Genomic DNA, 57,671 nt, shown 5'->3' with positions numbered 1-57,671 from the left:
CAGGAGAGATTAAATTTAAAAATAGATGCGAAAGATATCACTTTTCATTGCAACAAGTTTAGATGGCTATATTGCTGGACCCAATGACGACCTTAGTTTCTTAAAAAGCGTTGAAAAAGAAGGAGAAGACTATGGTTATACGAAATTTACAGATACGATTGATACATTAATTATTGGGCGAAGAACCTATGATTATGTGCTTGGGGAAATCGGCTTGTCTCATTACGACAATGGACATCGAGATGTTTATGTCATAACAAGAACCGAAAAACCAAGTGTAGGAAGAACGACATTTTATACGGGAGATTTGTCCGAATTAGTTAAACAGCTAAAGTCCGAGAACGGAAAGAATATTTATTGTGATGGCGGTGCGGAAGTAATAAATGATCTATTGAAACACGACTTAATAGACGAGTTTATAATTTCGGTTGTACCGGTTTTGTTGGGTGATGGAACGAGACTTTTCAAGGACGGCAGACCTGAACAAACGCTTGAATTCATAACAGCAAAAACATTTGAAACAGGATTGACACAACTGCATTACAAACGAAAAAAATAAACAACCAACCGTCACCAGTTTGTATTACAATTGATATATGTCGGATATCTTTTTTTAAAATCATCGTTAATCTCTAGTTTTATTCCGTTTCTCTGTGACTATGCATGATAGTTTTTTGAAATAATTCCTTAAATTGTCTGCTTTATGAACCTGATGCATGACGTTGTCGGTTAAATTGAGGATTATGTGGACATTTGCGATTAAACAGAAAATGACGGCGGCGATATTATTATTCACCGTAATCGGTCTGGTAATGCTGACCAATATGCGTGAACAACGGATCGCCACGCGGATAAGTACAGCGGTTACCTCCATTTACGAAGATCGGCTTGTCGTCGCACAATATATCCTACAATTGTCAAAGCAAATGGAGGGCATCATCACCATCTTGGAAAAGGAAGATGAAAAGATCAGTGCCCGGATAAACGATCACCTAACCGATGTAACCGCATTAAATGAATTATACGAAAAAACGATTCTTACGGACATAGAAAGAACTAATTTTGAAGTTTTCAAACAGCTGTGTCAAACCATATCCCGAAATAACAAAATTGGCGATTATTCGTCGGCTCTATTAGCCGCACGTGATGCCGGAGACACATTGCAAACTCTTTCCTCCATACAAGTAGAGGAAGGAAAAAACCAATTAGACGATGTACTCCATATGACTTCTTTCTCCAACATACTCTCGTATTTGGAGTTAGCTATTCTCATCGTCATTGCTGTGATCATCCAAGCACTCGTGTTTGCTTCAAAGACAATGATGAGTGTCAGAAAGCCTAAAAATGAAAATCTGAACTAGCTAAAACCGACGGTATAAGCAAAATCAAAAGTATTGAACCTCTCCATATAACGACCGTTATATTTTCTTCAACAATGGCATACCAAAACCTGGTGTCGATGGTGGGATTAATTTACCTTTTCGGATTGTGTACCCGGAAAGATCCACGTCATCAGATGAGCTCGTTACCCCTTCGATGGTAACCGTATTGCCTAATCCACCAGCCAAATGCGCCGTATAGTTGGTTTTGAGAAGTGATCCCCAAGCGTGCGGTGACGCCTGTGCACCTAACTTTTGGAGCTCGGGCATCAATCTTCGCCAATTGGTGAATCCAAGTCCTTCAATGTCTGTTAGGTGAACATCCAGTAGTTTTTGCTGAATCAGCTCCTTTAAAAATTGTTGATCAGGATCTGCCTCACCGTCCGCCAACAATGTTTCTATCCCCTCCTCTCGTATATAATGACGTAGCTTCTGGTAGTCCGCAACGGTCTCGTGAAAAGGTTCTTCTATCCAAAACAGTTTCGTTCCAGATATACCCTTAAGATATGCAATAAACTGATCAGCTGAAAATCCATTATTGCCGTCTACTAGGATTTCACAGTCAGGAAAAGCTTCATTCACCGCCTTGGTAACTTCGATATCCCGTCGTAAGCCTTCCTCAAAAGGCATCCATTTATGACCACGGCCGATTTTCAACTTGAACTGTCTGTATCCTACACCATAGTCATAGCGACATTCTTCCAATATACGATCGATCCCGGCCGGTTTGTCGGCGGGCTCTAGATCATCAAAATAGATCATGCCGCTATAGTAATCTGTAATAAGCGGCTTTTCTTTTCCGAGTAGCGCATATACAGGCTTTTGTAAAATGATTCCTGCGAGATCATGAAGAGCCATATCGAAGGGAATATATCTTTCCTGTAACGTACCGATATGGGTTGCAAATACCTCCGATACCTTTTTGCCAATAAGTTCGTTTACTATCTTTTCAGCATCGCGTTTTGATCCACGTAACGAGGCCCATCCCATAGCACCTTTGTCTGTTATTATGCAACATATTTCTACAGTTGGTCCGTAACCATGGAGGTCGAGACGAGCATTTTTCCCAACTAATCGCGGATAATTCAGCTTTACTGTTGAAAACTTGATCTCCTGAATTCGATGGTAGGCCAACTCCTTGTCTGCCGACGTCCTATCTATCAGTGAAGTTAAATCCATTCCATGACTTTTGCCATTGAACAGCATAGCTGATGCGACACCTACTTGGAGCGCTTGTAAAAATGTTCTTCTTTTCATACTGGGTTTATTTTACATTAAAGGTACAATTAAAATGGATACGTCTTACAATAACACGGTGTCAATTTATCTACGTTTTGTCTCAATTTCCAGTTTTTGTGCTTGTCCGTTCTAGATTGTTGAACCTCTTGCTGAAACTTTGTAATGCCAATACAACAGCGCTATAAAAACCTATAATGATAGCCACGATCTGAAAATTATCAAACTGTAATAAGCATCAGTTTTTTTAAGTAGATTTGTTATTCAGGCTAATGCTTAACTTAATAAATGTAAATCGCCAACATTCCTTTTGTGTTTGTTGACTATGGATTTGGCGAAGCAAAAAAATACGACTTAAAATTTAGTTCATTTAAAGAATTAACACATTATTTTGATCCGACTTTTTAAGAAAATATTTTCTTGCCATAAGGCAACTTAAGTTTACATCAGCCTTTTTACATTTGTTGGATTCCAAATTTATGGAAGCCCCCCATTTAATAAAATTTGCTATGAAACTTACCGCAAAAGCTACTCTACAAATCCAAAAACAGATACACGAAGTTTTTGAAGCTATAGTAAATCCTGAGAAAATGACGAAGTATTTTATTTCTGAAAGCACAGGCCGTATGGAAACAGGTAAGGAACTTTTATGGGAGTTTGGAGATTTCCCAGGTAAATTTCCGGTGAAAGTTACAGAAGTACAACCTAACAAATTCATTGAATTTGTGTGGGATGAGGAAACCGTCGTGCGTATTACATTGGAAGAACAACCTGACAAAAGCACGGTCGTAAAAGTTACCGAAGGTGAGAAACAACTAAACGAGAAAAATATCAAATGGCTTACCGACAACACATTTGGTTGGGGAAACTTCCTCGACTGTATGAAAGCTTATCTGGAATATGGGATTCAACTTCGTAAAGGCGCTTTTGACTACGCTCTTTGATTCTCGTTAAACATGCCGTTTCTATTGGTTTTTGTACGCATACCAACGTTGCAAAAGTTCTTTTTAACGCTACGTAATCTACTATATGCAAGTGTTGAAGTCTAGACGTGTGGGTATTTATTTATTCCTAGATAGGAAAGATCTACTCCCAAGCATATTTAGATGGTGCCACACCTATATATTGTTTAAAATCTTTAAAAAAATGGTTATAGTCATAATATCCCGAAATCAAAGCCAAATCAAATAAATTCTCCGATTTACTTTTTTCGTACTGACCATAAGTATAGATAAACCGTTGCAATGAAATATACTTTTTGGGGGAAATCCCAATGTATTTTACAAAGTTCCTATGCAACCATTTTGAATTAACCTTTTTACCTAATTTGTGAAGAACGTCTGACACGGTAATATTACCTTTTTTTGCTTCGATATATTCGACAGCAGTGCTTAATATATGGGGAAAGCAATCATCCGTTTTAAACGACGAAAAAACATCATCTAAAAAGGAAATTCTTTCGGACAATATTTTCTTTTCATACATCTTGTCAAAGATCTGCATCCAGTTTTCATCTAAGATATCTGCCAAATTACGAATGGGCCTAGCATGAAAAGCAGATGGGTCAACCTTAAATATGGAATAAAAAGACGATGGTTTAAAACGCAAAACTAAAATATATTCGAGACCCGACGGCACTTCCCAATATGTATTTTTGATTACGCCACAACAGACCCAGGCAGCGTTGAATTTTGTTGCTTCTCCTTTTTCATTTAAGCGAACGGCATCTGATTTTCGCGGCATGAAAATAAGTGACGGAAGCCCGTCATTAAATAACGGCTGATTGGACCTTAAATCTTTACAGGGAAAAACATACGCTCCCACGATATGCTCGGTTTTCAGTTGCTGATATACGACATCGTTCTGTCTTCTCATCGGATTCGATGCAGAAGACACGGAAAATTTAATATTTCGCAGAAAATTTATGGGCATATCAATATGCAATATACGAAATAAAACGTATTTAGTCGCTTATAAGTGTCCGATTTTTACTTTTACACCGTTTAGTATATAGGTAGTTTTGTTTGCATTGAATTAAGGTAAACATTACTATGCTTAAAACGTTAAAAATATTTTTTCAATCCCCATCCGGTGCAGGAATTTTACTCTTCATTTATGTTCTAATTTCTTTAGGAATTTCAAATTCATTTCTTGGGACATCTTTTGATAGGCTTTTAAATTATCCACTCGGATACGAGACACCCAACATCCATTTAAAATATTCGGTTGCTCTTTGGATAAACGATGGACTTATGACAATATTTTTCCTATTGGTAGGTCTTGAGATTAAAAGAGAAGTGTTAGATGGCGGGCTTTCCACTCTACGCCTAGCATCGTTACCCATACTATGTGCTTTCGGCGGAGCGATTGTTCCGGCACTTATTTATATGATTATAAATCAGGGTACAGACACAGGCAGGGGTTGGGGTATTCCTATGGCTACCGACATTGCCTTTGCACTTGCCATCCTTGCTATGTTGGGAAAAAAAGCTCCATTATCATTGAAGATTTTTCTATCTGCATTAGCAATCGTAGATGACTTGATTGCTATTTTGGTGATTGCCCTCTTCTATTCCACGGAGTTACACATTATATATCTTGTTTATGCAGGTGTACTACTGCTTATACTTTATGTCTTTAATAAAATAGGCATTCGCCATCTCTCCTTTTATCTTATACCCGGTCTGTTTATTTGGTACTTTATCCATCACTCAGGCATACATGCTACAATAGCTGGCGTACTAACAGCAATGATGATTCCTGCAAAAACCAAAGAGCGGGATAGCTCGCCTTTATTAAGATTAGAACATGCGTTGATAAATCCTATAAACTTTGTGATTATACCTCTATTTGCACTTGCAAATACCAATATCCGTTTTGAGACGTCTATGTTGGACGGATTATTTTCTCCTTTGGGAATTGGGATTATTTTGGGTCTTTGTGTGGGTAAACCACTAGGAATATTTTTAATGTCTAAGCTAGCTATAAAACTCCATATTGCACAACTTCCTGCAGAAGCTAATTGGATGCACATCATCGGAGTAGGTTCATTAGCTGGGGTTGGTTTTACGATGGCTATTTTTATTTCTCTGCTGTCATTTACAGATAACCTGCTTATAGAAGAAGCAAAATTCTCCATCTTAATAGCTTCTTTAATTTCGGGAATAATCGGTTATACTTTATTAAACAGGTCAAAAGTAAATTTAAAAGAACAACAATATGTATTGTAAAACGAAGGAAGAAATAGAATTGATGGCACAAAGCGGGATGTTGGTTAGTACAACATTGGCTTCTCTTGCCGCAATTATAAAGTCAGGAATTACCACGTTGGAATTAGACAAACATGCAAATGAATTTATCCGTGATCACGGAGCAATACCATCATTTCATAATCACGGTGGTTATCCTTTCCATATTTGTATATCGGTCAATAATGCTGTTGTACATGGTTTACCTAGTAAAAAACCGATCGCCGATGGAGATATTGTGTCTTTGGATGTTGGTGCCTATAAAAATGGCTTTCATGGAGACCAAGCCTACTCGTTTATTGTTGGTGAAGTTCCGGATGAAGTATTAAAACTTGTAGCAGTTACCAAAACGTCACTCACAAAAGGCATCGAGAAAGCGGTACATGGCAATAGAGTTGGAGACATTAGCTTTGCAATCCAATAGCATATTGAACCACATGGATATGGCATTGTCAAAGATTTAGTCGGTCACGGATTGGGAAGAAATCTACATGAAGAACCAGACGTACCTAACTTTGGACGAAAAGGAAAAGGAAAATTGTTAAAAGAAAACGTAGTGATTGCCATTGAGCCTATGATTAATTTAGGAACGGAAAAGGTTTTTACAGGAGATGACAAATGGACAATCTACACGATAGACAGCAAACCATCTGTTCATTTCGAACAGATGGTTTGTATAAAGAAAGGTTCACCCTTGTTACTGACGGATTTTGGAGTAATAGAAAGAGCAGAAAAGTCTAACACAAATCTTAACTCATCGTACTATCGATTGGAATAATACTGAGGGTTGACTGAGCCTTCAAGAATCGAACCCATCCCAACCCTTCTGTTCTCATCCCAGTTAACAAAAAAAGCCCAATCTTTCGATTGAGCTTTTGTTTGTGATCCCGCTGGGATTCGAACCCAGGACCCATACATTAAAAGTGTATTGCTCTACCAGCTGAGCTACGGAATCTTACTTCGTTTTTCTAAAGCATAGCTTCGTTGTTTGAAGTGATGCAAAAGTAGGAATTTCGATTTAAAATGCAAACATTCTTCATCTCTTTTTTTCAGAAAAACAAAAACCCATTCATAGTGAGGGGGATAAATTTAATACGTCGCTATACACATAACGGATCTCATCGCGTAAATTGTAGCGCGAGGCCATCACCTCACCATAGGCACCGGCTGTCCGGATAGCAATCAAGTCTCCCCGCTCTGATTTCGGCAATGGCACTTCTTTACCAAAACAATCAGAGCTTTCGCAGATCGGTCCTACAACATCATATGGGATAACCGCATCTTCACCGGCTTCTATACGTTCTATTTTGTGATATGCCTGATATAAAGCCGGTCTCATCAGTTCCGTCATACCGGCATCGACCACTAAAAAGTGTTTTTTTACACCACTTTTGGTATATAAAACTTTGGTAATAAGTGATCCAGATTGTGCTACTAATGCTCGTCCCAATTCAAAATGAACTTCTTGGTGTGCATTTCGTTCCAAAAACCGATCAAATATATCAAAGTATGTCTCAAAATCAGGAATCGGATTCTCGTCTGGATGCTGATAATCTACCCCTAAACCACCACCAACATTCAATACTTTGATTTGTGTTCCCCGCTCTTCAAACCAGTTTTTCCACTCATTTACTTTAACACATAGACTCTTAAAGACATTCATATCGGTAATCTGAGAGCCAACGTGGAAGTGTAATCCCACGAGTTCCACATATTGCGCCTCGCGGATAACGGAAGCCGCTTGCTCCAATTCAGAAGTCGGAACTCCAAACTTATTCTCATCAAGACCTGTGGTGATATAATGATGTGTGTTCGCATCAACATTTGGATTAATCCGCAATGACACCTTGGCAATAACACAGAGCTTACCCGCCAGCTCGTTGATGACTTCCATCTCTTGAATCGATTCGACATTAAAAGCAAAGATATCATGCTGCAACGACAAGATAATTTCTTTATCCGATTTACCTACACCCGCAAATGTAATTTTATCCGCAGCAAATCCCAGATCAATTGCTTTTTGTACTTCGTTTCCACTTACACAATCGGCTCCGAATCCCTTGGATTGAATCACAGATAGTACCCGGTCGTTAAAGTTAGCTTTCAATGCATAATGCACATGAAACCCCCGTTTATCTGCCGCACGTTTCGCTTGCTCTAATGTTTCGTCCAATAAATTAAGGTCGTAGTAGTAGAATGGCGTTTCTAATTCTTTGATTCTTTCTAGCTGACTATTATTAAACAACATATAATCTTTTGTCTTTGTAATGATTGGCAATTGCCCCTATTTCTATTCCACGGACGACTGCAAATATCGTCCTTGTAATAACCCGTTATGTCTTAAAACAATCTGTTATGTAAGGAACGCAGTGCTTCCGTTTTATGACTAGCATCCAACAGAATAGAAACGTTATAATCCGATCCTCCATAAGAAATCATACGCAAAGGAAGATGCTTAATCGCATCCAATACCTTAGCGGCGTAACCATGTGTATTAGCACTAAAATCCCCTACAACACAAACAATAGTCTGATCATGATCTACGTGTACAGAACCAAAATCTTCTACTTCTTTGATAATATCTTCCAGATTTCGGGTATCGTCCACCGTTAATGAAACAGCAACCTCCGATGTTGTAATCATATCGATAGGTGTTTTATAACGTTCAAATATCTCAAATATCTTGCGCAAGAAACCATAAGCCAGTAACATACGGGAAGAATGGATATGAATAGCCGTAATTCCATCTTTTGCAGCAATAGCTCTAATTTGTCCATTAGTCCCCCCCTCTTTGCTTATCAAAGTACCAGCTGCCTGTGGATCCATTGTATTCAACAAACGCACAGGTACATTGTACCGCTGCGCAGGGAAAACGCTCTGTGGGTGTAAGATCTTCGCTCCAAAATAAGCTAACTCCGCCGCCTCATCAAAACTCAGATGTGCGATTGGTTGCGTTCCTTTTACGACACGCGGATCGTTATTGTGCATACCATCAATATCCGTCCATATTTGGACTTCATCTGCCTGGATAGCAGCACCAATAAGAGACGCTGTATAATCTGACCCGCCACGACGCAAATTGTCGATTTCACCAAACGAATTACGGCAAATATAACCTTGTGTAATAAACAAGGTATTATCGGGATAGTTTGCCAACAAAGCAGCAAGTTTCTCTCCGATATGGGGCACCATAGGTTCATTGTCCTCATCTATTTTCATAAAATCCAACGCCGGTAACAATACCGATGGGACACCGATTTCTTCTAAATGAAAATGGAACAAGGTGGTAGACAACAGCTCGCCCTGTGCCAAAGTGATTTTTTCCTCGATAGGTGTAAACATCTCATTACCCAAAGAGGCAATGTAATTAAAGTGATAATCAATCAGGTTCTTTCCTTTTTCAAGCCCTTGCTCCGTAGCAAAAAGTTCCTTTATTAATTCCTCGTACTTAGTCTTATGTTGCGCGATTAAATCCAACGCCTCTTCTGTCTTTCCTGCTAAAAAGGCATGACCTATTTCTACCAATGCATTTGTTGTACCAGCTACTGCCGACAATACAACAATCTGGCGATCCGTAGGGTTTACAATATCCAACAACCCTTTAATACGTTGGGCACTCCCCACCGATGTGCCACCAAATTTTAGAATTTTCATCTTTTATAATTATAGTATCTATTGCGATCTCTCTAAAAACCTATAAATGTACCTATTTTACACAAAAAAGCGGCACAAATGCTTTCCATTGCTTTTGTGCCGCATATATTATTTATGCGGAAGAATTACTTCTTCAGGGCGTCTATAAGCAGCGTTGCCAATTCGATCCCGATTCGCTCCTGTGCTTCATTTGTTGCCGCTCCGATATGGGGCGTCAAAGAAATCCTCGGATGACTCAAAATCTCTTGTCTAGGCGTTGGTTCATTGTCAAACACATCTAAGGCAGCAAAAGATACTTTACCCGAATCAAGTGCGTCAACTAACTCTAGCTCATCTATTACGCCACCACGAGCCGCATTTACCAATCCTACACCGTCTTTCAATAATGCAAACTCTTCTTTTCCTATAGCAGGTTTATCTAAGAAAGGAACATGGAGAGTAATGAAATCAGATTGCTTTAACACATCTTCGAAAGTCACTTGTTTTACCGGCAAATCGACTTGAACTCCACCGGAAAACGTCACCGATAAAGATGTCGGTCCGTCAAATAGATCTGTGTAGATAACGTCCATTCCCAATCCGAGTGCTACCTTAGCTGTTTCACGGCCAATTCTTCCAAATCCAACGACGCCTAATGTTTTTCCTCTCAACTCCACACCTTTTGCATAAGCTTTTTTAAGTCCTGCGAAGTTCGTGTTTCCTTCTATCGGCATCTTGCGGTTGGCGTCATACAAAAAGCGTACACCGTTTAAGAGGTGTGCAAATACAAGCTCCCCTACAGATAGGGATGATGCTGCTGGCGTGTTGATAACAGCGATACCTTTCGAGCGTGCATAATCGACATCGATATTATCCATCCCAACTCCACCACGACCAATAGCTTTAATATTCGGGCACACATCAAGCAATGCCTGACGAACTTTAGTGGCACTACGTACCGTAATGGCATCATAAGCCTGCAATTTTTCTGCAAGTTCTTCTTGCGGAATATGATTAGTATCTACTTCAAATCCGGCATCTTCCAACAGCTTCTTACCCGCTGCATCAATACCGTCGTTTGCTAATATCTTCATCTAAATAAATTATTTATTACTCAATTCTTCAAATTCTTTCATCACATCTACCAAAGCATTGATGGAACTAATTCCCAATGCATTGTAAATCGATGCTCTGAAACCGCCTACTGAACGGTGTCCTTTAATGCCCACCATTCCACGTTCTTGCGCGAGTTTCAAGAAAGCAGCTTCCTGTTCTGGAGTATCCATAACAAATGTCACATTCATTCGAGAACGATCTTCTTCATTGGCTGTTCCCCTGAAAAACGGATTCCGTTCAATCTCATCGTATAACGTACGTGCTTTGATGATATTCTCCTGTTCAATAACCGATATACCACCTTTTTCCTTTAACCATCGTAAGTTCAACATCGATACATAAATAGAGAAGACCGGAGGTGTATTGTAAAGTGAACCCGCTTTTGCATGTGCTTCATAATCCAATATTGTCGGTATCGTGCGCCCTGCTTTTCCTAAAATATCATTCTTTACAATAACCAATGTAACACCCGCTGGCCCCATATTTTTTTGTGCTCCAGCATATATCAAATCATAGTCAGCAACATTGATTACACGACTCAATATATCCGATGACATATCAACCACCGTCGGCAAATTGACATTAGGTTTTTCAAATACCTCGGTACCGTATATGGTGTTATTTGATGTGTAATGGAAATAAGCGGCGTCCGAAGGTACCGAAAACTCTTTAGGAATATACGTATAATTTTTATCGGATGAAGAAGCCACAATCTCTACCTGCCCTACCTTAGATGCTTCTTTTGCAGCCTTTGTTGCCCAAACACCTGTATCCAAATATGCCGCTTTCCCCCCTTCGGGCAAAAGATTCAACGGAACCATAGCAAACTGCTGACTAGCTCCTCCTTGTAAAAACAAAACGGAATAGTCAGATGGAACATCCATAAGTTCGCGTACCAAAGCCTCTGCTTCTTGAATCACTTGCTCAAATTCTTTGGAACGGTGCGATATTTCAAGAATGGAAAGCCCAGTGTTATTGAAATCAATTACAGCTTGCGAAGCTTCTTGAAATACTTCCTTTGGAAGTATGCATGGTCCTGCCCCAAAATTGTGTTTCATCATGAATTTATTTTATGTGAATAAATGAATCGCAAAAATAGCACATTTTTTAATTTTCTTCATATTTCCGAAACTTTTATTGAGAAATAAATAAACATTTCTTTTGTTTTATAAAAAAATGACATACAACAAACGAATTAACGGAGATGCTTTATTTCTTACATGATTTTAGTAACGTATGCCTTCACCAATATTTTAGACGCGTAAACGCGCGGTGATTATTAAAAAAAATCGTAACTTCGCTGCGATGTGTGCATCTTTTTTTAGAGGCACATTTAGTTTTATTGAAACCACCTTTAATATGGCTGAAGAAACAGAAAACGAAAACAATCTAGTACCTGCAAACGACAGGATCATTCCAATCAATATCGAGGATCAAATGAAGTCTGCCTACATAGATTATTCTATGTCGGTCATCGTTTCTCGTGCCTTACCTGACGCAAGAGACGGTTTGAAACCTGTACACAGACGTGTACTATATGGGATGTTAGACCTAGGTGTAACGAGTGGCAAACCTTACAAAAAATCTGCTCGTATCGTTGGAGATGTGTTGGGTAAATATCACCCACACGGCGACTCTTCAGTATATGATGCCATGGTTCGACTGGCACAAGATTGGAGCATGCGTTACCCGCTGGTAGATGGACAAGGTAACTATGGATCTATTGACGGCGATCCTCCTGCGGCCATGCGTTATACAGAAGCGCGTCTGAAGAAACTATCGGAGGAGATGCTTTCTGACATCAATAAAGACACCGTAGACTTCCAACTGAACTTTGACGATTCCCTACAAGAACCTACGGTATTACCTACCCGTATTCCAAATCTTTTGGTAAATGGAGCCTCCGGGATTGCAGTGGGTATGGCCACAAATATGGCACCGCATAACCTAACCGAAGTGGTGAATGGTACCGTTGCTTATATCGATAATCGCGACATCGAAGTCGCAGAATTGATGCAACATATCAAAGGGCCAGATTTTCCAACAGGTGGTATAATATATGGCTATAACGGTGTAAAGGATGCGTGTGAAACCGGTAGAGGCCGTATCGTCATGCGTGCCAAAGCCGAAATCGAAACGCTAAAAAACGGACGCGAGTGCATTATCGTAACCGAAATACCTTATCAGGTTAATAAAGCGAATATGATTGAGCGGACAGCGGAGCTCGTCAATGAGAAAAAAATTGAGGGCATCGCTACCATTCGGGATGAATCCGATAGAGAAGGCTTCCGAATTGTATATGAAATCAAACGGGAAGCCAACGCAAATGTTGTATTAAACAACTTATATAAATATACGGCTTTACAAACCTCGTTTTCGGTAAACAACATCGCCTTAGTAAAAGGACGTCCGATGCTGCTGAACTTGAAAGACATGATCCACGAATTTGTGGAGCATAGACATGAGGTCGTCATTCGACGTACCAAATTTGAATTAGCAGAGGCGGAAAAACGAGCACATATATTAGAAGGATATCTCATTGCGCTTGACCATCTTGATGAAGTCATTAAACTTATCCGTAACTCTGATACACCAGAAGACGCACGTGTAGGCTTGATGAGTAGATTTGGTTTAACCGACATTCAAGCACGTGCAATCTTGGATATGACGCTTCGCCGTTTGACTGGACTAGAGCGTGATAAAATCAAAGAGGAATATGCAGAGCTCATGAAAACAATTGATTATTTGAAATCCGTACTTGCGGATGAAGACCTACGTATGGAAATAATCAAGAAAGAGCTTCTAGAGATAAAAGAGAAATATGGTGACGAGCGACGTTCTGTTATTGTTCACTCTGCGGAAGATATGCGTATGGAAGACTTCATCGATGATGAAGAGATTGTGATCACTATTTCGCATAATTCCTACGTAAAACGTACACCTTTAACGGAATATCGCCGTCAGGGACGCGGTGGTAAAGGCTCCATCGGCTCTACAACACGAGACGAGGATTTTACAGAGCACATTATCACGGCCTCCGCACACAATTATCTGTTATTGTTCACCGATCAAGGACGTTGTTTCTGGCTACGTGCTTTTGAAATTCCGGAGGGAAGTCGTACTTCCCGTGGGCGGGCGTTGCAGAATATCATCAACGTACCGAAAGAAGAAAAGATCCGGGCTTTTATCAAAGTAACCAATCTTAAGGATCAAGAGTATCTTGAAAATAATTTCATTATCATGTGTACGAAAAAAGGTACAATAAAGAAAACGTCTTTAGAGGCGTATTCAAGACCTCGTGCAAATGGTATAAACGCAATAAACATCAACGAAGGCGATGAATTGCTTGAAGCTTGTTTAACAACAGGAAATAGCGAAATCGTCATGGCGCTGCGCTCGGGACGTGCTATACGTTTCAACGAGTCTACCGTACGACCGATGGGGAGAACAGCTACAGGAGTAAGAGGAATTACATTGGCTAGTGACGTGGACGAAGTAGTTGGCATGATTGCTGTAGATAATTCGGACACAACAGTACTTGTTGTTTCTGAAAAAGGTTATGGCAAACGTACTGATATTGAAGATTACCGCGTAACCAACCGTGGAGGTAAGGGGGTAAAAACGATCAATGTTACGGATAAAACCGGAGAATTAGTTGCCATTAAAGGGGTAACCGATGAAGATGACTTGATGATCATCAACAAATCTGGCATTGTTATCCGTATAGGTGTTGATACTCTTCGTGTAATGGGACGGGCAACGCAAGGCGTACGTCTGATCACATTGAAAGATACCGATGCCATAGCCTCGATTACCAAAGTAGAACGTGAGGAAGAGGAAGAGTTGGAAAACGGTGATGAAAACATGGATGAAAATGGCGTATCAAATGACACAACAGATGCGGAAGAAAACGAAGAATAAATTAGGATTATGCTTGCCCGCCATCGTTTCGGGCCTGCTGTTATTGGGATCCGTGCAGACTTTCGCACAATCCAACTATAAAGAAAGTAGCAATAGTTTTGCGCGCTATACACAATCCGGTGATTTAAAGAATCTGGAGAGTGCAAAAAAATTCATTGACGAAACGTACAAAAACCGTCGCGATTCAAATAGTGCACGCGTGAATGTCCTCCGCGCTATGATATATAGCGCTATGGCATATGCAGATTCTACGCGTAGCATAAAAAATCCGAGTGATCCGATTGATATTACCTATGAATCGGTAAACAAAATAAGAAAGCGCGATTGGGAAAATTATTCTTCTGAATTTAATTACATCAAGCAAAATCTAGCTGCATCGCATATTTACAAAGCAAAAAAAGCGCTGGAGAAAGAAGACTATGCTGGCGCCTACGAGAGTTATCTAAAAGTGAGAGATCTCAACATTCAAAATTATGATGTAACGTATAATCTTGCTCTTTTGGCAGCACAAACCGAACAATACGCCGCAGCAACAGCTTACTACAATAATTTATTAAAAAGAGGCGATGCACCTGTTGAATATTATTTGGAGCTTGCAGAAGTACATAAAAGAAACGGCGATAGTCAAGCCGTATTGAACATATTACACGATGCCCGCACGAAGTTTCCAGAAAATAAACAGGTGTTGATGAACTTGGTTCAACTCTTTGCACAGCGAAACGAATATAAGGCAATCGCTCCTATTATCGACGAGGCTGTAGCCCACGAACCAGAAAATATTGATCTAAATTATTTGGCAGGGTATGCAAACGAATCCGTAGGAAATATCGAAATTGCAAAAAGATACTATGGGAAGATATTGCAGCTTGAACCAAATAACTATGAAGCAAATCTCGCTTTAGGACTCATTTTTCTTAACAATTTCCTGCAGGATAGTGATAATGTAGAAGCGCAGTATCAGGCACAAAATTTATTGTTAAAAGCAAACGAAATTCGTCCTTATGATGTTAATGCATTAAAGTCTCTTTCTTTATATTATGAAAGATCAGGAGATCTCGCGCAATTAGATCGCGTAAAATTGTTATTGAATCAACTATCAAATAATTAGATATGAATTTTAAAAAAGCAATATTATTTTCGCTATTAGTGGTGGCAGGAACTACTGCTTTCGCTCAAAGTGGCAATTTGAGAAAAGCCAAAGCAGGATTGCAGAAATTTCAAGAGTTTAAGGGGAGCGATATCGCTTCGGAGCAATTAGCCCAACTCGGTAAAAAAGATTTGGAAAGTGCTAAAGAAGCTATTGATGCCGCAATTACACATGACAAAACGAAAGAAGATCCCGAAACTTGGACGATTTATGCGTTGGTATATGCGAATCTGGCTACCGCTGAAAAATCTGCAGAAGCAGCAAAAACAGCAGAAGAAGGTATTCAGAAAGCAACAGAATTGGATACTGATGGGAAGAACAAAGAAAATATTACTGCTGCAGGCCAAATTCTAGGCGAGTATAATTTTGACCAAGGTGCCGATGCATTTAACAGTCAAGATTTTAAAACAGCTTATACCTCTTTCGAACGAGCATTGCATTATCGTCCGGGAGATACAACTTTACTATTTTATTCTGGATTGGCAGCTAGCAATACAAAAGACCATGTAAACGCGATTGAAAAATTCACGCAATTGGTTCCAGAAAAGGAATATTCAAACCATAAGGCTGTCATGACAGAATTGTCAAGACTATACCTCTTGACAGCCGATACGGCTAACGCTTTGGCGTATTCTGATAAGGCAGCTGCGGAATATCCAGAAGACAACGATCTTGCCCTTCAAAATATCGAGATGAACCTTATAACCGGTAACGAGGAAAAAATAATCAAGGATATCGAAAATCAAATCGCAAAAGATGCGAGCAACAAAACATTGCATTACTATTTGGGCGCCGCATATTCAGCGTCCAATAATACTGAAAAGGCTGTTGAGGCGTATAAAAAAGCTGTGGAACTCGATCCCGATTATTTAGAAGCTAATAAAAATCTTTCGGCAACAATTATCAACCAGGTGGGAAATCAATTAAATGCGCTTAATGAGAATAACACGTTATCCAACAGTGATTATAAAGCAAAAGTAGACGAACTTAAAGAGCAGATTAAAGAAGCTTTACCTTATTTGGAAAAGGTAATTTCCCTGGATCCAAACGATATTGACGCATTGCGAAGCTTAAGAGGCTATTATAGTTTCCTAGAAGACGAAGAGAAATCAGCCGAAACACAAGCTAAGATTGATGCACTACAGTAAAAATATATTGTCTCATACACAGCATAAAAAAAGAGCGTTTAAAACGCTCTTTTTTTATGTTGCTTAATTAATTCTTTATTAGGCTTATCTCCCGGAGTAAGTGTTTGTCCACAACCTCATCTGCTGAACGATCCATACGCTGCCAAGTCATATATGAGTTTACATAGATACCGTTAGAAAGAATGGGTTCCGTAGATTTTAGGTAAAGCACATCACCTTCGAAATCTATTTTCCGATGTTGCATTTGGTCTCTCCAATTTGGAAATAACGAGCTTTCAATGCAATAGGTGACGACCGCATTTCGATTATCCACTTTGTATTTTCCACAAAAGGCAATATACCCCTGCAGGGAAGACACCATCTCTTCCTGTGTGGCCATCATCTTGTCATTACTCTTATAAAGCAGTCGTTCATCTTTGGAAACTTGCACGGCCATATAACCATCGGGTGAGTACATGAGTATTCCATAGGGATTCTTTCCCATAGGAAAGAGTGAATCATCTCCTTCTATGGGAACTTCAATATAGGATAAAAGTCTCCAAGTTCCTACTAATTCGTTTTTTATTGATGTCATAATAAATGCTGTAGCACTGTTTTGTAATATAGTAACGTATTTCTTCCCAACTTAGTTTCCGGGAAGGTTATGTATGATAAAATTTTGACATTTTTTTTGGTACTTTTCCATTATTAAATTTGTCTTTGATGGCGAAGGAAGACAAAATAGATTTATTTAGGGTTTAAGCATTAAAAGAAGAGCTATGATTTTATCGGAGATTGATATCGTGGATGATATAAGCAAAGAGGTGTTTCTAGAAAAATACTTCAAGCCTCAAAAACCTGTTCTTATTAAAGAATTTGCTAAAAAATGGGAGGCATATGATAAATGGAATTTAGATTATATATACGAGCAGGCAGGCGAGCAAATTGTCGGACTATATGATAACAAGCCCGCCGACCCTAATAAAGCAACAGATGAACCCGTCACGCATATGAAAATGCGTGACTACATCCATCTTATCAAAAAGCAACCTTCTGATCTGCGGATTTTCTTCTATATCATTACGGATAAGTTGCCGGGGTTGCTTCAGAACTTTTCTTATCCGGATTTAGGCTTTAAATATTTTAAACGCATACCGACTTTGTTTTTTGGCGGCAGTGAGGCACGTGTGCTGATGCACTATGATGTCGATCTGGGCGATTTATTGCATTTTCAATTCGAGGGTCGAAAAAGAGTATTATTATTTCCGCCCGAAGAAGCTGCTTTTCTATATAAAGTTCCTCTTTCTGTTCATACTGTTTATAATGTAGATTACGAACATCCTGACTATACACAGTTTCCGGCATTACGTTATGCAAAGGGGTATGAGATTTTTATGGAGCACGGCGATGCACTCTTTATGCCGAGTGGCTACTGGCATTTCAATCGCTATCTAGAGGCTGGCTTCTCCGTTACCCTACGTTCTTTCCCTAGTTCACCAACAAGGCTTTTGAGTATGCTGAACGAGGTGTTTTTCATCCGGTATACCGACAAAATCATGCGAAAACTCTTCAAGCAAAAATGGGTGAATTATAAACAACGAAAAGCTTTTGAGCAAAGTCAGAAAGCATTAGACAAGTATTTGAAAAATTAAAATTTTATCATTATCTTTGCACACTCGTAAAAGTACGAGTATTAATTAAATTAAAACAAATTTATTAAACACAATGCAACAGTACGAATCTGTCATTATTCTTACCCCGTTGCTTTCAGAGGATGTAGCGAAAGAAGTTATCGCTAAATTCAAAAACATCCTTACTGAGGGCGGAGCCGAAATTGTCGCTGAAGACAATTGGGGTTTGAAAAAATTAGCGTATCCAATCCAGAAGAAAACTACTGGATTCTATCACCTAACTGAATTCAAGGCTCCGGGTGAATTAATTAAAAAACTAGAGCTTGAGTATAAGCGTGATGAGCGTGTGATGCGTTTCTTAACTATTGCTTTAGACAAACATGCAATAGCTTACAATGAGAAAAAACGTAGCGGTGCATTCAACAAAAAAGCGGAAACTAAAACGGAGGAGGTAGCAAACTAATGGCAAACGAAAACATCCAATACGTAACTGCCCCTAAAGTAGAGGACAACCGTAAAAAATACTGCCGTTTCAAAAAGAACGGTATTAAGTATATCGACTATAAAGACGCAAACTTCTTATTGAAATTTGTAAACGATCAAGGTAAAATTTTACCTCGTCGTCTAACGGGTACATCATTGAAATTCCAACGTAAAGTAGCTCAAGCCGTTAAACGCGCGCGTATTATCGGACTATTACCTTACGTAGCTGATTCATTAAAATAAGGAGGAAACGACATGGAAGTTATATTAAAACAAGATATTAAACACCTTGGCGAGAAAGACGACATCGTAAACGTAAAACCAGGTTACGGTCGCAACTACTTAATTCCTCAAGGATTTGCCATTCTAGCAACACCGTCTGCTAAGAAGGTATTGGCTGAGAACACTAAGCAAGCTCAGTTCAAACAAGAAAAAATAAAGAAAGACGCAGCAGAATTAGCGAGCAAATTGGAAAGTATAAAACTTACCATTGGCGCTAAAGCTGGTGAGAGTGGAAAAATCTTTGGTAAAGTAAACAGCATCCAAATTGCGGAAGCGTTGAAAACACAAGGATATGAAGTTGATCGTCGTCGCATCACTTTCGAAACGGAGCCTAAAACAATCGGCGAATACGTCGCTAACTTAAACTTACACAAAGAAGTTAAAGTTCAGATTCCATTTGAAGTAGTAGCGGAATAATAAGATTAAATTCTTATAAAAGAAAAAGGAGATAACCATGCGTTATCTCCTTTTTTTATTTTATTTAATGATTTCTTCTATTTCGCGGATAATCTTCTGCGCGATAGCATCTGCAGCTTCCGGTGTTGGCCCTTCCGAATAAATACGGATAATCGGCTCTGTGTTCGATTTCCGAAGATGCACCCATTCCTTTTCGAAGTCAATTTTCAATCCGTCGATCGTCGTATATTGCTCTTCTTTATATTTCTCTTCCATTTTTTGCAATAAGGCATCAATATCCAAATCCGGTGTTAACGTAATTTTATTCTTCGACATAAAATATTGTGGCAACTCCGACCGGTAGGTAGACGCCGTTTTCTTTAATTTAGCCAAATGGCTTAAAAACAGTGCAACGCCTACCAGCGCATCACGTCCATAATGGGAGTCTGGATAAATTACTCCTCCGTTACCTTCACCACCAATGACAGCATTTACCGCTTTCATTTTTGTGACGACATTTACTTCTCCTACCGCGGCCGCAAAATATTCACCTCCGTGTTTCACAGTCACATCCCGCAAAGCGCGCGTCGACGAAAGGTTGGAAACCGTATTGCCTTTGGTATGCCCTAGAATATAATCTGCGACAGCTACCAACGTATATTCCTCCCCAAACAATTCTCCATCTTCCATCATAAATACCAAACGATCCACATCGGGATCTACAGCAATACCTAAATCTGCGTGATGATTCAACACAGCTTGGGAAAGGTCTACCAAATGTTCTTTCAACGGCTCCGGATTATGAGGGAATTCCCCATTGGGTTCACAATGGATCTTATAGACGGTTTCTACCCCCAATGCATTTAGCAAAGCTGGGATAAAAATACCACCTGTACTATTCACCGCATCTACTGCTATCTTAAAACCTGTTTCGCGAATAGATTCTTTATCCACGAGCGGAAGTGCTAAAACAGCGTCTATATGTTTTTGTAAATAACTATCATCTTTTGTTTCCTTACCTAAATCCTCTACTTCGGCAAAATCAAAATCCAGACTCTCCCCTAATGCTAAAACCTCTTTTCCCTCTTGATCATTGATGAATTCTCCTTTGCTATTCAATAGCTTCAGCGCATTCCATTGTCCAGGATTATGGGAGGCTGTTAAAATAATACCACCAGCAGCCCCTTCCATTGGTACAGCGATTTCCACCGTAGGTGTCGTTGATAAACCCAAATTAACCACATCTGCGCCTATGCCTTGTAAAGTCCCTACTACTAAATTGCTTACCATTTCTCCAGACAAGCGTGCATCACGCCCCACAACAATTTTCCTATTGCCGGTCTGCTGCAGAAGGATTTTACCAAATGCTGCTGTAAATTTAACAACATCAATCGGCGTAAGCGCCTCTCCCGGCTTACCTCCTATTGTACCTCTGATACCTGATATTGATTTTATAAGTGTCATATTTCAAATTTAAAAGCTCTCACTGTAAGCAGTCGTAAAAATAACTTTATATCCTAAATTTTCTTATAATAAATTACAATAATTTGTTTTTTTAAATTTCAAAACCTTACTTTTGTTGCAACATTGTATCATTTAATGAAAAGGCGACAATGTTGCTAATTATTCTTTACTTTTGAAGGATAATTTAAACAAGTACAGAATCTATGTTGAATCAACTCATTCATTTTGACCAAGAGATATTCTTAGTCATTAATCAAGGATTAAGTAATCCTTTTTTTGATTGGTTGCTACCTATTCTACGGAATCCTTACACATGGGCCCCTTTATATCTATTTCTGATTATCTTTTTTATCAAGCATTACGGTAAGATGGGCATATTGATTGTTGCATTTACATTAGCCAATTTTGGCATTTCGGACGCACTGTCTTCCCATGTCATCAAAAAGAATGTTAAGCGTGTACGTCCTTGTAATGATTTGGTTTTTAAAACAGAAGCCAATGTGCGTGTACGTTGTGGTTCCGGATTTAGCTTTACGTCTTCCCATGCCACAAACCATTTTGCCATGGCGTTCTTTTGGATCGTTTTATTCCGCAGACGCTGGAAACATACATTATGGTTATGTATCACATGGGCCGCACTAATTAGCTTTTCTCAAATATATGTCGGTGTCCACTATCCTTTCGATATTCTTTGTGGGGCTATTCTCGGTATTCTAATCGGTACCGGAATCGGCTATTTATTTAAACGCTTTTTTCCAGATTTTTTCAAAACCAATTCTATTACAGCAACAACATGAGTTCGTCATTAATCGTCAGTATTCTATTTATTTCGGCTTTTTTAAGTGGTTTATCGGTGTTCTTTGTTAAAAGAGACAACACGAATTTACTTAAACTTATCCTCTCCTTTAGTGGCGCTTATTTGTTTAGTATTACCGTATTGCACTTAATACCTCACGTTTACATCAGCCAAAACACCAGTCCAGAAATAATTGGTTTATACATATTGGGCGGTTTTCTATTCCAACTGGTATTGGAACAATTTTCTCAAGGTATTGAGCATGGCCATATTCACCATAGTGCGCATCATGCTTTTCCATTGGGTATTATGATAAGTTTATGTTTACATGCCTTTCTGGAGGGCATGCCCTTGGCAGCCGGCCATCAGGCAGAATTGGTTTTCGGTATAGCAATACACCATGTACCCGCTGCTTTTGCTTTAGGCAGTCTGCTCCTTAATACACGACTTTCAAAAACAAAGATAGCCATCTTTCTCCTTCTATTTGCGATAATGACGCCCCTAGGTTTTCTGACCAGCAAAGGAATAAGTGAAGGCGAGATTGGAAACATTACCCAATACTTCGATAAGATTATGGCGATTGTTATCGGTATATTTCTACATATCTCTACTACTATCCTATTCGAATCGGGTTCCGCAGATCATCATAAATTCAATCGGAAGAAAATGATCGCTGTCATATTAGGCGTACTCGTATCGTTAGCCAACTTTCTATTTGATGGCCATGACCATCATCATGCACCAGGGCATGAGCATCACGATAACCACAATCACGATCATCATGGTCATGACCATGAGCATGAGCATTAAAAGTTTAATTACCCCTTTAGACCTTAAAATCAGTCTAAATTAACTAACTTTGGTGCATACGTTAGATATTCTGAAATAGGAATATAATTATATCATATTTTAACACGAAAAAATGCAGAAAAGTTTCAGTCTTGATCTATTGGAAGTAGGAGAACGAGCAACTATACAGCAGCTTGATTCGTCGGAACTACCTTCTAAATTTTACGAAATGGGGCTTCTTCCCGGAACTGTGGTAGAAATTAAACATAAGGCTCCATTCCACGGCCCTATTGGTCTTCAAATCTCAAATTCCAACCTTTTAATTGCTATCCGTAAATCCGAAGCTTTACACATTTTCGTCGAAAAATAATATGAAGAACCCAGTAATAGCCTTTCTAGGAAATCCCAATGTAGGGAAAACTTCGTTATTTAACCGTATTACAAAATTACATCAGCATGTAGGGAACTATCCGGGCATCACGGTTGAAAAAAGAGACGGTTCGGTAAAAGCCAACGGCAAAACGTATCGTATCATTGACTTGCCAGGCACATATACACTTTTTCCTACCTCGATGGATGAAGAAATTGTGTACAACGTTTTAGCAGATAGCGAAAATCCTGCACACCCTGATTTGGTTGTCGTCGTGGCAGAACCAAATAATATCAAACGATCAATCGTCTTATATCAACAGGCTCGTGAATTAGGTGTTCCGGCCATCTTTGTTGTCAATATGATTGACGAAGCAGATGCCAAAGGGATCGACATTGACTATCAAAAATTAGAAGCTTATCTCCATACCAAGGTTTATACCACCGACGCCCGAAACGGGAAAGGGATAGCGCAGCTCATTCAGGCCTTTGACCAGCGTCCGGGTTATTTCCCCGGTCAGTTTGAAGTGGACAGCACTTACAAAATAGCGTTAGAAGAGGCAAAAAAATCTTTTCCGTTACACACCGAATATCAAACTTGGCAATTTATTGCGCAAGAGCATGTATCTTTCTTGACGAAGGAACAGCGACAAACTTTAATAGATATTCGAGAAAAGTATCAACTCTCTTCCAATATTCTTCAACAGACAGAGGCAATAAAACGTAATACAAAGATTGAAGAAGATTTAAAAACGATTATTCTGCAAAAGGATAATCACCATCTCCATAGAACGAATAAAATTGACAAAGTCTTACTCCATCCTGTATGGGGTTATATTATTTTCTTTCTTCTTTTATTTCTTGTATTCCAACTCGTATTCATTCTATCCGAACCGATTATGGATTGGATAGACGAAAACTTCTCGTCCCTCATCGATTATACTGCTGGCGTATTACCGGAAGGACCGTTATCAGACCTATTAACACAGGGGATATTAGCGGGGATCGGTGGCATTATTATTTTCGTTCCTCAAATAGCCATTTTATTTCTGCTTATTTCCCTGATGGAGGAAACGGGTTATATGAGCCGCGTTGTCTTTTTAATGGATAGGTGGCTTCGTCCTTATGGATTAAATGGAAAATCGGTTATTCCACTCATGTCAGGTGTAGGGTGTGCGGTTCCTGCTATTATGGCTGCCCGTAACATCGAGAACACGAAGGAACGTCTTGTTACAATGTTGGTTACACCATTTATGACCTGTGCCGCCCGCCTTCCTATTTATGTTGTTTTAATATCCTTGGTTATTCCAAATGAAACATTTTTGGGATTTGGATTACAGGGCCTGGTACTAAACCTACTTTATATCCTCGGCGTGGTAGCCGCACTGTTGTCGGCTGCTGTCTTAAATAAAATCATCAAAAACCAGCACAGATCGTTTCTTATTTTTGAACTTCCCTCTTATAAGACCCCTGATTGGCGAAATGTCGGGATGAATATGTGGGAGAAAACGGCTGGCTTTTTATTCGGTGCCGGTAAGATTATATTGGCCATGGCCGTCATTTTATGGGTACTTGGTAATTTTGGCCCGAATGATAAATTTAGTAATGCCGAGGAATACGTGCAACAGGCTAACCCGACCTTAAGTGAAGCGGAATTGGATGAAGAAACAGCTTCCTTCAGACTGGAGCATTCCTTCCTTGGCTACATGGGTATGGGTATCGAGCCGCTTGTCAGACCTTTGGGTTACGACTGGAAAATGGGTATCGGGCTTATCTCTTCATTCGCTGCAAGAGAGGTTTTCGTAGGCACCATGGCTACCGTATATAGTTTGGGTGAAGAGATTGATCCCGATGATGACGAAGAACGAGAGACGTTGTTAAGTAGAATGCGATCCGAAATCAACCGGAATACCGGCCGCCCTTCTTATAACTTAGCATCCGGGATTTCTCTCCTTTTGTTTTATGCTTTCGCCATGCAATGTATGAGTACCATTGCGATCATGAAACGCGAAACAGGTTCTTGGAAATGGACATTGATACAGACCGTTATGATGACCGGCATAGCTTATATTGTAGCGTTGATTGCTTATCAACTGCTGAAGTAAGTAATCGGTTATATATCCGTCCATGGGAGAGGTATTCTGACTTGTCGAAGCGAGGTAGTTTAGCTTTTAAATAGTACAATCATGATTCAATATATTATTATCGGTATTCTTTTTATCATAGCCTTGGTTTTTATGATAAGGAAATTTATACCTACCAAAACCAAACAACAGGGGTGCAATAAAGGTTGTGGTTGTTCGATGACAGATGTAGAGAAAAAAAGTAATTTTTAAATATCTTTATGGAATATAACCGAATAAATCATCTGTTCTAAAACGATTCATATGATGACAAAAAGCAGTTTATTATTTTCTATAGGCTTGGTTTTAGTCAACCTATCCTTTGCGCAAAAAGCTATTATACAAAAAGCGGATTTAAAAAATGTAACGGTCTTTACGAATGCAGCAGAATTAAATCATACCGCTACTATAACCCTTCCTACAGGTAACAGCGAAATTGTATTCACACATGTCGCCAACAGCATCGACGAAAATAGCATACAGATTGGCACTGGCTCACAAGTGACTATCCTATCCGTGCGCCCAGCATTAAATTACATTGATGCGGATGTAAAAACTACTGCTTATAGCCAAGTTGAGAACGAATACAAGCGGGCGTTAATCACGTTAAAACAATTACAAAATCAAAAGGCTACAGAAGAAAGCCTACTTAAACTATTAGAGCAAAATCAAAAAATTTCTGGCGATAATAGCAATACGACGGTAGCTGAATTAGCGAAGATGGCGGAGTTTTACAAGCCAAAATACCTGGAAGTAAAGAACAACATCACCGCATTGGAGGAAAAAATAGCAGAGCAGCAGGATGTCGTAGATAAAGCGAAGGTTCAATTTGATGAAGTGAAAGGACAAACTTCTGGTTCAGGCGGTCAACTGATTGTACAGGTCATGAATAACCAAACGGGTAACCAACCGTTTACTATTTCTTATTTAACAAGACAGGCAAGCTGGAACGCCTCCTACGAATTGCGCGCTGAAAATACCACATCTCCATTGCAAATTGTATACAAAGCGAATATTTCCCAACAAACGGGCGTCGATTGGCAACAAGTTAATCTCCGGCTTTCCACCTCGAATCCATCACAAGGCGGCGTAGCACCTACCCTATCGCCTTGGCATTTATATTATTACCAGATAGGTGGACAAAATATGCTGGACGAAGTCGTCACCGTTGCAAATGGAAGCACGAGAAAATTAAACATAGTGGGTGCAGCTAGGCAAGAGGCAGCCGCAGCGCCCCAAGCATTGAACGATTATGTTCAGCAAGTCGAAAACCAACTCCATACGATTTTTGATATTGATGTTCCCTACTCCATCGCCTCCAATGCGAGACAACATGCTGTTAACCTTAAAGAATACACACATCCGGCAAGTTATCAATACTATGTAGCTCCACGTATTAGCCAAGAGGTCTTTTTATTGGCTGAACTAACAGATTATGAAAAATTGAATCTGGTTCCCGGACAAGCAAACGTCATGTTTGAAAATATGTTAGTAGGAAAAACATTTATCAACCCGAATGAAGCTACCGATACCTTGAAATTAAGCTTGGGAAGAGATAAGATGATTTCCGTTAAACGAGAAAAAATCAATGACCTTTCTTCATCCAGATTGATCGGAAATAGCCGGACACAAACTGCTATTTATGAAATAACCATTAAAAATAATAAGAAATCGGCTGTCAGCCTAACGCTGCAAGAGCAATACCCATTATCGACCGATAAATCAATGGACATCACACTCGAAGAATCTAGTGGTGGAGAAATAAACAAAGATACGGGTATCGTCACGTGGAAGTTAAATATCCCTGCCGGTGCTACCCAAAAACTGAAGTTTGGTTATGCGATTAAACACCCAAAAGATAAACAAGTGAATTTGTTTTAGATATGGATTAAATGTAATAAAGCCGCTGTAATATCAGCGGTTTTATTATTTTTACGTTGCAATAGGTCGTGCTTCACCTATAACTAAACAACATAACTTTAGCGAGAACAATTGAAAACAAATACGCCAGAAGATAACAAACAGCTTAAGCGAGGGCTAAGCAACAGACATATCCAATTAATAGCTTTAGGAGGTGCCATTGGCACCGGTCTTTTTCTAGGGGTGGGACAAGCGGCCGTTCTGGCGGGCCCATCGGTTATACTAGGCTATGCCATCGCGGGAATCATTGCCTTTTTTATTATGCGGCAATTGGGCGAGATGGTGGTGCATGAACCCGTTTCGGGTAGTTTCAGCTATTTTGCCAATAAATATTGGGGATCCTTTGCCGGATATGCCTCTGGCTGGAACTATTGGGTTCTGTATTTATTAGTTAGTATGGCTGAGCTGACAGCCATCGGACATTATGTGCAATTTTGGTGGCCAGAGATCCCATTATGGGTATCCAGCTTGTTTTTCTTTATTGTAATCAACACACTTAATCTAGCTTCGGTAAAAGTATACGGTGAAACAGAATTCTGGTTTTCTATTATCAAGGTGGTAGCTATTATCGCGATGATCATTTTTGGTTGCTATCTATTGCTCAGTGGAAAAGGTGGAGAACAAGCGACGGTGCAAAACTTGACAAATGATGGTGGTTTCTTTCCCAAAGGCTGGCTGTCCAGCAATGAAAGCGGTGCTTACCAAGGGCTTTTAGCAGCATTGGTCATGATTATGTTTTCTTTTGGTGGATTAGAGTTAGTGGGCATCACCGCTGCCGAAGCTGAAAATCCAGAAAAGAACATACCGAAAGCAACAAATCAAGTATTATGGCGTATCCTTATTTTTTATATTGGATCGTTATTAGTATTGTTTTCACTCATGCCGTGGCGTAACATTACCCCTGAAACAAGTCCTTTTGTAGAAGTATTTGCCAGTTTAAAAGGCTTACAATTCGAACTTTTCGACACTACCTATTATTTCACCAATATCATCGCCAATGCGTTGAATATTATTGTGCTGACAGCGGCGCTATCTGTATACAATAGTTGTGTATATAGTAATTCGCGTATGCTCTTTGGTCTAGCCGAACAAGGTAACGCACCTAAGTTTCTGACGAAGCTGAATAAACACCATTCGCCCGTCAACGCGATTTTAGTTTCCGCAGCACTTGTTGCGATATGTATCGTCATCAATAAAATAATGCCAGAACGCGCACTGGAAGTGTTAATGAGTTTAGTCGTGTCCTCCCTAGTCATCAACTGGATTATGATATGCTTAACCCATATTTTCTTCAAAAGAAAGATAACCGAGCGATTGGAAACATCATTGTTTCCAACCCTCTTTTATCCTATCAGTAATTATATATCCCTTTTCTTCTTGTCGGGTGTATTGGTCATGATGTGGTATACGGGATTAAAAATATCCGTCGAATTGATCCCCATTTGGTTACTGCTATTATACATTAGCTACCGCTTGGTGCAACGCAATAAGAACAAAGTAAATCCGTTTTAATTGTCGTTTGCTTCTTCACCCCAAGTTTGTAGCTTTTCTTGAAGAATACGTGATATTTTATTGAAATAACGTTTCTGCTTGTAACCCATCACCCATTGCACACCTTGAACGGCATTTGTACAGAAAATCTCGTCCGCTTCTTTCATGATTTCGGGGCTTATCTGAGCTTCGACCACGGGAATACCTTCATGAGCCGCCATTTCCATCACGACGCTTCGCATTACACCTTCCACACATCCTTCTGTTAAAGCCGGCGTGTACAGTGTCTTATCATAGTATATAAAGATATTGGATATTAAGCCTTCACATAGATTTCCCTCTTGATTCAAAATGAATACTTCATCGAAAGCAAATTTCTTTTTGTATAAGCCCGCCATCACATAAATCAAGGCATTATTTGATTTAAGATGTGATAAATCACTATAAGGTTTTTTAAAATCGGTATATAAATCAACAATAAGCCCTAATTTTTTATCCCGTAATACGGACGGCATCTGTGAGACCTGAATAACATATACGGGTTTATTGGTTTCCGGCGCATATGTTCCGCCACCTGCACGGAAAATGACGAATCGCACACGTACCTGTTGTCCGAGCATATTATTTTTTCTGATCAGTTCTTCGGTTTTAGCGCGGATAAAAAAGGCATCAAACTTGGTGTATTCCTCTAGTTGCAACGTCTGCATTCCCTGTTGTAAACGTTTGATATGGAGATCTAAAAACCTGATATCGCCATCCTTCCACAACATAGTTTCAAACAGCCCGTCACCGTAGCGCAGTGCCCTGTTATCGATCGTTGCTATTTGTTGATTTTCGGCAATAAGCTGCCCATCGAAGTTGATATATTGTAAAGACATAAAAATTTTTCTCTATTAAAACTTATCGGTCCGCCACCGTAATATAAGAACGCCATTTTTCTAAAACAGCCTGAAAATCGGGAGGAAGAGGCACTTCAAAATACATCGATTCTTTGGTGCGAGGATGAACAAAACCCAAAGATTCCGCATGTAATGCCTGCCGAGGCAACAACTCAAAACAGTTGTTTATAAATTGCTTATATTTATTAAACATCGTCCCTTTTAAAATCTTATCTCCACCGTAGGATTCATCCGCGAACAGCGGATGCCCAATAGACTTTAGATGTGCTCGGATTTGGTGAGTACGTCCTGTTTCCAACTCACATGCTAGCAAAGTGACATACCCTAAGCGCTCCAATACCTTATAGTGCGTAACGGACCATTTACCCTTTTCAGGATCATCGTATAATTCCATTATCCGACGATCTTTAGCATTCCTCCCTATATAACCAGATATTGTACCATCCTCCGCTATATCTCCCCAAACTAACGCTATGTATTTTCGATTTATTGTATGATCAAAAAACTGTTTTGCTAAAAAGGTCATCGCCCATTCATTTTTAGCAATCACCAACAAGCCCGAAGTATCTTTATCAATCCGATGTACTAAACCAGGACGTCCAGTATTGCCTGGCAAGGTAGGCAATTGGCTTAGGTGGTATGTCAATGCATTGACGAGGGTACAGGTATAATTGTTATAACCGGGATGAACGACCATACCTGCTTCCTTATTTACCAGTAATAGGTCGTCGTCCTCATAAATAATATCTAGGGATATATTTTCGGGATAAACTTCGGTATCACGAGGTGGGTCTGGCAAAACCATCGTGACCACGTCCAAAGGCTTTACTTTATAACTCGCTTTTGCCAATTTCCCGTTTACAAAGACGGTCTCAGCGTCAATGGCATTTTGAATACGGCTTCGGGAGGTATTCTCCACTCTATTCATCAAGAACTTATCCAACCGCAACAGCGCTTGCCCTTTATCGGCTTCAATCCGATAATGTTCGAAAAGCTCCCGCTCGTCCTGCTCATGTATATCTAAATCTTCTGCCATCACGCAAAAGTATCGAAATCCTTTAAAATCTACTAACTTTGGCAAAAGTATATGTTGGATTTTGATTTTTACAGCCCCGAAGAACAGATTGTCCTTCCGTTTTATGAAGAGCACGGTGTTCGAGTATTCGTTAAACGAGATGACCTTATACATCCCTATATATCCGGTAATAAGTGGCGGAAACTGAAATATCCGTTAAAAGAGGCTCTTCTAACGAACAAAAAAATATTGGTCACATTCGGAGGTGCCTGGTCCAACCACTTGTTGGCAACAGCTTGTGCCGGAGCCAAATTCCGGTTTCAAACCGTAGGTTTCGTACGTGGAGAAGGAGTACAAAATCCGGTTTTGGCACTCTGTAAACTCTTCGGAATGCAGCTGCACTTTGTCGACCGTGAAAGCTACAGAAATAAGCCGGCTTTGTTTGAAAAACATTTTGGTCATCGGGATAATGCGTATTTCATCGATGAGGGTGGTTATGGCGAAAAGGGAGCTTGGGGAGTAAAGGATTTATTGGAAGAAATACAGGGCGTATACGACCACTGTTTTTGTGCCTGCGGCACAGGCACAACCTTGGCTGGGCTGGCATTGGGGAATAATGCTATGCAATTACACGGCATACCTGTATTGAAAGGCGGTGAATTTATCTACGAAGAGCTAAGAAAACTACATGCAGATCCTCTTCAAGTTACTCTGCACGTGGACTATCATTTCGGAGGTTATGCAAAGAGCAATGCCAAACTGCAAGCCTTTATCCAGACTTTCTGCCAGCAAACGGGCATCATGATAGAACCTACCTATACCGGCAAGCTCTATTATGCTCTACATGATTTGATTGCGAAGGATTACTTTGCTAAAGGTTCGAAAATCTTGACCATTCATACCGGAGGATTAACCGGTCTTTTAGGGTATTTGTAGAAGAAGATTCTATTCCTATTGAGGCTTTTGTTCAAATACAAATTCCGTAGGAACATTATCCGTTTCAATTACAATTGCAAATACAAAATCTTTTCCACTTTTATTTTCTTCCACTTTTATCTTTAATCGTGTAGGTATCTCTCGTGTGATTAAAAAGCCCTTATTGTCAAATTTCGCTCCAAGCTTTCCCAAACCGTTAAGAGACAAAAATTTATCTTCAGCAATAATCTGGTCATCAAGGCTCGAAACAACTCCTTTAATTCTTTCATTATTACTTTTATCAACTATGGATGTAATTATCCAATTACTATGAGCAAGTTGAATGGAGGTTTCCTCTCCTCCACTCTTTAGGGAAATTGACTCCAATCTATCGATGCTGAGCTCTCCATCAGTATTATCACTTCCTTTATCACACCCTGTAAAAAGGATAATAGCCAAACATAATACAAAATAAAGATATTTTATTTGTTGCATTATTAAAATTTTAGTTTTTAAACTATTCATCCTGTCCTATTTTTACAATTTTAGACTTACGTTTCTTTTCAACTTTGCTATCGCAGCTTAAATAATTCAAATTAACCTTTTATTGGAATTGTATTTCTCCAAAAAAGTCCGGTAAATGGAAATTTGGTATGGGGTGCTCTATTTTATTCCAGGAGAGAAAATGTGGGGTCGGCAGACCATCACCGCATTTGTAAAAATTACCGTGTGCGGTAATCCCTCCTAAGCACTCGATTTTATCTTTTACAAATACATCCGTTGGAATCACCAGTATAATATTCCATTTTTTTCTTCCACCTGCATTGACAACCGTTGTAGTCGACTGAATTTTTGCGATTACCTCTGGATCAAGGCGTTTCCTTTCCTTCTTTATTCGAGAACCCACTCCTATCAATCCTGTTCCTAATATATTGAACTCGATGTTATAATAACTCACGTTTCCGTCAAAAGAAACAAAAAACTCTACACAGCTATCTTCCCATACAGCTTCATTAATACGAACGTATTGTGCCTTCAAAAATTCCTCCTGGACGCTATAGTGGATAAATATCCGTTGATTATCGTGTGCCACTTGAAAATATACTTCCGGTTTATATGGGAACTCCTCCCAATTTACCTGTATTATAGGCTGCCATGGCAATCTCTTCATTTGTTGGCTTAAAGCATAATAGGTAAAATCTTCTAATACGATATCACGGTAAGGTACCTTTAGGCTGATCATCATTTTTCTGTTTTAATCTTCTTAACTTCCTCACTTCTTAACGGTTTTCCGCACCTGAACACTTTCTTCCAAAATAGCAGTAAGCTCCTCTTGATGCAATTCCATTTCTTGCACTAATTTAAGTTGTGCTCTCGTCCTAACCAAATTATGTGTAGGATAATGTATTTTATAATAGGTATTCCCATTTAAATAATCCGTCAAAAAACGAACCGCCTGCATAAAAGGCAGCAAAAATACGCCATGGAGTAACGATGTCATCTCCTTTTCCGTTAAAAAAACGCAGGCTTCGCTCATATATCCTTGCGCATAGGCTCTAAATAACGGAATATTCAATATTATTTTTGCCGTATCCGGTTCATCCTCTGCTGCCGAATTGATAATGGTGCGAATAGCGTCTCCAAAATCGTAGGCTACATACCCCGGCATTACGGTATCTAAATCAATTACACACTGTACACGATCATGTTCATCCAGCAAAACATTATTGAATTTCGTATCGTTATGCGTAATACGTAAAGGCAAATCCCCATTGTTTCCCATCCATAAAATGGTACGCATCTGTTCTTCCCGCTGCAATATATAATGCAGTATATCTTGTACTTCTCCGACACGACCTGCAACATTATCTTTTATAGCGTTACGCAAATTACCGATCCGGAAGTCGATGTTATGAAAATTAGGTAAGATCTCCACCAATTTGCTTGGATCAAGATCGGACAGCTGTTTCTGAAACTCACCAAACGCCTTTCCTCCCGCATATGCTTGTGCTTCTGTTTCTACAATATCGTAACTTTTAGTTCCTTCCAACAAGATAAACATCCGCCAAAAGCAATCATTTTCATCTTGATAATACCATTTCCCCTCATCGGTTGGTATTAATGTTAACGTGGATTTCTCTACCTTTTCTCGCCCGAGATGTGCTAATTTATGTTTCAGATGGTGCAGCACGACTCGGGTATTTTCCATCAATCCCGCTACATCCGCAAAAATCTGATCATTAATTCGCTGAAACAGATAACTTCGGACAGCTGTTTTCACCCGGTAAGTATCATTGATATGCCCTGATCCGAAACGTTCAATATGCATAATATCTCCTTCTATATCAAAATGAGATGCAGCGCTTAAAATATTATTATTATTTAATTCAGACATTGGAAAATTTAAAAAATTTAACATAAATTATGCTAAACGTTGGCAATATCTATAAATAAATTAATATATAAAAGCCACATATCAAAGCAAACGTTTGCTTATTTTCGAAACACCCTATATCCTGATTTTTTTTATTAGAATATACAACGCTAGAAAAGAATTCGTATTTTAGAGCATAAAACAGGCTTTATGCTGACAGAGATTATTATTATAATAACGTTAATTATATTTAATGGAATATTATCTGCTTCCGAAATTGCAATTGTGTCAAGTCGAAAGGCCCGCCTTCAGGCGGCGGCAGATAAAAACAACAAGTCTGCCCAAGTAGCTTTAAATTTAAAAGAAAATCCTAACCAGTTTTTATCTACTATCCAGATTGGTATTACGCTAATCGGTATCCTTACCGGTTTTTTTAGTGGAGGAACTATTTCCACCTATCTTGCCACTGTATTTAGCCAAATAGCTTTTCTGGCACCTTATAGCCAACAAGTAGCGATCATTGTGGTGGTGCTTGCTATTACTTATCTTTCGCTGGTTATTGGTGAACTAGTTCCTAAGCGCATAGGAATGGCTATCCCGGAGAAATACGCCTCCATTATCGCCACACCGATGCTGTTTTTAAGTAAATTCGTTAAACCCTTTGTTTGGCTGTTAAGTATTTCGACAGATGCCCTAGTTCGGTTATTGAATATCAAGGTTTCGAAGAATACCGTTACGGAAGAGGAAATCAAAGCATTGGTTGACGAAGGCGTAACCAGCGGTGTCATTGAGAATTTCGAACATGATTTTGTCGATCGTTTACTCGTGTTGGGTGATAAACGCGCCATTAACCTAATGGTACACCGTTCAGATATTGATTGTCTGGATCTGCAAAATACTTTTGAAGACAATAAGAATATTATCCGGCAGTCTGAACATACCGAATTCCCGGTGGTAGATGGTAGTTTCGACCAAGTAAAAGGTATTATCCATGTCAAAACTTTTCTAAAAAAATATATCGATAATAAGCCTATAGACTTGCAAGCACTGGTAAAACCCATTCCATTTGTTAACGAAAATACATCAGCTTACAACATTCTAAACACGCTAAGGAGCGGCAAAGCACAATTAGCCGTCGTGATTGACGAGTATGGTATTCCGCAGGGCATTGTGTCTATAAAAGACATTGTACGTCAGCTTTTCGGCGACATGAATAACGGAGAAGAACGTTCAGATAGCGCTATCCGCAAACGCGAAGACGGCTCCTATATTATTGATGGCAGAACACAGCTGGATGATTTTTTGGATTTTTTCCAAATCGAGTTAAGCGAAGAAGAGGAAGATGATATCTCTAACATCACTACTTTAGGCGGATTGGTATTCCTTACCTTAGATCATGTGCCGGAAGAAGGAGAATTTATCCACTTTAAAGACTATAAACTGGAAGTCATTGATATGGACGGCCACCGAATAGACAAGGTTCTCGTGAATATTCCTTTTATTTTAACAAACCACATCAACGAAAACGAGGATTAATAGGGAAGGGTTAGTTCTTCTAACTCTTCGATAGTCCCCTTAAACATGTTCAAGTCTACATAGCCTTTTATGCCCCGTACGTAGCCGCGTTCGGAGAATTGCCAAAAGTCCCAATGTTTTTTGGGCTTATTCACCCAAAAATTATAATTCGCTATCCACAACACATAATCCGAAAATTCCTTTTCTAAAAAATCTGTGAAATAGCTATCTCCGGAATAGATAATGGGTTGGATTCCGTAGTGTTTTTCTACCGTATTCAGCCACCTCTTTAATCCCACTTTTAGGGAATCCATCGGTTGTTTTCGAGGACGCTCCTCTATATCCAAAACGGGGGGTAGATCGCCGGGTCTCAGTTTGACGACGCTGATAAAGTTACGTGCCTGGCGAATGGAGTTTTCATTTGGCCGGAAATAGTGATAGGCACCCCGTAATTTTGTTCTACTTTGCGCTGCTTTCCAGTTCACTGCGAAACGTTTATCCGTTGCCTTCTCTCCCATTGTGGCACGAATAAACACAAAGTCGATCGGTATTTGATCATATATAGTATTGATATCTATCCAACTAATATCGCCTTGGTATTGGGATATATCGATACCATACACATAACTATCATGGTCTACCATCAACTTCCTATTGCGTTTTTCATGTTCGCTGGCCGTATGCGTGTCCGGCGATTCCTCCGGTAAAATCCAGCTTTTTAATGTATAAGAAAAATCCGTTCTATAATATAAAAAGGCAAAGCCAATCAATATACATAGGGGCACAACTATGCTCCAAATTAAATATTTCTTGCGTTCCGCATCATTTGCTTTAGCACCTCTTCTAACAGGTTTCTTATATTTTGCCATATTTCGCAGTGAAAATAGTAGATTTATTTTTTATTGGCAAACGGAAATATCCCTGTAGAGATATGCCAAAAAAAATAATCCACCTCATTTTCAAGGAGTAATATACGAAGGTTAAAATAAGTTTCGCGAAGCGGCTTGGAATTTCTACTTTTGTCGCGGAGAGTTGGCAGAGTGGTCGAATGCGGCGGTCTTGAAAACCGTTAACTGTCACAGGTTCGGGGGTTCGAATCCCTCACTCTCCGCAACTTAAAAAGCTAATTTTGTTATTATTAACGATTTAGCTTTTTTATTTTTTCTAGGGTGACTAAAAGGGGGACAATTACGAACGTTTTAAGAAACCGTGGCAGCAAAATGCTATTGACAAAAGAAAAATAATAATTACCTTTGGTACAAATTAATTCCATCTGGAATTTAAACGCATAAAGCTCGATTTTTGGATCGGGCTTTTTTATTATAAATTTGTTTACAGTTTAAATAGTGCTACTAATTTATCTAATTCAATTTCGTTTGACATGCCTTACAGTGAAATTATCATTAATTACTGGTCTCAGATCCTTTTATTACTTGGCGTTCTAGGATGGATTATAAAAACCTTGAGCGAAACCTATTTGCGTAAAAAGGAACTAAAATATAATTTTTTCTATTCTAATAAACTAGCTTCTTTAAAAAACCTAATTGATACCTATCATAAATATGAAAGGTTCTTTACTGATGTTCCATATTACAGAGTTTCTAATGGAGAAATAAATGCCATCGAGTTGGATAGTATGGTTTCTCCTTATAAGGATAATTATTTCAATGCCCATAATGAACTTATTTTATACCACTCAAACAAAGAATTAGAAAAGTTTAAGTTAATAAAGGATAATATTAATATCGTTCATAATGCTTTAGGTCAGTTACTGTTTAAAAATATCTCTGTGAATGACTACAATGAGCTATTAGACAAATCCAAATCAGAGAACTACAAGATATTTTCGCAGATTTCATCGGAGTTTATTAAAGAATTTAATTAATTGTAGTGGCGGTGATGAGGGTTCGCCCATGTACCGCCGTTTTTACACCTTGTTTTTACATACGCAAAATTTTGTGTATGTAAAAGAACGGAATTTCGTTCTTATGTTTGGCTCCTCAAATTTGAGGAATGTAGTTTATCCGTCTTTTCGGAAGAATTAAATACCCGGAATTCCGGGTATGATCGTTATCAGTTCTTCTTTTTAAACCGCGAAGACAAATCTTTTCCGGTTATCTGTGTCGGTGCTTCCTTTTTGTTGCCTTGGTCGTCATATTGAGGTATGCTAGCATTTAGCATAAGTAAATTTTGATATGATATTTTCCAATATACCTCATCATAAGAGAGCTTCCAGTATTTAACTATGTTCCCCGCAAAAGACCAGTGGTTTACCTTGTAGGTACCGGGTTTGCGTTTATTTTTATCTTCATTGCCGCTATCCTGTTTATTCAGATGGAAGTACTTCGAAAGCTCTTCCAACCGATAAGATTTTCTTACCATGTCAACTATCTGGTTTATATCGTGTTGATTTAGCCCCTTCACAAAATCAACAAGCCAGCTGGGCGGCATTTCCTCTCTATTCCATAGAATAGAAACAAGAGCCATAAACAGATCATCTAACTGTTTGCTTGCAAAAACTGCATGTGCTTTAACCACATTCATACGTAAGTAAGGCGCGAAAATCTCATCATTTATAAAGGATGAGCAAATACCCATCGTACCTAACCGCAACGGCTTCACATGCAAGATGTGCTCATCCGGATCTATACCCAATTTTTGGCGGATCTTATGCAATACGTTACTTGGAGATATTTTTATTCTCAATTCTTGCCCCCGATCACTGAATGCACTGAATATTTCAGCCTTTGATATGCTTTCTTTTGTCATTTTAGTGGTTTTTCTAATACCGTAAATTTCACGGATTTTACAGATGGGAATTTCCCGGATGTAAAATATCCCCTTGTTTTTAAATAGGGGGAATTCCCCCTATGTAGATTTTAAAGAACGGAATTCCGTTCTTTACATTTATTCCTCTTCATCATTTGCCTGTAACCATGCTTCAATAGGTATACCTTTCTCCGTATGATTTTCGTATAGAAACATATCCATTTCAATATTTTCGCCATCTTTTAATGCTTGGACTATCTTTATCCTCATCTCTCTTTTTTGCTCTTCAAAAGGTAATTGTGCAAAATTCTCACTTAGTTTCATCTTGATCTTCCTCGTTTAAATTCATTACTTCGTCGACCAAATTGAGAAACTGTTCGTTAGTCATTTGTCCCACCTTTTCCTCCAATTCTTGATTGCTGTAAACTTTTGCATCTACCGACGACAACGTAGGTATGTGGTACTTTAAAAGCCTCTCTATGACTTGAACTCGGTCTTTAGGATCAAGGCGTTTAAAATCCTTGTCGAAAGATCCGTTATTAAAATATTCACTAGTGATACTCTTTATCACTTCTTTAACTTCTCTAGTTACCTTGTTTTTAGCCCCCTTTGGGCGGCCTCCAGGATTGTTAGTTTGCCCTTTTTTCAGTCCCATTTTTGTATTTCTTTGTTATTTACAAAATATTTCGTGTTTTATCCTATGCTTTTGAGGGTAGGATATCAATCAGCAACTCTTTGTATGCCCGTGATTCTTGTCATTTTCTAAAGTCTTTTACCTTGGAATGTTGGTGTGTTTCTTTTTGCAGTTTAGCGTCGTGATGTAGTTCAATAGAAACAAACGCATTGTCTTTAGCGGTTACTTCAATAATCGCATCATTTGTAGCGTAAATTTCACAAACATTGAATCCATCAACCATAATTTTTACATGCCCTCCAAATGCAATTACAAGCCGAGGGTTTTCAACTCCATGACTTCCCGAGACGAATACACCATTTGCTTCAAGATCGTTTCTGTATTCTTCCAATATTGATTTTTCCGGAAAACGAAACTTCATACAGTGCTCAACACCTTTTGGTGTTTTCAACAAATTGATAAAGTCTTGAGCATTATTTGCGTTTTTTGTTTCTTCCAATCCGTATCCGCATGCTCCATCACGTGTTACATGTGACATTATGTATTTTTGTAGGTCAGTATTTTTCATATTCTTAGTTATATCGTCCTCCTAAATTTGAATCAATACTTTGTAGATGTTTTAAATATGTTAAGGCAGTATCTAGCCTAGCAACCGTGTTCGCTGTATTAACTTCTATTGCGTTAAGTGCCACAAGCCTATCGTTCGCAACCGCCAATAAGCTATTTTGGATTCCAGTCTGTGCCTGTATGGCGACAAGATGCTGTTTGTTGATGTCGTAGATAGCTCTATTGATGCCTAAATACTCTGAAAACTGATCTTCTGTAGCTCTAGAAATTCCCTCTGACTTAAGCGATGATGTTGCTTCGGACATGTCTAGCCCTAGCCCTTCGAACATAGTTTGCACATTATCTATAAACTGACCGCCAGCCCCTTCAATAGCACCCCTCCATGCGTTAAAATCAAAACCTTCAAGAGAATAGTTGTTTTTCTTCGCATAAGCCGCTGCTTCATCCATCATTTCTTTTATTACAGGCTGAAGAATAGACATCTTTGCGCTATTTGTGATAGCATCTTTTATGAAATCGTCATAGGCCTCATTTAGTTTATCTATCGCTTTCTCACCTTCCTCCATAGCGGAAATAAGTGCATCGGCTAGATCGTCCGCAAGATCTTTAAACGTGGATTGTAATAAAGTGTCAGTCAAAGTTTGACCGATATCTTCTATTTTATTATCAATGCTTTGAAGGCTGTCGTTATACTCCTGTACCTTTGCTTTGTCGGTTTTCTTCTTATCCTCTTCGTCCAGCTTCATTTGCTCCATTAGCTTGCGCTGTTCTTTAAGGTTTTTTATCTGTTCCTCACCGGTTTTGTAATAATCGGATCCGGCGGCGCGGTTCATTGACCTTTCCAGTTGTTGAAAAGCCCTGTCCAATGCTTCTACCGCCTCTTTTTTACTCTCGATCGATTTTTCAAGCTCTTTGTCTCTCTTATTGAATATAGACTTAAATAAACCCGCTATTGCATTTACAACCACTAGTGCTGCTTGTATTATCGCTAGTATTACAGATGCTTTTTCTGCGGTTTTGATCGCTGCAGATACTGCTATTGCGGTGGTTGCTACCGACATCATGGACATCAACGCTGTTTGTCCAACTTCACCAATAGCATCTTTTAGGAACGCAGCGGAATTAACTGCGTTTGCAACAAACTCAAAGCTTCCCTCAGTAGCTTTAGCAAGATTGTTCCATTGCCTTTTTATATCTTCTGCAGTCGCTTTGCTTTCTTTAGATGAGGACTTAAATATTTCATTTATAGCTACACTTACTCGTTTGAATGGATTGTCGGCAATGATCAGATCCCTAGCTTCATTCAGTCGTTTGCGAACGGCCGCTAGGTCAATAGGGTCAAAGGTTCCAGATAATTTATCAAATTTTGCTTCAATTTCATTTACTAATGTATCTATCTGCGAAACCGTCAATGCGTCAAGATCGGAAAACAGTTTTTGCCAAGCATCGGACTGTGAAAGTTCTTCAGAGGCAAGCTGAGACAGCTCTTTGTTTTTTCCTTTTTGAAGTTCCTGCTCTTGTTCCGGGGTTATATTTTTCCCGAGAGCCTTCCTTGCTTCTAGGTATTTCCTCTCAATCTCCAGTCGCTTGTCGTTAAATGTTTGTGCTAATTGAATCGCTTCATCAATTCGTTTTCTTGTCTTTACCTCATCTCCCTTAGCTTCTGCATCGCGCATTGCTTGTAGTTGCTTTAAACGATCCTCTTCAGCTTGAGTGAACTTACTTGATGCAGCACCTCCAGTAGAAGCGCTTTTTTGTTTGCCTAAGAGGCTTATGTATTCATCATCTAGGCTCTGACGATAGCCCTTTGCTATCTCAGCTTGTTTTCCAAAAAGTCGGTCTGCTGCATCGGAACCCTTCTGCTCGACATAATTGTTATACTCGTCATAGATTGCTTTCTGCTTATTCAGTTGCTCGACTAACCGAACAGTTTCTTGCCGCGTGGTTGCCTCGCTGATTTCAAAGTTTTCCGCTTGCGATATTCCTGACATATTCACTCGCAATCCTTTGTTCTTGGGATCAGCATAAAACTTCCGAACTTCTTCCCGAATCTTAGCGTATTTGTCACGGATAGACGCTACTTCTTGCTCGTCTCTGCTAAGTTGCCCGCGCAAAGACTGTTCATTCAACTGGTCAATTTGCCCCTGTAGAGCGCGCTGACGTTCGACGGCTTGTCTAGCCTGTTCAGCAGCGCGTTCAGCGGCTCGTTTTGCTTTCTCGTCGACCTCATTCTGTGTTTCGCTCCCGGTTGGGGTGGCGGTATTCCCGTTTGCTCTGGCTCCAAGACGGTACATATTTGCCTGTCTAACACGGAGAAAATTCAATGTTTCCTCAAAGTCTTTGAAGTTGTTTTTTCCGCCTTCGGTTAGTATGCCGGCATTAACATCCTTTTTGTACTTATCGAAGGCTTTTTGGGTTGACTCAATAGCAGAAGTTGTTTCTATGAATATATCGTTAAGTTCTCTCTGCGAGGCCTTGGAAAAATCAAACTCAGAAACCTTTTTAGAAACCTTTTCAGCCTCCGTCATTGATTTGTTAATTTCTCTAATTCTATCAGCCGCATCAAAACTCACTAGCCTAGCAAGGAACTCATCCAAAGAAGTTGGATTGAATGTTTTATTGATCTGGTCGAGTAAATCAGCAAAGAAGCCAACAATAGCCACTACGGAACGTCCAATAGCGCCCTCGCCATCCTCAATGGAAAGCACGAAGTTATCCCATGCTATACCCATCCTGCGGGTTTGATTAACTAACTTTCCGGCACCGTTTTCAAACTCTTCCTGCATCGCACCAGAAGCATCTCGGACGGTGTCCATTGCTCTTGCTAAAGTATCGTATCCAGCAGCAAGGGTACCAATTACACGGCGCTGTCTGATATCGGTAATTCCATTTCGCTCCATTTGGGCTTGAACAGAACCGCCAGCTTTATGTATTGCGTTTAGCCCCTTGATGTAGTCTTGGAAAACTCCGCTTGCATCTTCTCGGAATCGTCTCTCCAAGTCAGCTGCACTTCCGCCAACAACTTTCAGTATGTCTGCAACACCTTTACCGGAACGGATTGATTTTTCGAATGATCCTAAAGTCTTTTGGAATGTTGAACCTACTACCTCGGCCTCAATTCCAAGAGATTTGGTCGCGGTCGCGTATGCCAACACCTCCTGCCGACCTATACGGTATAGTCCAGTATTTTGCGCGATGGCTTCGGCATTACTTAGTATTTCGCTTTCAGAGGCGGCAAAATTGTTACCAAGGTTAACTACTTCGTCACCGAAAAGCTTTACATTATGGATTCCACCATCGACTAAGGTGAGTAATCTAGCTATTTCTTTCCCCCCTTGCTCACCACTGATATCGGAAGCAGTTTCTAGCATGGCCATCGCTTCCGCATACGCAAGTATGTTTTCGCGACCTTTTTCGCCTAATTGCCCGGCTATAGCAGCATGTTCAAGCAGCTTTTTGCTATCAACAACTTTTAGTTTCATCGATAGATCCACTACAGATCCGCCCAAATCACGAAGATTCTGCCCGGCTATTCCGGTAGTTTTAGAAACATCTCGCAAACGAGCGTTAAAATCCATCACGGTTTGCTTGTTTCGTTGGAACAGCGCGAACATAGTTCCTAATACAGCTAGAGCAGCACCAACAGGTGTGGCAATGAATGCAAGTAAACTTCTTCCCAACCCGACGAATGCAGCACCTATTTCTTTTATCGCCCCAGGCTTTTTAGCTAGGTCGTCGAGTGTCAAGCCGAACTCTGCCAATTGACTATTTACGCGGCCCACAACAGGTATAATCATTTCCGTTGCACGGGTATAATCCCCAACATGTCGCTGATGCAACCCTAAAGAGGCATCTATTTTCTTTATTCCTGTATCGAGAATATTTGTTTGTTTGGTTAATGCCTCAGATTTTTTCCGAAGTACCTCGTAAGCAGCGGTATTCTTTCTTCCTTGTAGTTCCAACTTGAACATCTCTGCTCCAACATCTTTAGCTCGCTTTCTTACATTTCCTAATGCGCTATTTAGTTTGTAATATTCGCTACTTTCCTTCTCTAGCTGCTTTCTTCTTCTTTCCGTCTCCCTATTTTGCTTAGCCAGTTCACGTTCAGCGTCCTTTCGGGCTTTTTCCGTATCTCGAAGCGCCTTTTCAGCCTTCCGTTCTTCTTGGATTGCTTTTTTCTGCTCGTCAGAAGATTTACGTTGTTCTAGGTTGTACTGGGCTAGTGCTGCTCGCTTCTCAGTAAGAATATTCTTAGCTTCTTGTTCAGCTTGCTTTAATACGTTCAGACTAGAAATCTCCTTCGCCCGTTCCTCTCTAGTTCTACGTATAGCTTCGATACTGGCAATCTGTGCTTCTTTTAGCCTTAGTTGCGCCTCTTTCAGTTCATTGGTCGCACCGAATGCAGCACGGGAATTTGTACCCGACTGTTTGCTAACTCCGTTGCCTACTTTGCCCTGTTGAACGTCACGCCAAAACTTATCGTTTTCTTTTCTTATCCGCTCTAAGGATGCTTTAAATTCCTTTTCGAAATCTTTAGTATCTATTTCTGCACGCATTTTTAACGGCGCGCCGTCTACATCTATTCCTGCCATAATATTATCTTGTTAACTTCTTTTTCAATTCCAATGCGAACTGGGTTAGTACCGTTTTATTATCCTTAGCCTCTACGTACAATGCATAACTTTCACCAGCAACTAATACTAAAAGCAATTGGTTACGATGTTCGCTTACTATCTCATTAATCAGCTTTTTCGCTTTAGCCATCCCCTCGGAACCATCGCCTAGCGTTCCATTTCCCACTTGCGAGTAATCGCTTTTAATAATCTTACCATTTAGCGCGACAGCAATAGCAAAGGATGATCGTAAGTTGTTGGAAAAATTATTGAAGCGAGCATGTGTCCGAGCGTCGTTAATTGTGGCCAATCCCAACTGGAACAGTTTTTCAGCCACTTCATCCAGCACCTTTTCAGCGTGAACCTTTAAGGCCTTGTTAATCTCGCTCCAGTTGGTTATTGTCAGCTTCATTTTTATTCGTCTTTGTCTCCTTTGATAGTTTCATCGGATTGTAGCCCGATACCGGTAATACTAATAATGGATTGCAGAAAAGATAGCGAGTCTAGAGCTTCATCTAGTAAAGCCGCTACAGATTCAAATTCTGATTGATCCATTTTGGATAATGATTTCACCATCCATTTCGGGGGCGTCTTTTCGCTGTTTTGGATGAGATACCCCAACGCTAAAGCTAGCATACCTAAATTCCTGCTCGAAAATATTCGATCCATTTTTATGGCGGATAATTTTTTAACCCTCCAAAATTCTTCGATTTCGACAATGATGTCAGAATACTTTTTGCGAACCCCTAATTTCGTGGGGGTGATTGGTACTTTTTTCTTTTTAGGCTTGAAGCCCAGTTTTGCAAGAAAAGGATGACGGTCTACATGAAATGTTAGGGTACCGATCACTTTGCTTTTTTCTATACCTATATTTAATTGTGTCATTGTATGTTGTTTAAAATTTTAATTATTGATTGTTTTTCCAATTCGAAACCGTTGCGATCCTCAGATATAAAATCAAACCAATCATAGTGAGGCAATCCCACTTTGGTCAATAGTGATCTAGTGGAATTAAGGCTTTCAGTAGCTTTTAGGAGACTTTCAAAAAGCTGTAGCTTTTCACCATTCAAGCGAACCTCAAAGCACTCTTTAAACCTATCAATTGATTTAGGGGCAATCACCAAATCATTGACTTCATCAACCTCAAGACTAGCGTACTTAATACACCGATTATTGTCGATGGTCTTGGTCGGTAATGTGCTTATATAGGTTCGTACTTTATCGTTAGTTGTGTTGAGAATTCCTTTAACCTGGTCCACCTTAAAATCAACCGTAACAGATCGACTATCCTTAAAATCATTTGCCGATACGCCATTAATGAGCATACTAAGAATAGCAGGGGCCAATTTGCCCCTGCATTCTTTGAAGTACGAATACTCCGCCAGGTCATTAATTATTGCTGCAATGTCATTCATTGCCTTCTTGAATATTGCCGGACTTTTTGGACAGGTATAAACCAATTTACTTTCCATTTTGTAGCTTTTAAAGTGCCGCTAATGATTTCCTTCTTGTTTCATCGTATCTTGCTTTAAATTCAACAGATTTTAAATCCTCCCAGAGAGCGATAATGTCCACTTCGTAACTGGTTTCGTCTTCGTTCTCGGCAATGAAGCTCATTGGTTTGAAGTAGAAAGGGTCAAATCCTATTTCCTCCCCTCTGTTTTTGGTCTCGTTGAGTAATTCTGAAATGCGAGTGAGTGCATTGTAGAATTCAAGTCCTTTGCCTTCAAGTCTTATTTCAAATCTTGGTTTAACTCGATTTACTGCATCTTCGTCACAGATAAATAGATCGTTCTCGTTATCGACCGAAAGAAATTCAGGAGCTAAACACGCATCATTGTCAAGTGTGGTGTAATAATGATCTTTGGTGTGTATAGTACTGGAGATAACATTAAGCTGTCTGTTGATCTCGTTGACATAGTCTACTACAATTCTTTTCACTTCGTTGTAGTCACGCTTAATCATATCTTCGAGGTAAGCGATGTTTTGGCTTTTTTCCTTTGCGGCCTTACCGATTAGGTCATCTACCTTTTCAAAATTCCCCTTTAGTAGTGGTAGTGCAATCTCTGTAAATGCTACGCCCTCAAACTCGAATTTTTTGATTTGAGGTTTAAGGCTATTTACCAATTCGGCAATCTTGGGCATTTTATCCCTAAAAATTTTCTCGCTTCTTTCGTGGTAGTATACTACCTGCTCTTTGTTTTGCTTTGCCATGTTTAAATTCTGTTTTTGCCTCTGTATTGTTCATTTGATTTCCTGAAGCTTTCGATAGCTTCTTTACCTTGTTCGGTCAATTCCTTCTTTTCAGGAGTGTTTTGGATTTCTGTGTCCAACACGGCGATACGGCGCAATAGCTCATCTTTTTCTGCCTGTAGGTCTTCTTTGTCTTTCTGCATTGTTATTGATTTTTATTATTGAAAAATTGTTGACTGAATTCTAAAATCCTGCTTCTGATATCATCGATTGTGATTGCTGGTAGCTATCGAACCTCATCTTAGCACCATTGAAGCGTAGTAGTTGTGTGCCTGTTATTCCTTGTCTGTTTTTTGCGATGATTACTTCCGTTAGACCGATAAGCGAATTACCATTATCATCTTGGAATACTCCGTAATATTCCGGTCTGTACAGAAACATGACTACATCGGCATCTTGCTCTATAGCTCCGGACTCTCGAAGGTCTGACAGCCTCGGACGGTTGTCGCTTGCTCGGTCTACTCCACGGCTCAATTGCGATAAAGCAATCACTGGTATACCTAACTCTTTGGATAGCGCCTTTAATCCTCTCGAAATAGTAGAAACTTCTTGCTCTCTATTGCCTGCTTTAGATTTTGCACCCAAAGTGATCAACTGCAAATAGTCAATGACGATAAACCCAATATCATGTTGATGCTTTAAGCGGATCGCTTTGCTTCTGATGGCGTTGAGTGTAATAGCAGCCGTATCGTCAAGAAATATTTTGCTCGCTATAAGTTTATTAATTGACGCTATTTGTCTGAATTCCGATGATGTAAAGTTTCTTTTCTTTATGTTTTCTAATAATACGTTAGATTCTGCTGATACTAACCTATCTATCGTTTGTTCATTACCCATTTCAAGATTGAAAATCACACCGGGCTTACCGTCAATTATAGCTTGATTACGGGCTAAATTCAAAGCAAAAGCAGTTTTACCCATTGCCGGGCGAGCAGCCACTATGTACAGACAACCGGATTGAAAACCGTTAAACGCTTGATCTAATTCAACGAAACCGCTTGTATTACCCAACAATCCATTTGGTAGAGGGGTCTCGTAGTCTTTAAGCCTTTGAGCAAAAGCATCTGCAAACTTTATCGCCGATTTACCTGTGTTAAGATTAATCTTACTTGATAGCCGTGTGATATGCTCATCTATGGCCATTAGTGGATCTTCTCCTTGCGAAAGCTCTTCGATAAGTTCTTTAGATTGATTAACAGCATATTTGGCCATGTGCTGTTCCTGGAGGATAAAAACGTGCTCTTCGATGTTGGCGGAGGAAACCACCCTATCCATTGTTAAAATAAGATAGTTCATCGTCTCTGCAGAGTATAGTTTTCCTAAGCTCTTTTTTAGTTGGCTATTTACCGTAACGAGGTCTATTGGTCTTCGTTCATTATGCAGTTCAATAATGGCACTATAAATCTGCTGGTGCTGCTCAACTTGAAAGACCTCGGCAGTTAATATTCCTTGTACCCGATGTATAGCATTTTTTTCTATTAACAATGCCCCAATAATAATTTGTTCTATGTCTTTTGTATTTTCCATTTTGCTAGTTGAGTGTAGAGTGATCTATCGTTATCTGCTTTGGTGATGTGTATTTTTGTTGCCCATTATTCACTTGAGATAATTGAGGCAATTCATCGTTCCATCTCTCTTGATTCAGGTATGTTAAGGGGTTCGGGTGGTTAAAAGTATCAAACGGCTTATAGGCAATAAATCCAGGTAACGTGTCCAATACTTTCGCTTTATCGGTATCTTTAAGATTCTCCCATTTTTCTACACATTTTTTCTTTCCAACTTTTACCGGATACAAATCCCAAAAATTTTCAAATGGATATTTATTATCTTTTTCTTTATTTACTTTACTTTCCTTTATAGTAGATCGGTCGTTATTCGATTGATCTACGTTCGTAGTAGGTTCGTTATTCGATTGATCTACGTTCGTGGCTTTTTGATATCTAGCCTGTACACTTCGTCTTGCCTTTTCGGATTTTTCTAGTCTTTTCTGTATATTTTTAAGTACTCTATCGGAATAAATATTGCCATCATCATCAGCCTTGAACAGACCAAAATCATTGATAATGCTTTTTACCGTTTCTAATTCTGCACGAATGGAGAATGCTATAGATTCGATATCATCTTTAGATATGTATCCATTCTGCTCATGTAAAACTTCAATCAAGCACCAATAGATCCCATATCCAAGCAACCCGTGTTTCATGATCACTTTTTGGATTTTCGGATCGTATCGACTATTAGTGTCGTGCGCAAAGTATAATGCTCCTTCTGCCATTCTAATCGATCGTAATTAGCCCCTCGTTAACACCGTCTAGAATAGGATCTATCATGTGTGGATTTTCATCGAAATACTGTTTTAATGATGCATAGCCATTAGATATAGCCATCATGCTCAGATCTAACAGAAAGGCGTTGTCACTTTTCCTGTGGACATAATAAACATCTATTCCTACGCTAGTAATTAAAACACCGTGTCTGCACTCATCGTCCTCGTAGGTAGTTACGTCTTTAGCGTTCCTAGATTCTCGCTGAATTAGTTCTTGTTTCTCTTGGTCTGTCATATCCTCCCAATTCATCACTCCTCCCATCTTGCGTCAAGAAATTTATTTACCAGTTCAGGCCTTTTTTGCAGCATGTCGTCCATACTCTCGTAGCCTTTTATCCTTGCGTAGCTGTCGAACTCTATTAGAATTTCACCGTCTCGTGAAACTTTGAAAAACACCTCTTTGCCTTCATGAATGTCTTTGAAGTATTTTTCTCCGTCGACTTCCTTAATAAGTTCCATTTTGCCCTCCCTTCGTGAATAAAGTAGAAACTAAACCGTAATGGTGAACGGAGGGAAAGCCCGACACTTTACTTACTCCATCGTATTTGATTTCCACGATTTTCCGCCGCTGAAATTCATCGAGAATACGACAGACAATATAGACCGGTACCCCTGTACCAAGTTCAATTTGGCGCATACATTGGGCTGTTTTAGACCGATTGAGATAAGTTAAAACAGCTTTTTTTTGCTGGAGATAGCTGTTTGCTATTTTATTTCTATATTTGCTTATCGGTTGCTCACCGTGGGGGGTTGATATGTTTCGTCGCATGTTTCACCTCCTTTTTTATTTAGCATTAACTTCCAACGCCGCAAGTACTTTTTCTACATCGTAACGATGTGTCGCTCCTAATTTCATAAAAGGGATTTTGCCTCTCTTTTTAAGCTTGCCAAGTGTAGTTTGGCTACAGTCTAGAATCTCCATTATACCTTTGGTATCGACAATTCGTCTACTTGTATGATTCTGGCTAATTTGCATGTTGTTTTCTTGTGACATATCGTTGTTTTTTATTGTGTGTCACAAATATCTTTATCATATTACGGGTTATCGAGTTTTTTGCAGCCAAATAAGGTGTTATAATATTATACGACGATTCTTTTTTTTAATCCGATAAAAAAAGATCCTATTTGCGGGAAATATAAGATCGAAATATTTGGAATTTTGAATTTCAGTACATTTTGCCGATTGAAAGAAGTCCGAAAAATCGAGGATTCATGGGTGAAGTTTAGAGGGTCAAGATTTCGGTTGGCTGAATATGCGGACGAACAGGGTAAAAACATAATCCAACATTTTGTATCATTATACACCATATTATAACATAGCCCGATGGACGGAAACAAATCCACATTATTCAATGCGTTACATTTAGAGGCAATTCTTATATTTTAATGTATTGTTCTATATTTGGGGACTGTTAACATTAATTATGAAGTTATGAAGAGGCTACTTATAGGTTTGTTTTTTTTAGTTGTAAGTTTGGTTGCCATGGGGCAAGATGCCAATACCAAGATAATTACCGTTACTCCCAATGGCTTAGAATTTAAAAATGGGGAGGCGCAAATGGTAGTTGAAAATAACATGCCGGCCACCGAAACCATTAGCCAAATTGTTAAGTCTTTGAAAACAAAACATCAGTCCCAATATCTAAAAATAGATGCAGGTGATGACATTATAATAATAGATGACTTTGTTCCTGGATACACCAAAACAGATAAAGCAGCTGGAAGTGCATATTTATTAGATATGTCTTACAAAATTACCGTGGATGTTAAGGACAATAGATTTAGAATAAACATCCCTACTATAATTATATCTGCAAATCAAAAATATGATGGTCATGCAGTTCCTGTCAACAAAGGAATTCAGTTTACTATGGAGATGGGGATAAAAGGAAAAAGGGATATGTGGAACAGTATAGTAAAGAAACTATTCATTTACGATGAAAAAGACAAGTTGATTGAAAAAAGGACAAAAGAACTACTTGAACGAGACTTGTCTAGCATCATAAATATAATTTTGAGCCAAGAAAGCGATCAAAATTGGTAGATTTTTTTAAAAGTTTTTCATTTTTAAATAATAATATTTATATTCGTAGTGCGAACTAAGAAGTGAGAATACTCACGAAAAAATTTTATTTATAATATACACAGGCATACCAGTGAAAGTCTGGCAAATCAACGGCTCACGTCTTGGTTCGCAGTGACCTGTGTTCTTAATTTAACTTGTTATGCGAACCAAGGGAAAAATTAAAGCAGAAAGCCTAATCATTGATGCGGGCGATCAGATCGACAATGTAGCTTCCAAGCTATTTATCTGCCTAAGAACGGCCAAGAGGCTAAATGATGCGGTCGTTAGATGCACATCGGAAAACTTTAAAGAAGACAATGAGTATGAACGCATTCAGAATGTGTTTGATATCTCTTGTGAATTGGAGTTAGTTATTGAAAACCTCCACAATTTAATAGGCGGTTTTGAGGTGTCGACTACTCAATTAATTAATGCTGTTCAAAAGTTACGAAATGAATAGCCATGAAAAAGCATCTCCATAAAATAAAGAGACTTGCAGGACGTAAATCTTTTTTCAGAATGCACAACAAACCATTGGTAGATGGTTATGACGGCATAATCTATAGAACGGAGGATCATGGGACAAGCGTTATATTTATTCAATTCGATGATCGGGGCAAAGAGACCATCGTAGAAGATTTCTTTACAAGCCGTAATATCAAACGTATCTTGTCATCATTCAACACTAAGCAGCTAAGTTAAAAGTAACACACAAAACACATCACTATGAACTTAATTTTTTACTTAACAAATAGATCCCCATGAACAAAAACGATGAATTGCCAGAAGCGCAAAAGGTAACTTATGACACTCTTCCTGAGACGGTCGAGGTTATGTTTAGAATGCTTATCAAGATGGAAAACGAAATTAACACCATCAAAGAATGGATAAGCGAAATAAGACAAAACGGAATCAAGGAGAATAAGGACGAATTGATGACCGTGGCAGAGGCCGCGTTATTTCTTAAGGTAAGTATAAACACAGTAAGAAAATGGGCAAGAGAAAGTAAGATACCTCACAGTAAAATAGGTACCTGGAATTACTTCAAAAAATCAGACTTGGAGAATTATAACAGGATTGAAATCAAAAAACCACGAGGCTTAAGGTTTTAGAGACAAATTAAAAGTAACACACATGTATTTAACACACTAAATCCCCGGTCGATTTAGATTGGGGATTTTTAATATCTTGATTTACAGCTATCGGCGTGATTACGCCAGTTTATATTTTCTTCCGATACATTCTAGGAGATACTAAATTCAAATTTTTTAACATCATACCAAGTAAATTCAACTTCGATTCCTTCGTCGAGAAGTTTTGATACAACATCCTCCCTAGATTCGGTAACAGGTATTTTCACACCATTAGACATTGTGATCTCAGTATACTTATTGTTATAGCGATCATCCTCGATACGCGAGACGGATACCACCGCAGTGGATAAATAAACCTTGTCCTTTTGTTCTTCTGAATTTATTTTAAATGTTTTCATTTTACTAAAAATTGCTAAAAATACCTTAACAAAGGTAGCTAATTTTTTTAGTAAACAAATCTCTCTCTACACGTTTGAACAGGAATTGTTGTAAATTCTTGTTACAATACGTTACATTTCGATACATATTATCATATTTGTTACATTTTGAATAAGCTATTTTTTAGCCTTTATGCGCTAATATCACCGTCGGATAGCGAACCACCTCAATGATTGCTTTTTGTTTCGTCTTATCGCTTTTAAAGTGTATGTGTCATATATGTATCTATTATATATATAACCTTTTCGCCGCTAATTTAGCTGATGCTCCTAAACTAAATATTATTTGCAAGTGTTATAGTAATATTAGTATTATTGTGGCGAAAGCCACAATAACGCCTATCGTCAATAGGACCAGTTTGAAGAAGAGTAGTGGTTACATAAGCAGATTGAATGTCTTATTGTTTTTGTAACATCGAAACTGGTGACATTATAAAAGTGGTGTAATATTGAAAGAAAAATAACTTACTATGACATCGGATATTCTACAATCTACGGAATTTAATAACTTTTTAGATTCTTTTAAGGATAGTGCACGGGAAGAGATTTCAAAAGATTATTTCCATGTTGATGTCGTTGCTGAAGCTTATACGCAAGGTTTTAAAGATGGAGAAGATAGCAGCAAGCAATCTTTCGTGAAAGACTTGATCGATAAACAAATTGAAGGATATAAGCAGAGATATCTTCAAGCGTATATATTGACGAATAATTTTTTGAACTCTATAGCATCCAATGGTACGCCAGCAGAGAGTTTCTTTATAAATATCCATAACTCAAACCCTAATGTTATTGTTGCGGTAAAGGATGACTACTTGCTGGACGATGAGTTTATAAATTACGCCTATAGTAATATCTTCGAAACTCAATCTATATTTAGTAACATCTTTAAGAAGCACCATCTAGAAATGTCTCTAGTAGGGGTGGAGAATTTGGATAGAGATTTATTGACTTGCGACGGGTATAACTATTTTGAAGATATAAAAAAGTAGTATGTCTTTAAAAAAAGATCATGGCGATAGAAATTTAAATCTTTCTGAAGACCTAAGGCGCGGAAATGTATATTATGACTGGTGTATCACTACATCCTTTTATTCGGCAATTCAGTTTGTTGAAGACAAATTGTTTCCATTGAAATTAGAAGGAAAGGACTGTAATAATTTATCCGAAGCTAAAATAGCTCTAAGGTTTAAAGGAAGACATGAAACAAGATTAAAACTGGTATACGATCATTTAGGATTAAATGCAGGTGTAAAATACCAATGGCTTGAAAATAAATCCAGGAACGCAAGATATATAAGCTACAAATCTACTGTTGCTGAGGCGGAGAAAGCACTGCAGTTTTGTCGAGAATTAAAGGATATTTGCTACCAATAGTCAACCAACTGAAAACCCACCTTTATTCCCTTCCATCACTTCTTTCAATTCATGAGGACACCCCGAGCTATAGCATTTTGCTAGTCTTCAGATGAATCCAATAATAGGTGGTCAATGCCGAGCTTTGCTATCGCATCGTCAAAGTCCGCATTAAGTGATCTTAGTTCGGTTATAATTTCTCTTTTCCGATTTAATAGTGTTTGCTCATTGAGAAGTTCTCTAAGTAGCTCCTGAATCTTCAATTTTGTTGCTATATCCATATTTCAAATATAAGCAATCATCCCCAAATCTAAGCTCTTTACCTCCTTTATCTCACTCGGCTCTTGCAAACACCATGGAGATGGCTGATAAACCCTAGTATATTCTAATTCTCGGAATTCCGATTTTTAAAACATCCGTAATTCCGTTTAAAATCTAAGCTTCTGGGATTTACACCGTCTCGGATAGATTTACAAAGTGGTTTAAAACCACTTTCAGCGAATATCCATAACGGAACAAGTTTGGCAAAAAGTTACTGTCGTTAAATTTAACGTCAGTTAATATGAAGATTAAACAGTCAGAAAACCTTCTTTGTGTGAACTTTCTTTTAGCTAGAAACTTTGCGTAATAAAGGAACCGGATCACCCCAGGCGTTTTGCATTGCTTTGCGCTTTATGTTTTCAGTGACATTTACATAGCGCTGAAATGAACGATAATCTTTGTGGCCGCTGATCTTCATTACTTGTTCTGCACTCATTCCGCGCTCTAACGAAAGTGTGCAAAAAGTTTTACGACTCGTGTGCGCGCTGATTAATTCGTATTTAGGGTAAATATCTTCTATTTTTTTGGCGCCTCTGAAACGCACAATTTCAATATCCTCATTGATTCCAGCGTAACAGCAAAGCTCTTTGATATATCTGTTAAATTTTTGGCTACTCAAACTCGGTAATGGTCGCGCATTGTCTTCGTATCTTTTTATTATTTCCGATGAATAACCGTTCAGGGGAACAATAAGAGGACGTTTTGTCTTAGTTACTACAATTCTTAACTCTGTTCCCTTAACATTATTCCATTTCAAAGATGCTAGGTCGGAGTAGCGTAATCCGGTAGCACACCCAAAACAAAATATATCCCGTGCTTTTGCAAGTGACTCGAACGAAATTGATTCAGTAGGATCTAGGTACGAATTTACACGATGTTGTTTGTCTGAAAGGTCGAGATTGTATAAAGTCAAGAACTCATTTTCAGTAAGAGCGATCACGGGCAATTCTTCGCGTTTGATCGAGAACTTTCTATAGCCATCATTAACTTCGATATCATACTTTTGGGCGTAACCCAAAAACGTCTTTAATGTAGAGAGCTGCTTTGCTATAGTCGTGTTACTTAATCCGCGCTCTTCTCCGGCCACCTTCATCTTTTTGTCTAGTAGAAATGATTGAAATTTATCAAAGAACGCATAATTGATAGAATCGAATGTAACTTTAGCTTTGGAAGTTTGCTGAAAATCCGATAAATGCTTTTTAAGTGACTTGTAAACTGTTAGGCTGCCTTTTTGCCTTTTCCCTTCGTTATCCCTAATGTATCGATCTATAAAGTCAAACAGAAATTTGTCGGGTTGTTCTTTTTTTGCAATAACTCTCTTGAGAACAGATATCTCAGAAACAATATCAGTGACTGTAAAGCTCCTTTTGTCTAAGTAAAATCTTTGCGCGGTATCGTTAGCCTGTTTAGTGAGGTCGTTAAGTTGGTTATTAAGTTCCTTTACATCATCCTCAGTAAACAGCATATCAAAATCATAGGCCGGAAACAGAGCCTTTGCCGCTTTTCTATTGTGATATACTATTTGTTTATTGATATCATCCCAGTAAGCAGGGAGTATATTTATTCCTGTTGATAATTTCTTGCGACTACCTGCAACCGAAACAGTAAATAAAATCGGGCTTTCACCTTTCTTGTTCCGTTTATCCGTTCTAAGAATAAAGTTCGTAGCTATTAATGCCATACCTAAAAATTTAAACGCATAACAAATATAACCAATGTTTAATAAAATGGGGACAAAAAAGGGGACTATTTATTTAACAGAAGATGGTGTGATGTTAAGTGATATAAATATTAAATACCTGTATAGTAAATATTTAATGTATCTTTATGTATCATTATATATCATAGTATAACAAAGGTTCAAGTCCCTCACTCTCCGCCGCGAAAAATAAAGCCCGACAATAGTCGGGTTTTGTTGTTTATAGACTTTTTTATTTATAAAGCATCTCTATTAACGTAACCCTAAATACTTTTAAGGTATTTTAACCATATCAATCCACCTAGTTGAAGTTCTTGATGAATATCTTTTTTTTATAAATCAGCAAAAAGCAACAAAATTCTCAAAAAAATTGCGAAACCAAAAAGTTGCACATATATTTGCAACTGATTAGTTTCACAACTTATATATAGCAATTAGAAAACTAAAACTTCAAATGCACATTTCATTAGACGGTTATGTTACCGTGGAACAAGATGCTGTCAATTTCGTCTGGGGACAAAGACATGATAAAATTCTGCGTGGAGGCTTTTGATTGCGGAACTGTATTACTTAACTATAAATCTGGGAAACAATGAGAAGAGATATTTTTCAAGCAATAGCCGACCCGACAAGGCGGGCAATCATCACGTTAATTGCGTTACAGGCAATGACACCAAATGCGATCGCCAAACATTTTGACACGACACGACAAGCTGTTTCCAAACATTTACGCATTTTGACAGAATGTGAACTTGTAAAACAGGAATATAAAGGCAGAGAAATTTATTATTCTCTTGAAATTGACAAAATGAAAGAAATAGACAAATGGCTTGAACAGTTTCGTAAAATATGGGAAGACCGCTTTGATAACCTCGATAAGTTATTGACAAAAATGCAAAAGAAATAAACTATGGAAAATACAAATAACAAAGAGTTGAAAATGACAAGAACAGTAAAAGCACCGATTGATCTTGTCTGGAAAGTTTGGACAGAACCCGAATATATTGTACAATGGTGGGGACCAAACGACCATACTACAACCATTCACAAAATGGATTTTACCGAGGGCGGAGAATGGAAACTGACATTGCACAATCATTCCAACGGACAAGACTACCCCAACAGAAGCATTTTCAAAGAAATTATTCCCTTACAGAAAATCGTTTTTGAGCATTTCAATCCGCATTTTATTGCTACCATTTTATTTGAAGCCAGAGGTGAAGAAACACAGATAGACTGGAGTTCACTCTTTGATACCGAAGAAATGCTTGAAACCGTTATCAACGTATTCAATGCTAAACAGGGGCAAAAACAAAACTTTGAACGGCTTGAAAAATATCTTGAACAATTAAAATTATAAAAAATGAACAGTAATTTATTATTTGACTTCACCGTCAACAAAGAAAACAACACCATTCACATTAAACGTGAATTTAACGCAAATCTTGAATTGATTTGGCAGGCGTGGACAAATCCTGAAATTCTTGACCAATGGTGGGGACCAAAACCGTGGAAAGCCGAAACCAAAACAATGGATTTTCGTGAGGGCGGATATTGGCTGTATGCAATGGTAAGCCCCGAAGGAGATAAACATTGGAGCAAATCCAGCTACGTTTCTATCGAAAAAGAGAAATCATTTAGCTCAAAAGATGGATTTTGTGATGAAAACGGAACAATAAATCCTGCATTTCCTCAAAATCTATGGGAGAACAACTTTATTCCAAAAGAAAACAACGTACTAGTAGACATTTTGCTTACTTACGATACACTTGCCGACCTTGAAAAAAACATAGAAATGGGTTTTGAAGAAGGTATGACAATAGATTTTCAACAATTGGACGAGCTATTATTAACCTTAAAAAAATAAGAAACTTGCCTTATAGCTTATGAATCGTAAGCTATTTAAGAGCATAGACTGATTAAATGACAACCTTCCGGCAGCATAGCCGGAAAGAAATGGTAATGCTTTGTGACGTCATAATTGAGGAAAAATACTTTGCAAAAAATCGCTTAACGACAAATCATAAGAAAAAATGGTATATTAGTTTGCTCATTTTCAGATAACCGATTTCCAATTCATCCTCTGAACGTGATGATTCGTCTGTGATTTGAAGGCTATATTGTTCCTTAAATCGATGGTTAAGTTGTAAAAGTTAAGACTTAATCTGACAGTTGGGCAATTTTTCTACTAGATTTTTAAGGGTTTTATTGCCTCAGTTGTTTTCTGTATAAAAAAGTTGTTGGAGGGGGATTTACGTTCCCCTTCATCAT

Annotated in this window: 60 protein-coding genes, 2 tRNA genes and 1 pseudogene; 32 read left to right on the top strand and 31 right to left on the bottom strand. The window is 38.8% G+C overall.

All coding sequences use genetic code 11. The annotated features are described in order from the left end of the window. The first annotated feature begins 25 nt into the window (after positions 1-25). Together H8B06_RS18870 and H8B06_RS18865 are read left to right on the top strand one after the other, a co-directional pair. Positions 26-559 carry a dihydrofolate reductase family protein gene (locus H8B06_RS18870; RefSeq protein ID WP_190995754.1) on the top strand — a complete coding sequence of 178 codons (534 nt, stop codon included), beginning with the start codon at positions 26-28 and terminating at the stop codon, positions 557-559. A gap of 184 nt (positions 560-743) precedes the next feature. Next, the gene (locus H8B06_RS18865; RefSeq protein ID WP_190995753.1) at positions 744-1,361 is read left to right on the top strand and encodes an MCP four helix bundle domain-containing protein; all 618 of its coding nucleotides are present in this window, start codon (positions 744-746) and stop codon (positions 1,359-1,361) included. 57 nt (positions 1,362-1,418) lie between these two features. On the opposite strand, the gene H8B06_RS18860 is transcribed toward H8B06_RS18865, so the two are convergent. After that, complete coding sequence (locus tag H8B06_RS18860; RefSeq protein WP_190995752.1) at positions 1,419-2,636, bottom strand: enolase C-terminal domain-like protein; 1,218 nt, start codon at positions 2,634-2,636, stop codon at positions 1,419-1,421. A gap of 488 nt (positions 2,637-3,124) precedes the next feature. Between H8B06_RS18860 and H8B06_RS18855 the strand changes: the two genes are divergently transcribed. Further along, complete coding sequence (locus tag H8B06_RS18855; RefSeq protein ID WP_190995751.1) at positions 3,125-3,559, top strand: SRPBCC domain-containing protein; 435 nt, start codon at positions 3,125-3,127, stop codon at positions 3,557-3,559. Between the two features lie 142 nt (positions 3,560-3,701). Here H8B06_RS18855 and H8B06_RS18850 read toward each other — a convergent pair whose 3' ends face one another. Then, entirely contained in the window at positions 3,702-4,490 is a 789-nt protein-coding gene (locus H8B06_RS18850) for a helix-turn-helix domain-containing protein (RefSeq protein WP_190995750.1), read from the bottom strand. Positions 4,491-4,666: 176 nt separating this feature from the next. On the opposite strand from H8B06_RS18850, the gene nhaA reads away from it, so the two are divergent. Continuing rightward, positions 4,667-5,845, top strand: a complete 1,179-nt coding sequence (nhaA, locus tag H8B06_RS18845; RefSeq protein WP_190995749.1) for a Na+/H+ antiporter NhaA — start codon at positions 4,667-4,669, stop codon at positions 5,843-5,845. Continuing rightward, a pseudogene (gene map, locus H8B06_RS18840) lies at positions 5,835-6,641 on the top strand (type I methionyl aminopeptidase). The gene nhaA and the pseudogene map overlap by 11 nt, the downstream one beginning before the upstream one ends. Positions 6,642-6,745: 104 nt before the next feature. Here the strand turns inward: map and H8B06_RS18835 are convergent. The 5 genes from H8B06_RS18835 to serC all read right to left on the bottom strand — a co-directional run bounded on the left by H8B06_RS18835 (position 6,746) and on the right by serC (position 11,670). Further along, a tRNA-Lys gene (locus tag H8B06_RS18835) sits at positions 6,746-6,818 on the bottom strand. A 114-nt stretch (positions 6,819-6,932) separates the two neighbouring features. Then, on the bottom strand, positions 6,933-8,108 hold the full coding sequence (lysA, locus tag H8B06_RS18830) for a diaminopimelate decarboxylase (RefSeq protein ID WP_394370034.1): 1,176 nt from the start codon (positions 8,106-8,108) through the stop codon (positions 6,933-6,935). Positions 8,109-8,203: 95 nt separating this feature from the next. Then, complete coding sequence (locus H8B06_RS18825; RefSeq protein ID WP_190995747.1) at positions 8,204-9,517, bottom strand: aspartate kinase; 1,314 nt, start codon at positions 9,515-9,517, stop codon at positions 8,204-8,206. 125 nt (positions 9,518-9,642) lie between these two features. Further along, the gene (locus tag H8B06_RS18820) at positions 9,643-10,590 is read right to left on the bottom strand and encodes a D-2-hydroxyacid dehydrogenase (protein ID WP_190995746.1); all 948 of its coding nucleotides are present in this window, start codon (positions 10,588-10,590) and stop codon (positions 9,643-9,645) included. A 9-nt stretch (positions 10,591-10,599) separates the two neighbouring features. Then, on the bottom strand, positions 10,600-11,670 hold the full coding sequence (gene serC / locus H8B06_RS18815) for a 3-phosphoserine/phosphohydroxythreonine transaminase (RefSeq protein WP_190995824.1): 1,071 nt from the start codon (positions 11,668-11,670) through the stop codon (positions 10,600-10,602). A gap of 301 nt (positions 11,671-11,971) precedes the next feature. On the opposite strand from serC, the gene gyrA reads away from it, so the two are divergent. The 3 genes from gyrA to H8B06_RS18800 are packed head-to-tail and all read left to right on the top strand — an operon-like array spanning position 11,972 to position 16,828. Continuing rightward, positions 11,972-14,533: a DNA gyrase subunit A gene (gene gyrA / locus H8B06_RS18810; protein WP_190995745.1), complete on the top strand. Its 2,562-nt coding sequence runs from the start codon at positions 11,972-11,974 to the stop codon at positions 14,531-14,533. Beyond that, the gene (locus H8B06_RS18805) at positions 14,487-15,641 is read left to right on the top strand and encodes a tetratricopeptide repeat protein (RefSeq protein ID WP_223857780.1); all 1,155 of its coding nucleotides are present in this window, start codon (positions 14,487-14,489) and stop codon (positions 15,639-15,641) included. Before gyrA ends, H8B06_RS18805 begins: the two co-directional genes overlap by 47 nt. Positions 15,642-15,643: 2 nt before the next feature. Continuing rightward, positions 15,644-16,828 carry a tetratricopeptide repeat protein gene (locus H8B06_RS18800; RefSeq protein ID WP_190995744.1) on the top strand — a complete coding sequence of 395 codons (1,185 nt, stop codon included), beginning with the start codon at positions 15,644-15,646 and terminating at the stop codon, positions 16,826-16,828. A gap of 67 nt (positions 16,829-16,895) precedes the next feature. Here the strand turns inward: H8B06_RS18800 and H8B06_RS18795 are convergent, their stop codons facing one another. Further along, positions 16,896-17,402 (bottom strand): lipocalin-like domain-containing protein, encoded by a 507-nt coding sequence (locus H8B06_RS18795; RefSeq protein ID WP_190995743.1) that lies wholly within the window; start codon positions 17,400-17,402, stop codon positions 16,896-16,898. A 184-nt stretch (positions 17,403-17,586) separates the two neighbouring features. Here H8B06_RS18795 and H8B06_RS18790 point away from each other — a divergent pair, with 184 nt between their 5' ends. From H8B06_RS18790 to rplI, 4 genes are all read left to right on the top strand, one after another. Beyond that, complete coding sequence (locus tag H8B06_RS18790) at positions 17,587-18,459, top strand: cupin-like domain-containing protein (protein ID WP_190995742.1); 873 nt, start codon at positions 17,587-17,589, stop codon at positions 18,457-18,459. Between the two features lie 73 nt (positions 18,460-18,532). Then, the gene (gene rpsF / locus H8B06_RS18785) at positions 18,533-18,901 is read left to right on the top strand and encodes a 30S ribosomal protein S6 (protein WP_130139619.1); all 369 of its coding nucleotides are present in this window, start codon (positions 18,533-18,535) and stop codon (positions 18,899-18,901) included. Further along, the gene (rpsR, locus tag H8B06_RS18780) at positions 18,901-19,164 is read left to right on the top strand and encodes a 30S ribosomal protein S18 (protein ID WP_105716646.1); all 264 of its coding nucleotides are present in this window, start codon (positions 18,901-18,903) and stop codon (positions 19,162-19,164) included. The genes rpsF and rpsR overlap by 1 nt, the downstream gene beginning before the upstream one ends. 12 nt (positions 19,165-19,176) lie before the next feature. After that, entirely contained in the window at positions 19,177-19,620 is a 444-nt protein-coding gene (rplI, locus tag H8B06_RS18775) for a 50S ribosomal protein L9 (RefSeq protein WP_190995741.1), read from the top strand. A 60-nt stretch (positions 19,621-19,680) separates the two neighbouring features. On the opposite strand, the gene glmM is transcribed toward rplI, so the two are convergent. Then, entirely contained in the window at positions 19,681-21,063 is a 1,383-nt protein-coding gene (gene glmM / locus H8B06_RS18770) for a phosphoglucosamine mutase (RefSeq protein WP_190995740.1), read from the bottom strand. Between the two features lie 203 nt (positions 21,064-21,266). On the opposite strand from glmM, the gene H8B06_RS18765 reads away from it, so the two are divergent. The 7 genes from H8B06_RS18765 (at position 21,267) to H8B06_RS18735 (ending at position 28,572) form a co-directional block, all read left to right on the top strand. Further along, positions 21,267-21,860 carry a phosphatase PAP2 family protein gene (locus H8B06_RS18765; RefSeq protein ID WP_130139616.1) on the top strand — a complete coding sequence of 198 codons (594 nt, stop codon included), beginning with the start codon at positions 21,267-21,269 and terminating at the stop codon, positions 21,858-21,860. Continuing rightward, positions 21,857-22,669: a ZIP family metal transporter gene (locus H8B06_RS18760; protein WP_190995739.1), complete on the top strand. Its 813-nt coding sequence runs from the start codon at positions 21,857-21,859 to the stop codon at positions 22,667-22,669. The genes H8B06_RS18765 and H8B06_RS18760 overlap by 4 nt, the downstream gene beginning before the upstream one ends. 112 nt (positions 22,670-22,781) lie before the next feature. Further along, entirely contained in the window at positions 22,782-23,018 is a 237-nt protein-coding gene (locus H8B06_RS18755; protein ID WP_190995738.1) for a FeoA family protein, read from the top strand. A 1-nt stretch (position 23,019) separates the two neighbouring features. Then, positions 23,020-25,122 (top strand): ferrous iron transport protein B, encoded by a 2,103-nt coding sequence (gene feoB / locus H8B06_RS18750; protein WP_190995737.1) that lies wholly within the window; start codon positions 23,020-23,022, stop codon positions 25,120-25,122. Positions 25,123-25,203: 81 nt separating this feature from the next. Beyond that, positions 25,204-25,353, top strand: a complete 150-nt coding sequence (locus H8B06_RS21000; RefSeq protein ID WP_190995736.1) for a FeoB-associated Cys-rich membrane protein — start codon at positions 25,204-25,206, stop codon at positions 25,351-25,353. 51 nt (positions 25,354-25,404) lie between these two features. Beyond that, positions 25,405-27,021 (top strand): DUF4139 domain-containing protein, encoded by a 1,617-nt coding sequence (locus tag H8B06_RS18740; RefSeq protein WP_190995735.1) that lies wholly within the window; start codon positions 25,405-25,407, stop codon positions 27,019-27,021. Between the two features lie 111 nt (positions 27,022-27,132). After that, a complete protein-coding gene (locus tag H8B06_RS18735; RefSeq protein ID WP_190995734.1) occupies positions 27,133-28,572 on the top strand; it encodes an amino acid permease in 1,440 nt (479 codons plus the stop codon). On the opposite strand, the gene H8B06_RS18730 is transcribed toward H8B06_RS18735, so the two are convergent. Together H8B06_RS18730 and H8B06_RS18725 are read right to left on the bottom strand one after the other, a co-directional pair. Beyond that, the gene (locus H8B06_RS18730; RefSeq protein ID WP_190995733.1) at positions 28,569-29,429 is read right to left on the bottom strand and encodes an aminotransferase class IV; all 861 of its coding nucleotides are present in this window, start codon (positions 29,427-29,429) and stop codon (positions 28,569-28,571) included. The genes H8B06_RS18735 and H8B06_RS18730 overlap by 4 nt on opposite strands. 22 nt (positions 29,430-29,451) lie before the next feature. Continuing rightward, positions 29,452-30,486 (bottom strand): RluA family pseudouridine synthase, encoded by a 1,035-nt coding sequence (locus tag H8B06_RS18725; protein ID WP_190995732.1) that lies wholly within the window; start codon positions 30,484-30,486, stop codon positions 29,452-29,454. Between the two features lie 51 nt (positions 30,487-30,537). On the opposite strand from H8B06_RS18725, the gene H8B06_RS18720 reads away from it, so the two are divergent. Further along, positions 30,538-31,401, top strand: a complete 864-nt coding sequence (locus H8B06_RS18720) for a 1-aminocyclopropane-1-carboxylate deaminase/D-cysteine desulfhydrase (protein ID WP_190995731.1) — start codon at positions 30,538-30,540, stop codon at positions 31,399-31,401. 15 nt (positions 31,402-31,416) lie between these two features. Here the strand turns inward: H8B06_RS18720 and H8B06_RS18715 are convergent, their stop codons facing one another. The 3 genes from H8B06_RS18715 to H8B06_RS18705 form a co-directional block, all read right to left on the bottom strand. Further along, positions 31,417-31,905, bottom strand: coding sequence for a hypothetical protein (locus H8B06_RS18715; protein WP_190995730.1), 489 nt, complete (start codon positions 31,903-31,905; stop codon positions 31,417-31,419). A gap of 79 nt (positions 31,906-31,984) precedes the next feature. After that, on the bottom strand, positions 31,985-32,626 hold the full coding sequence (locus H8B06_RS18710; protein ID WP_190995729.1) for a carbohydrate-binding family 9-like protein: 642 nt from the start codon (positions 32,624-32,626) through the stop codon (positions 31,985-31,987). Between the two features lie 27 nt (positions 32,627-32,653). Next, positions 32,654-33,775, bottom strand: coding sequence for a phosphotransferase enzyme family protein (locus H8B06_RS18705; protein ID WP_190995728.1), 1,122 nt, complete (start codon positions 33,773-33,775; stop codon positions 32,654-32,656). 189 nt (positions 33,776-33,964) lie between these two features. Between H8B06_RS18705 and H8B06_RS18700 the strand changes: the two genes are divergently transcribed. Continuing rightward, on the top strand, positions 33,965-35,290 hold the full coding sequence (locus tag H8B06_RS18700; protein WP_190995727.1) for a hemolysin family protein: 1,326 nt from the start codon (positions 33,965-33,967) through the stop codon (positions 35,288-35,290). On the opposite strand, the gene H8B06_RS18695 is transcribed toward H8B06_RS18700, so the two are convergent. Continuing rightward, complete coding sequence (locus H8B06_RS18695; RefSeq protein ID WP_190995726.1) at positions 35,287-36,138, bottom strand: GH25 family lysozyme; 852 nt, start codon at positions 36,136-36,138, stop codon at positions 35,287-35,289. The genes H8B06_RS18700 and H8B06_RS18695 overlap by 4 nt on opposite strands. A gap of 157 nt (positions 36,139-36,295) precedes the next feature. Between H8B06_RS18695 and H8B06_RS18690 the strand changes: the two genes are divergently transcribed. Beyond that, positions 36,296-36,380: transfer RNA gene (locus tag H8B06_RS18690), tRNA-Ser, on the top strand. Between the two features lie 270 nt (positions 36,381-36,650). Further along, positions 36,651-37,154 carry a hypothetical protein gene (locus H8B06_RS18685; RefSeq protein ID WP_190995725.1) on the top strand — a complete coding sequence of 168 codons (504 nt, stop codon included), beginning with the start codon at positions 36,651-36,653 and terminating at the stop codon, positions 37,152-37,154. A 188-nt stretch (positions 37,155-37,342) separates the two neighbouring features. Here H8B06_RS18685 and H8B06_RS18680 read toward each other — a convergent pair whose 3' ends face one another. The 14 genes from H8B06_RS18680 to H8B06_RS18615 form a co-directional block, all read right to left on the bottom strand. Continuing rightward, positions 37,343-38,038 (bottom strand): hypothetical protein, encoded by a 696-nt coding sequence (locus H8B06_RS18680; protein WP_190995724.1) that lies wholly within the window; start codon positions 38,036-38,038, stop codon positions 37,343-37,345. Between the two features lie 138 nt (positions 38,039-38,176). After that, positions 38,177-38,362: a hypothetical protein gene (locus H8B06_RS18675; protein WP_190995723.1), complete on the bottom strand. Its 186-nt coding sequence runs from the start codon at positions 38,360-38,362 to the stop codon at positions 38,177-38,179. Continuing rightward, complete coding sequence (locus H8B06_RS18670; protein ID WP_190995722.1) at positions 38,349-38,693, bottom strand: hypothetical protein; 345 nt, start codon at positions 38,691-38,693, stop codon at positions 38,349-38,351. Before H8B06_RS18670 ends, H8B06_RS18675 begins: the two co-directional genes overlap by 14 nt. Before the next feature lie 100 nt (positions 38,694-38,793). After that, a complete protein-coding gene (locus tag H8B06_RS18665; RefSeq protein WP_190995721.1) occupies positions 38,794-39,240 on the bottom strand; it encodes a hypothetical protein in 447 nt (148 codons plus the stop codon). Between the two features lie 4 nt (positions 39,241-39,244). Continuing rightward, a complete protein-coding gene (locus H8B06_RS18660; protein ID WP_190995720.1) occupies positions 39,245-43,831 on the bottom strand; it encodes a phage tail tape measure protein in 4,587 nt (1,528 codons plus the stop codon). Positions 43,832-43,835: 4 nt separating this feature from the next. After that, on the bottom strand, positions 43,836-44,264 hold the full coding sequence (locus H8B06_RS18655) for a hypothetical protein (protein ID WP_190995719.1): 429 nt from the start codon (positions 44,262-44,264) through the stop codon (positions 43,836-43,838). 2 nt (positions 44,265-44,266) lie between these two features. Beyond that, positions 44,267-44,737: a hypothetical protein gene (locus H8B06_RS18650; RefSeq protein ID WP_190995718.1), complete on the bottom strand. Its 471-nt coding sequence runs from the start codon at positions 44,735-44,737 to the stop codon at positions 44,267-44,269. Continuing rightward, positions 44,734-45,324, bottom strand: a complete 591-nt coding sequence (locus H8B06_RS18645; protein ID WP_190995717.1) for a hypothetical protein — start codon at positions 45,322-45,324, stop codon at positions 44,734-44,736. Before H8B06_RS18645 ends, H8B06_RS18650 begins: the two co-directional genes overlap by 4 nt. Before the next feature lie 10 nt (positions 45,325-45,334). Continuing rightward, positions 45,335-46,066: a hypothetical protein gene (locus H8B06_RS18640; RefSeq protein ID WP_190995716.1), complete on the bottom strand. Its 732-nt coding sequence runs from the start codon at positions 46,064-46,066 to the stop codon at positions 45,335-45,337. Between the two features lie 2 nt (positions 46,067-46,068). Further along, entirely contained in the window at positions 46,069-46,248 is a 180-nt protein-coding gene (locus H8B06_RS18635) for a hypothetical protein (protein WP_190995715.1), read from the bottom strand. Between the two features lie 40 nt (positions 46,249-46,288). Beyond that, positions 46,289-47,632, bottom strand: coding sequence for a replicative DNA helicase (gene dnaB, locus H8B06_RS18630; RefSeq protein WP_190995714.1), 1,344 nt, complete (start codon positions 47,630-47,632; stop codon positions 46,289-46,291). Positions 47,633-47,636: 4 nt separating this feature from the next. Then, positions 47,637-48,380, bottom strand: a complete 744-nt coding sequence (locus H8B06_RS18625) for a DUF4373 domain-containing protein (protein ID WP_190995713.1) — start codon at positions 48,378-48,380, stop codon at positions 47,637-47,639. Positions 48,381-48,876: 496 nt separating this feature from the next. Further along, the gene (locus H8B06_RS18620; protein WP_190995712.1) at positions 48,877-49,200 is read right to left on the bottom strand and encodes a hypothetical protein; all 324 of its coding nucleotides are present in this window, start codon (positions 49,198-49,200) and stop codon (positions 48,877-48,879) included. A 15-nt stretch (positions 49,201-49,215) separates the two neighbouring features. Continuing rightward, entirely contained in the window at positions 49,216-49,425 is a 210-nt protein-coding gene (locus H8B06_RS18615; protein ID WP_190995711.1) for a helix-turn-helix domain-containing protein, read from the bottom strand. Positions 49,426-49,863: 438 nt separating this feature from the next. Here H8B06_RS18615 and H8B06_RS18610 point away from each other — a divergent pair, with 438 nt between their 5' ends. From H8B06_RS18610 to H8B06_RS18595, 4 genes are all read left to right on the top strand, one after another. Then, a complete protein-coding gene (locus H8B06_RS18610) occupies positions 49,864-50,475 on the top strand; it encodes a hypothetical protein (RefSeq protein ID WP_190995710.1) in 612 nt (203 codons plus the stop codon). Positions 50,476-50,656: 181 nt separating this feature from the next. After that, the gene (locus H8B06_RS18605; protein ID WP_190995709.1) at positions 50,657-50,956 is read left to right on the top strand and encodes a hypothetical protein; all 300 of its coding nucleotides are present in this window, start codon (positions 50,657-50,659) and stop codon (positions 50,954-50,956) included. A 2-nt stretch (positions 50,957-50,958) separates the two neighbouring features. Continuing rightward, the gene (locus H8B06_RS18600) at positions 50,959-51,198 is read left to right on the top strand and encodes a hypothetical protein (protein WP_190995708.1); all 240 of its coding nucleotides are present in this window, start codon (positions 50,959-50,961) and stop codon (positions 51,196-51,198) included. 59 nt (positions 51,199-51,257) lie between these two features. Then, positions 51,258-51,608: a helix-turn-helix domain-containing protein gene (locus tag H8B06_RS18595; protein ID WP_223857779.1), complete on the top strand. Its 351-nt coding sequence runs from the start codon at positions 51,258-51,260 to the stop codon at positions 51,606-51,608. A gap of 131 nt (positions 51,609-51,739) precedes the next feature. Here the strand turns inward: H8B06_RS18595 and H8B06_RS18590 are convergent, their stop codons facing one another. After that, on the bottom strand, positions 51,740-51,988 hold the full coding sequence (locus H8B06_RS18590) for a hypothetical protein (protein ID WP_190995707.1): 249 nt from the start codon (positions 51,986-51,988) through the stop codon (positions 51,740-51,742). 509 nt (positions 51,989-52,497) lie between these two features. On the opposite strand from H8B06_RS18590, the gene H8B06_RS18585 reads away from it, so the two are divergent. Both H8B06_RS18585 and H8B06_RS18580 read left to right on the top strand, forming a co-directional pair. Then, positions 52,498-53,016: a hypothetical protein gene (locus H8B06_RS18585; protein WP_190995706.1), complete on the top strand. Its 519-nt coding sequence runs from the start codon at positions 52,498-52,500 to the stop codon at positions 53,014-53,016. A 1-nt stretch (position 53,017) separates the two neighbouring features. After that, positions 53,018-53,401, top strand: a complete 384-nt coding sequence (locus H8B06_RS18580) for a hypothetical protein (protein WP_190995705.1) — start codon at positions 53,018-53,020, stop codon at positions 53,399-53,401. A gap of 586 nt (positions 53,402-53,987) precedes the next feature. On the opposite strand, the gene H8B06_RS18575 is transcribed toward H8B06_RS18580, so the two are convergent. After that, complete coding sequence (locus H8B06_RS18575) at positions 53,988-55,382, bottom strand: site-specific integrase (protein ID WP_190995704.1); 1,395 nt, start codon at positions 55,380-55,382, stop codon at positions 53,988-53,990. A gap of 610 nt (positions 55,383-55,992) precedes the next feature. Between H8B06_RS18575 and H8B06_RS18570 the strand changes: the two genes are divergently transcribed. From H8B06_RS18570 to H8B06_RS18560, 3 genes are read left to right on the top strand one after another with little or no spacing between them, the layout of a single operon-like run. After that, the gene (locus H8B06_RS18570; RefSeq protein WP_190995703.1) at positions 55,993-56,307 is read left to right on the top strand and encodes an ArsR/SmtB family transcription factor; all 315 of its coding nucleotides are present in this window, start codon (positions 55,993-55,995) and stop codon (positions 56,305-56,307) included. Between the two features lie 3 nt (positions 56,308-56,310). Then, on the top strand, positions 56,311-56,760 hold the full coding sequence (locus H8B06_RS18565; RefSeq protein WP_190995702.1) for an SRPBCC domain-containing protein: 450 nt from the start codon (positions 56,311-56,313) through the stop codon (positions 56,758-56,760). Positions 56,761-56,763: 3 nt separating this feature from the next. Further along, complete coding sequence (locus H8B06_RS18560; RefSeq protein ID WP_190995701.1) at positions 56,764-57,267, top strand: SRPBCC family protein; 504 nt, start codon at positions 56,764-56,766, stop codon at positions 57,265-57,267. Positions 57,268-57,671 lie beyond the last annotated feature (404 nt).

This window comes from Sphingobacterium micropteri, assembly GCF_014692515.1.
GTDB classification, from domain to species: Bacteria; Bacteroidota; Bacteroidia; order Sphingobacteriales; family Sphingobacteriaceae; genus Sphingobacterium; species Sphingobacterium micropteri.
Note: the sequence above shows the minus strand (reverse complement) of the source record. Positions and strands in the feature narration are given on the sequence as shown.

Coding starts and splice junctions, on each gene's coding strand:
- H8B06_RS18710 (WP_190995729.1), bottom strand. CDS start 32,626: ATGATGATCAGCCTAAAGGTACCTTACCGTGATATCGTATTAGAAGAT.
- H8B06_RS18855 (WP_190995751.1), top strand. CDS start 3,125: ATGAAACTTACCGCAAAAGCTACTCTACAAATCCAAAAACAGATACAC.
- H8B06_RS18625 (WP_190995713.1), bottom strand. CDS start 48,380: ATGGCAGAAGGAGCATTATACTTTGCGCACGACACTAATAGTCGATAC.
- H8B06_RS18595 (WP_223857779.1), top strand. CDS start 51,258: ATGAACAAAAACGATGAATTGCCAGAAGCGCAAAAGGTAACTTATGAC.
- H8B06_RS18565 (WP_190995702.1), top strand. CDS start 56,311: ATGGAAAATACAAATAACAAAGAGTTGAAAATGACAAGAACAGTAAAA.
- dnaB (WP_190995714.1), bottom strand. CDS start 47,632: ATGGAAAATACAAAAGACATAGAACAAATTATTATTGGGGCATTGTTA.
- H8B06_RS18675 (WP_190995723.1), bottom strand. CDS start 38,362: ATGAAACTAAGTGAGAATTTTGCACAATTACCTTTTGAAGAGCAAAAA.
- H8B06_RS18580 (WP_190995705.1), top strand. CDS start 53,018: ATGTCTTTAAAAAAAGATCATGGCGATAGAAATTTAAATCTTTCTGAA.
- H8B06_RS18650 (WP_190995718.1), bottom strand. CDS start 44,737: ATGACACAATTAAATATAGGTATAGAAAAAAGCAAAGTGATCGGTACC.
- gyrA (WP_190995745.1), top strand. CDS start 11,972: ATGGCTGAAGAAACAGAAAACGAAAACAATCTAGTACCTGCAAACGAC.
- H8B06_RS18700 (WP_190995727.1), top strand. CDS start 33,965: ATGCTGACAGAGATTATTATTATAATAACGTTAATTATATTTAATGGA.
- H8B06_RS18860 (WP_190995752.1), bottom strand. CDS start 2,636: ATGAAAAGAAGAACATTTTTACAAGCGCTCCAAGTAGGTGTCGCATCA.
- H8B06_RS18570 (WP_190995703.1), top strand. CDS start 55,993: ATGAGAAGAGATATTTTTCAAGCAATAGCCGACCCGACAAGGCGGGCA.
- H8B06_RS18560 (WP_190995701.1), top strand. CDS start 56,764: ATGAACAGTAATTTATTATTTGACTTCACCGTCAACAAAGAAAACAAC.
- H8B06_RS18585 (WP_190995706.1), top strand. CDS start 52,498: ATGACATCGGATATTCTACAATCTACGGAATTTAATAACTTTTTAGAT.
- H8B06_RS18680 (WP_190995724.1), bottom strand. CDS start 38,038: ATGACAAAAGAAAGCATATCAAAGGCTGAAATATTCAGTGCATTCAGT.
- H8B06_RS18755 (WP_190995738.1), top strand. CDS start 22,782: ATGCAGAAAAGTTTCAGTCTTGATCTATTGGAAGTAGGAGAACGAGCA.
- H8B06_RS18620 (WP_190995712.1), bottom strand. CDS start 49,200: ATGCGACGAAACATATCAACCCCCCACGGTGAGCAACCGATAAGCAAA.
- H8B06_RS18610 (WP_190995710.1), top strand. CDS start 49,864: ATGAAGAGGCTACTTATAGGTTTGTTTTTTTTAGTTGTAAGTTTGGTT.
- H8B06_RS18600 (WP_190995708.1), top strand. CDS start 50,959: ATGAAAAAGCATCTCCATAAAATAAAGAGACTTGCAGGACGTAAATCT.
- H8B06_RS18645 (WP_190995717.1), bottom strand. CDS start 45,324: ATGGAAAGTAAATTGGTTTATACCTGTCCAAAAAGTCCGGCAATATTC.
- nhaA (WP_190995749.1), top strand. CDS start 4,667: ATGCTTAAAACGTTAAAAATATTTTTTCAATCCCCATCCGGTGCAGGA.
- H8B06_RS18800 (WP_190995744.1), top strand. CDS start 15,644: ATGAATTTTAAAAAAGCAATATTATTTTCGCTATTAGTGGTGGCAGGA.
- H8B06_RS18820 (WP_190995746.1), bottom strand. CDS start 10,590: ATGAAGATATTAGCAAACGACGGTATTGATGCAGCGGGTAAGAAGCTG.
- H8B06_RS18795 (WP_190995743.1), bottom strand. CDS start 17,402: ATGACATCAATAAAAAACGAATTAGTAGGAACTTGGAGACTTTTATCC.
- H8B06_RS18660 (WP_190995720.1), bottom strand. CDS start 43,831: ATGGCAGGAATAGATGTAGACGGCGCGCCGTTAAAAATGCGTGCAGAA.
- H8B06_RS18865 (WP_190995753.1), top strand. CDS start 744: ATGTGGACATTTGCGATTAAACAGAAAATGACGGCGGCGATATTATTA.
- H8B06_RS18870 (WP_190995754.1), top strand. CDS start 26: ATGCGAAAGATATCACTTTTCATTGCAACAAGTTTAGATGGCTATATT.
- H8B06_RS18850 (WP_190995750.1), bottom strand. CDS start 4,490: ATGAGAAGACAGAACGATGTCGTATATCAGCAACTGAAAACCGAGCAT.
- H8B06_RS21000 (WP_190995736.1), top strand. CDS start 25,204: ATGATTCAATATATTATTATCGGTATTCTTTTTATCATAGCCTTGGTT.
- serC (WP_190995824.1), bottom strand. CDS start 11,670: ATGAAACACAATTTTGGGGCAGGACCATGCATACTTCCAAAGGAAGTA.
- H8B06_RS18715 (WP_190995730.1), bottom strand. CDS start 31,905: ATGAATAGTTTAAAAACTAAAATTTTAATAATGCAACAAATAAAATAT.
- H8B06_RS18605 (WP_190995709.1), top strand. CDS start 50,657: ATGCGAACCAAGGGAAAAATTAAAGCAGAAAGCCTAATCATTGATGCG.
- H8B06_RS18665 (WP_190995721.1), bottom strand. CDS start 39,240: ATGAAAAATACTGACCTACAAAAATACATAATGTCACATGTAACACGT.
- glmM (WP_190995740.1), bottom strand. CDS start 21,063: ATGACACTTATAAAATCAATATCAGGTATCAGAGGTACAATAGGAGGT.
- H8B06_RS18720 (WP_190995731.1), top strand. CDS start 30,538: ATGTTGGATTTTGATTTTTACAGCCCCGAAGAACAGATTGTCCTTCCG.
- H8B06_RS18640 (WP_190995716.1), bottom strand. CDS start 46,066: ATGGCAAAGCAAAACAAAGAGCAGGTAGTATACTACCACGAAAGAAGC.
- H8B06_RS18805 (WP_223857780.1), top strand. CDS start 14,487: ATGGCGTATCAAATGACACAACAGATGCGGAAGAAAACGAAGAATAAA.
- H8B06_RS18825 (WP_190995747.1), bottom strand. CDS start 9,517: ATGAAAATTCTAAAATTTGGTGGCACATCGGTGGGGAGTGCCCAACGT.
- H8B06_RS18695 (WP_190995726.1), bottom strand. CDS start 36,138: ATGGCAAAATATAAGAAACCTGTTAGAAGAGGTGCTAAAGCAAATGAT.
- feoB (WP_190995737.1), top strand. CDS start 23,020: ATGAAGAACCCAGTAATAGCCTTTCTAGGAAATCCCAATGTAGGGAAA.
- H8B06_RS18685 (WP_190995725.1), top strand. CDS start 36,651: ATGCCTTACAGTGAAATTATCATTAATTACTGGTCTCAGATCCTTTTA.
- rpsF (WP_130139619.1), top strand. CDS start 18,533: ATGCAACAGTACGAATCTGTCATTATTCTTACCCCGTTGCTTTCAGAG.
- H8B06_RS18760 (WP_190995739.1), top strand. CDS start 21,857: ATGAGTTCGTCATTAATCGTCAGTATTCTATTTATTTCGGCTTTTTTA.
- H8B06_RS18590 (WP_190995707.1), bottom strand. CDS start 51,988: ATGAAAACATTTAAAATAAATTCAGAAGAACAAAAGGACAAGGTTTAT.
- H8B06_RS18705 (WP_190995728.1), bottom strand. CDS start 33,775: ATGTCTGAATTAAATAATAATAATATTTTAAGCGCTGCATCTCATTTT.
- H8B06_RS18740 (WP_190995735.1), top strand. CDS start 25,405: ATGATGACAAAAAGCAGTTTATTATTTTCTATAGGCTTGGTTTTAGTC.
- H8B06_RS18670 (WP_190995722.1), bottom strand. CDS start 38,693: ATGGGACTGAAAAAAGGGCAAACTAACAATCCTGGAGGCCGCCCAAAG.
- H8B06_RS18725 (WP_190995732.1), bottom strand. CDS start 30,486: ATGGCAGAAGATTTAGATATACATGAGCAGGACGAGCGGGAGCTTTTC.
- H8B06_RS18575 (WP_190995704.1), bottom strand. CDS start 55,382: ATGGCATTAATAGCTACGAACTTTATTCTTAGAACGGATAAACGGAAC.
- H8B06_RS18635 (WP_190995715.1), bottom strand. CDS start 46,248: ATGCAGAAAGACAAAGAAGACCTACAGGCAGAAAAAGATGAGCTATTG.
- H8B06_RS18655 (WP_190995719.1), bottom strand. CDS start 44,264: ATGAAGCTGACAATAACCAACTGGAGCGAGATTAACAAGGCCTTAAAG.
- H8B06_RS18615 (WP_190995711.1), bottom strand. CDS start 49,425: ATGTCACAAGAAAACAACATGCAAATTAGCCAGAATCATACAAGTAGA.
- H8B06_RS18765 (WP_130139616.1), top strand. CDS start 21,267: ATGTTGAATCAACTCATTCATTTTGACCAAGAGATATTCTTAGTCATT.
- rpsR (WP_105716646.1), top strand. CDS start 18,901: ATGGCAAACGAAAACATCCAATACGTAACTGCCCCTAAAGTAGAGGAC.
- H8B06_RS18790 (WP_190995742.1), top strand. CDS start 17,587: ATGATTTTATCGGAGATTGATATCGTGGATGATATAAGCAAAGAGGTG.
- rplI (WP_190995741.1), top strand. CDS start 19,177: ATGGAAGTTATATTAAAACAAGATATTAAACACCTTGGCGAGAAAGAC.
- H8B06_RS18730 (WP_190995733.1), bottom strand. CDS start 29,429: ATGTCTTTACAATATATCAACTTCGATGGGCAGCTTATTGCCGAAAAT.